The 57,671-nt window shown below is 44.6% G+C and carries 51 protein-coding genes and 2 other annotated features (2 of these 53 running past the window's edge); of the genes, 17 read left to right on the plus strand and 34 right to left on the minus strand.

The annotated features are described in order from the left end of the window. The 5 genes in view from ASG89_RS30020 to ASG89_RS30040 are tightly spaced (at most 47 nt apart) and all read right to left on the minus strand, a layout consistent with a single transcriptional unit that may run on beyond the window. Nucleotides 1-225: the 5' end (the start) of a hypothetical protein gene (locus tag ASG89_RS30020; protein WP_057315017.1), read on the minus strand. 1,728 nt of this gene lie to the left of the window's left edge; the window shows 225 of its 1,953 coding nt (coding positions 1-225); it begins with the start codon at nucleotides 223-225; its stop codon lies beyond the left edge, outside the window. 47 nt (nucleotides 226-272) lie between these two features. Beyond that, a complete protein-coding gene (locus tag ASG89_RS30025) occupies nucleotides 273-1,547 on the minus strand; it encodes a hypothetical protein (protein ID WP_057315018.1) in 1,275 nt (424 codons plus the stop codon). Between the two features lie 12 nt (nucleotides 1,548-1,559). Next, nucleotides 1,560-4,718, minus strand: a complete 3,159-nt coding sequence (locus ASG89_RS30030) for a glycosyltransferase (protein ID WP_057315019.1) — start codon at nucleotides 4,716-4,718, stop codon at nucleotides 1,560-1,562. Further along, nucleotides 4,715-5,929 carry an ABC transporter ATP-binding protein gene (locus ASG89_RS30035; RefSeq protein ID WP_057315020.1) on the minus strand — a complete coding sequence of 405 codons (1,215 nt, stop codon included), beginning with the start codon at nucleotides 5,927-5,929 and terminating at the stop codon, nucleotides 4,715-4,717. Before ASG89_RS30035 ends, ASG89_RS30030 begins: the two co-directional genes overlap by 4 nt. A 10-nt stretch (nucleotides 5,930-5,939) precedes the next feature. Beyond that, nucleotides 5,940-6,734 (minus strand): ABC transporter permease, encoded by a 795-nt coding sequence (locus ASG89_RS30040; RefSeq protein WP_057315021.1) that lies wholly within the window; start codon nucleotides 6,732-6,734, stop codon nucleotides 5,940-5,942. A gap of 169 nt (nucleotides 6,735-6,903) precedes the next feature. Between ASG89_RS30040 and ASG89_RS30045 the strand changes: the two genes are divergently transcribed. Then, nucleotides 6,904-9,432 (plus strand): O-antigen ligase family protein, encoded by a 2,529-nt coding sequence (locus ASG89_RS30045; RefSeq protein ID WP_057315022.1) that lies wholly within the window; start codon nucleotides 6,904-6,906, stop codon nucleotides 9,430-9,432. A gap of 104 nt (nucleotides 9,433-9,536) precedes the next feature. Here the strand turns inward: ASG89_RS30045 and ASG89_RS36840 are convergent, their stop codons facing one another. The 3 genes from ASG89_RS36840 to ASG89_RS30060 form a co-directional block, all read right to left on the minus strand. After that, on the minus strand, nucleotides 9,537-12,707 hold the full coding sequence (locus tag ASG89_RS36840) for a DEAD/DEAH box helicase (protein WP_057315023.1): 3,171 nt from the start codon (nucleotides 12,705-12,707) through the stop codon (nucleotides 9,537-9,539). Beyond that, complete coding sequence (locus ASG89_RS30055; protein ID WP_057315024.1) at nucleotides 12,704-14,278, minus strand: SWIM zinc finger family protein; 1,575 nt, start codon at nucleotides 14,276-14,278, stop codon at nucleotides 12,704-12,706. Before ASG89_RS30055 ends, ASG89_RS36840 begins: the two co-directional genes overlap by 4 nt. A 111-nt stretch (nucleotides 14,279-14,389) precedes the next feature. Beyond that, entirely contained in the window at nucleotides 14,390-14,632 is a 243-nt protein-coding gene (locus ASG89_RS30060) for a hypothetical protein (RefSeq protein ID WP_057315025.1), read from the minus strand. A gap of 285 nt (nucleotides 14,633-14,917) precedes the next feature. On the opposite strand from ASG89_RS30060, the gene ASG89_RS30065 reads away from it, so the two are divergent. After that, nucleotides 14,918-15,178 (plus strand): hypothetical protein, encoded by a 261-nt coding sequence (locus ASG89_RS30065; RefSeq protein WP_057315026.1) that lies wholly within the window; start codon nucleotides 14,918-14,920, stop codon nucleotides 15,176-15,178. A gap of 17 nt (nucleotides 15,179-15,195) precedes the next feature. Then, nucleotides 15,196-15,465, plus strand: a complete 270-nt coding sequence (locus tag ASG89_RS30070; protein ID WP_057315027.1) for a hypothetical protein — start codon at nucleotides 15,196-15,198, stop codon at nucleotides 15,463-15,465. A gap of 151 nt (nucleotides 15,466-15,616) precedes the next feature. Here the strand turns inward: ASG89_RS30070 and groL are convergent, their stop codons facing one another. The 8 genes from groL to ASG89_RS30110 form a co-directional block, all read right to left on the minus strand. Beyond that, nucleotides 15,617-17,245 carry a chaperonin GroEL gene (gene groL, locus ASG89_RS30075; RefSeq protein ID WP_057315028.1) on the minus strand — a complete coding sequence of 543 codons (1,629 nt, stop codon included), beginning with the start codon at nucleotides 17,243-17,245 and terminating at the stop codon, nucleotides 15,617-15,619. Between the two features lie 74 nt (nucleotides 17,246-17,319). Beyond that, nucleotides 17,320-17,601 (minus strand): co-chaperone GroES, encoded by a 282-nt coding sequence (groES, locus tag ASG89_RS30080; protein WP_028553854.1) that lies wholly within the window; start codon nucleotides 17,599-17,601, stop codon nucleotides 17,320-17,322. Nucleotides 17,602-17,844: 243 nt separating this feature from the next. Continuing rightward, nucleotides 17,845-18,585 (minus strand): twin-arginine translocase subunit TatC, encoded by a 741-nt coding sequence (gene tatC / locus ASG89_RS30085; protein WP_057315224.1) that lies wholly within the window; start codon nucleotides 18,583-18,585, stop codon nucleotides 17,845-17,847. Nucleotides 18,586-18,671: 86 nt separating this feature from the next. Further along, nucleotides 18,672-19,205, minus strand: a complete 534-nt coding sequence (gene tatA, locus ASG89_RS38480; RefSeq protein ID WP_057315029.1) for a twin-arginine translocase TatA/TatE family subunit — start codon at nucleotides 19,203-19,205, stop codon at nucleotides 18,672-18,674. Between the two features lie 58 nt (nucleotides 19,206-19,263). Beyond that, nucleotides 19,264-20,349, minus strand: coding sequence for a molybdopterin-binding protein (locus ASG89_RS30095; protein WP_057315225.1), 1,086 nt, complete (start codon nucleotides 20,347-20,349; stop codon nucleotides 19,264-19,266). Between the two features lie 17 nt (nucleotides 20,350-20,366). Continuing rightward, on the minus strand, nucleotides 20,367-20,858 hold the full coding sequence (locus ASG89_RS30100) for a molybdenum cofactor biosynthesis protein B (RefSeq protein WP_056608535.1): 492 nt from the start codon (nucleotides 20,856-20,858) through the stop codon (nucleotides 20,367-20,369). Between the two features lie 106 nt (nucleotides 20,859-20,964). Further along, nucleotides 20,965-21,459, minus strand: a complete 495-nt coding sequence (gene moaC / locus ASG89_RS30105) for a cyclic pyranopterin monophosphate synthase MoaC (protein ID WP_268795685.1) — start codon at nucleotides 21,457-21,459, stop codon at nucleotides 20,965-20,967. 16 nt (nucleotides 21,460-21,475) lie between these two features. Further along, nucleotides 21,476-22,108, minus strand: coding sequence for a 5-formyltetrahydrofolate cyclo-ligase (locus ASG89_RS30110; protein ID WP_057315030.1), 633 nt, complete (start codon nucleotides 22,106-22,108; stop codon nucleotides 21,476-21,478). Between the two features lie 239 nt (nucleotides 22,109-22,347). On the opposite strand from ASG89_RS30110, the gene ASG89_RS30115 reads away from it, so the two are divergent. Continuing rightward, a complete protein-coding gene (locus ASG89_RS30115) occupies nucleotides 22,348-24,303 on the plus strand; it encodes an ATP-binding cassette domain-containing protein (RefSeq protein WP_057315031.1) in 1,956 nt (651 codons plus the stop codon). 531 nt (nucleotides 24,304-24,834) lie between these two features. Here the strand turns inward: ASG89_RS30115 and ASG89_RS30120 are convergent. The 7 genes from ASG89_RS30120 to ASG89_RS30150 form a co-directional block, all read right to left on the minus strand. Further along, on the minus strand, nucleotides 24,835-26,406 hold the full coding sequence (locus tag ASG89_RS30120) for a 2-isopropylmalate synthase (protein WP_057315032.1): 1,572 nt from the start codon (nucleotides 26,404-26,406) through the stop codon (nucleotides 24,835-24,837). Nucleotides 26,407-26,899: 493 nt separating this feature from the next. Next, nucleotides 26,900-27,161, minus strand: a binding site (T-box leader). A gap of 61 nt (nucleotides 27,162-27,222) precedes the next feature. Then, nucleotides 27,223-27,474 (minus strand) — a binding site (T-box leader). Between the two features lie 287 nt (nucleotides 27,475-27,761). Next, complete coding sequence (gene tsaD, locus ASG89_RS30125; protein ID WP_057315227.1) at nucleotides 27,762-28,808, minus strand: tRNA (adenosine(37)-N6)-threonylcarbamoyltransferase complex transferase subunit TsaD; 1,047 nt, start codon at nucleotides 28,806-28,808, stop codon at nucleotides 27,762-27,764. 37 nt (nucleotides 28,809-28,845) lie between these two features. Next, the gene (gene rimI, locus ASG89_RS30130; protein WP_057315033.1) at nucleotides 28,846-29,349 is read right to left on the minus strand and encodes a ribosomal protein S18-alanine N-acetyltransferase; all 504 of its coding nucleotides are present in this window, start codon (nucleotides 29,347-29,349) and stop codon (nucleotides 28,846-28,848) included. A 2-nt stretch (nucleotides 29,350-29,351) separates the two neighbouring features. Continuing rightward, on the minus strand, nucleotides 29,352-30,161 hold the full coding sequence (gene tsaB / locus ASG89_RS30135; RefSeq protein WP_057315034.1) for a tRNA (adenosine(37)-N6)-threonylcarbamoyltransferase complex dimerization subunit type 1 TsaB: 810 nt from the start codon (nucleotides 30,159-30,161) through the stop codon (nucleotides 29,352-29,354). Further along, a complete protein-coding gene (gene tsaE / locus ASG89_RS30140; protein ID WP_057315035.1) occupies nucleotides 30,142-30,648 on the minus strand; it encodes a tRNA (adenosine(37)-N6)-threonylcarbamoyltransferase complex ATPase subunit type 1 TsaE in 507 nt (168 codons plus the stop codon). Before tsaE ends, tsaB begins: the two co-directional genes overlap by 20 nt. Nucleotides 30,649-30,869: 221 nt before the next feature. Then, nucleotides 30,870-31,052, minus strand: coding sequence for an H-type small acid-soluble spore protein (locus ASG89_RS30145; RefSeq protein ID WP_057315036.1), 183 nt, complete (start codon nucleotides 31,050-31,052; stop codon nucleotides 30,870-30,872). Further along, on the minus strand, nucleotides 31,049-31,234 hold the full coding sequence (locus ASG89_RS30150) for a hypothetical protein (protein ID WP_057315037.1): 186 nt from the start codon (nucleotides 31,232-31,234) through the stop codon (nucleotides 31,049-31,051). Before ASG89_RS30150 ends, ASG89_RS30145 begins: the two co-directional genes overlap by 4 nt. Before the next feature lie 157 nt (nucleotides 31,235-31,391). Here ASG89_RS30150 and ASG89_RS30155 point away from each other — a divergent pair, with 157 nt between their 5' ends. Further along, nucleotides 31,392-32,273: a Ku protein gene (locus ASG89_RS30155; RefSeq protein ID WP_057315038.1), complete on the plus strand. Its 882-nt coding sequence runs from the start codon at nucleotides 31,392-31,394 to the stop codon at nucleotides 32,271-32,273. Nucleotides 32,274-32,682: 409 nt separating this feature from the next. On the opposite strand, the gene ASG89_RS30160 is transcribed toward ASG89_RS30155, so the two are convergent. The 3 genes from ASG89_RS30160 to ASG89_RS30170 are packed head-to-tail and all read right to left on the minus strand — an operon-like array spanning nucleotide 32,683 to nucleotide 36,508. Next, nucleotides 32,683-33,792, minus strand: coding sequence for a GerAB/ArcD/ProY family transporter (locus ASG89_RS30160; RefSeq protein WP_057315039.1), 1,110 nt, complete (start codon nucleotides 33,790-33,792; stop codon nucleotides 32,683-32,685). Between the two features lie 18 nt (nucleotides 33,793-33,810). Beyond that, entirely contained in the window at nucleotides 33,811-34,962 is a 1,152-nt protein-coding gene (locus ASG89_RS30165) for a Ger(x)C family spore germination protein (protein WP_057315040.1), read from the minus strand. A 19-nt stretch (nucleotides 34,963-34,981) separates the two neighbouring features. Then, nucleotides 34,982-36,508, minus strand: a complete 1,527-nt coding sequence (locus tag ASG89_RS30170; RefSeq protein ID WP_057315041.1) for a spore germination protein — start codon at nucleotides 36,506-36,508, stop codon at nucleotides 34,982-34,984. A 179-nt stretch (nucleotides 36,509-36,687) separates the two neighbouring features. Between ASG89_RS30170 and ASG89_RS30175 the strand changes: the two genes are divergently transcribed. The 3 genes from ASG89_RS30175 (at nucleotide 36,688) to ligD (ending at nucleotide 40,078) form a co-directional block, all read left to right on the plus strand. Beyond that, entirely contained in the window at nucleotides 36,688-37,632 is a 945-nt protein-coding gene (locus ASG89_RS30175) for an RNA ligase family protein (protein WP_057315042.1), read from the plus strand. A gap of 171 nt (nucleotides 37,633-37,803) precedes the next feature. Next, nucleotides 37,804-39,096 carry an arsenic transporter gene (locus ASG89_RS30180; RefSeq protein WP_057315043.1) on the plus strand — a complete coding sequence of 431 codons (1,293 nt, stop codon included), beginning with the start codon at nucleotides 37,804-37,806 and terminating at the stop codon, nucleotides 39,094-39,096. Between the two features lie 91 nt (nucleotides 39,097-39,187). Then, entirely contained in the window at nucleotides 39,188-40,078 is an 891-nt protein-coding gene (gene ligD / locus ASG89_RS30185; RefSeq protein ID WP_057315044.1) for a non-homologous end-joining DNA ligase, read from the plus strand. Nucleotides 40,079-40,104: 26 nt separating this feature from the next. Here the strand turns inward: ligD and cls are convergent, their stop codons facing one another. Beyond that, on the minus strand, nucleotides 40,105-41,532 hold the full coding sequence (gene cls, locus ASG89_RS30190; protein WP_057315045.1) for a cardiolipin synthase: 1,428 nt from the start codon (nucleotides 41,530-41,532) through the stop codon (nucleotides 40,105-40,107). Nucleotides 41,533-41,908: 376 nt separating this feature from the next. Between cls and ASG89_RS30195 the strand changes: the two genes are divergently transcribed. Genes ASG89_RS30195 through ASG89_RS30210 form a run of 4 tightly spaced genes read left to right on the plus strand, consistent with a single transcriptional unit; the run spans nucleotide 41,909 to nucleotide 46,198 of the window. Beyond that, on the plus strand, nucleotides 41,909-43,408 hold the full coding sequence (locus ASG89_RS30195; protein ID WP_235549992.1) for a spore germination protein: 1,500 nt from the start codon (nucleotides 41,909-41,911) through the stop codon (nucleotides 43,406-43,408). Then, nucleotides 43,395-44,573: a Ger(x)C family spore germination protein gene (locus ASG89_RS30200; RefSeq protein ID WP_235549981.1), complete on the plus strand. Its 1,179-nt coding sequence runs from the start codon at nucleotides 43,395-43,397 to the stop codon at nucleotides 44,571-44,573. The genes ASG89_RS30195 and ASG89_RS30200 overlap by 14 nt, the downstream gene beginning before the upstream one ends. Before the next feature lie 3 nt (nucleotides 44,574-44,576). After that, nucleotides 44,577-44,807, plus strand: coding sequence for a hypothetical protein (locus ASG89_RS30205; RefSeq protein ID WP_057315046.1), 231 nt, complete (start codon nucleotides 44,577-44,579; stop codon nucleotides 44,805-44,807). 8 nt (nucleotides 44,808-44,815) lie between these two features. Further along, entirely contained in the window at nucleotides 44,816-46,198 is a 1,383-nt protein-coding gene (locus ASG89_RS30210) for a GerAB/ArcD/ProY family transporter (RefSeq protein ID WP_235549982.1), read from the plus strand. Between the two features lie 85 nt (nucleotides 46,199-46,283). Here the strand turns inward: ASG89_RS30210 and ASG89_RS30215 are convergent, their stop codons facing one another. Continuing rightward, entirely contained in the window at nucleotides 46,284-47,375 is a 1,092-nt protein-coding gene (locus tag ASG89_RS30215; protein WP_057315048.1) for a ParM/StbA family protein, read from the minus strand. Nucleotides 47,376-47,574: 199 nt separating this feature from the next. On the opposite strand from ASG89_RS30215, the gene ASG89_RS30220 reads away from it, so the two are divergent. The 3 genes from ASG89_RS30220 to ASG89_RS30230 all read left to right on the plus strand — a co-directional run bounded on the left by ASG89_RS30220 (nucleotide 47,575) and on the right by ASG89_RS30230 (nucleotide 49,888). Beyond that, entirely contained in the window at nucleotides 47,575-48,615 is a 1,041-nt protein-coding gene (locus ASG89_RS30220) for a peptidoglycan DD-metalloendopeptidase family protein (protein ID WP_057315049.1), read from the plus strand. 1 nt (nucleotide 48,616) lies between these two features. Next, a complete protein-coding gene (locus ASG89_RS30225) occupies nucleotides 48,617-49,069 on the plus strand; it encodes a bactofilin family protein (protein ID WP_057315050.1) in 453 nt (150 codons plus the stop codon). A gap of 84 nt (nucleotides 49,070-49,153) precedes the next feature. After that, nucleotides 49,154-49,888: an HAD family hydrolase gene (locus tag ASG89_RS30230; protein ID WP_057315051.1), complete on the plus strand. Its 735-nt coding sequence runs from the start codon at nucleotides 49,154-49,156 to the stop codon at nucleotides 49,886-49,888. Nucleotides 49,889-50,006: 118 nt separating this feature from the next. On the opposite strand, the gene ASG89_RS30235 is transcribed toward ASG89_RS30230, so the two are convergent. Both ASG89_RS30235 and ASG89_RS30240 read right to left on the minus strand, forming a co-directional pair. Beyond that, on the minus strand, nucleotides 50,007-50,918 hold the full coding sequence (locus tag ASG89_RS30235; protein ID WP_235549983.1) for an ABC transporter permease: 912 nt from the start codon (nucleotides 50,916-50,918) through the stop codon (nucleotides 50,007-50,009). Between the two features lie 19 nt (nucleotides 50,919-50,937). Next, complete coding sequence (locus ASG89_RS30240) at nucleotides 50,938-51,873, minus strand: ABC transporter ATP-binding protein (protein WP_057315053.1); 936 nt, start codon at nucleotides 51,871-51,873, stop codon at nucleotides 50,938-50,940. A gap of 161 nt (nucleotides 51,874-52,034) precedes the next feature. Between ASG89_RS30240 and ASG89_RS30245 the strand changes: the two genes are divergently transcribed. Beyond that, complete coding sequence (locus ASG89_RS30245; RefSeq protein ID WP_057315054.1) at nucleotides 52,035-53,237, plus strand: sensor histidine kinase; 1,203 nt, start codon at nucleotides 52,035-52,037, stop codon at nucleotides 53,235-53,237. A 78-nt stretch (nucleotides 53,238-53,315) separates the two neighbouring features. Then, nucleotides 53,316-54,005 (plus strand): response regulator transcription factor, encoded by a 690-nt coding sequence (locus tag ASG89_RS30250; RefSeq protein WP_057315055.1) that lies wholly within the window; start codon nucleotides 53,316-53,318, stop codon nucleotides 54,003-54,005. 193 nt (nucleotides 54,006-54,198) lie between these two features. Here the strand turns inward: ASG89_RS30250 and ASG89_RS30255 are convergent, their stop codons facing one another. The 4 genes from ASG89_RS30255 to ASG89_RS30270 all read right to left on the minus strand — a co-directional run. Then, on the minus strand, nucleotides 54,199-54,675 hold the full coding sequence (locus ASG89_RS30255; RefSeq protein WP_057315056.1) for a hypothetical protein: 477 nt from the start codon (nucleotides 54,673-54,675) through the stop codon (nucleotides 54,199-54,201). Between the two features lie 143 nt (nucleotides 54,676-54,818). Next, a complete protein-coding gene (locus tag ASG89_RS30260) occupies nucleotides 54,819-55,640 on the minus strand; it encodes a LuxR C-terminal-related transcriptional regulator (protein WP_057315057.1) in 822 nt (273 codons plus the stop codon). Between the two features lie 402 nt (nucleotides 55,641-56,042). Beyond that, nucleotides 56,043-57,212: a copper amine oxidase N-terminal domain-containing protein gene (locus tag ASG89_RS30265; RefSeq protein WP_057315058.1), complete on the minus strand. Its 1,170-nt coding sequence runs from the start codon at nucleotides 57,210-57,212 to the stop codon at nucleotides 56,043-56,045. A 5-nt stretch (nucleotides 57,213-57,217) separates the two neighbouring features. Further along, nucleotides 57,218-57,671, minus strand: partial view of a S41 family peptidase gene (locus ASG89_RS30270; RefSeq protein WP_057315059.1) — the final stretch only. 1,049 nt of this gene lie beyond the right edge of the window; the window shows 454 of its 1,503 coding nt (coding positions 1,050-1,503); its start codon lies beyond the right edge, outside the window; it ends in the stop codon at nucleotides 57,218-57,220.

Here is a 57,671-nt window from a genome sequence, read left to right on the forward strand (position 1 = left end):
CTCAAATGTTGCGAAATTTATTTGTATTCCTTTCAAGTTATTTCGAGGCAAATTAATAGTTTGCTCAATCACAGTTCCACTTACTATTTCACCAATATGCTCTGTTGGTACTGTACTATTATCTATAATTTTACTTTGATTAAAATTAAAATAGAAAAAAATACTAAACAAAAAAATCAAAGTAAACGCAGCAATTCGATAGTGAATTTTTTTATCTTTCTCCACTTTAGACTCCTTTAATATATTTTCTTCAATTATAACTTCAACTTACACTATTCGGGATTATTTGGATTCAATTTCTTTATAATCTCAGGAATAAATGGAAATAAATCAGACTTATCCATGTATGACTCGTTATATGTTTTGTTTAATCCTATTTCATTATTTCCCGAAAATTCATTACATAACTTTATTAACAATGCAGATATTTTATCAGGAGTAGGGGTCTCTACTGATGAGATGTTTGAATGGAATTTTGACAGATCTTTATTTTCATAAGAATTTGTTATCACTAGCAAACCAAAATGGGCCATTTCAAGAGGAGGATAACTTGGATGAGGTGATATCATTAAAGATACTCCAACAGCAGACTCTGCTAATGCTTGAGCATATCCATCTAGTGTCATTTTTCCAAAAGAACGAATATTAAGCCCATTTCCAATTAGTATATCAGGATGTGATTCACCTATAGATATGATTTCCCAGGAAGAAGAATCATCATAATTCCAAGCCCATATTCTTAAGGCTTCTATTATTAATGTAAAACCATTACGCAATACTGAAGGTCTACCATAGAACAAAATTCTTTTTTTCTTTTCTGTTAAGTTCAATGTCTCTAGTTTTTCTTGAAGAACTTCATTCAATTGGGGTTCAAATGTATAATAATCTTTAAAAATAAAACCTTTATTTAATACATAGTCTTTTAACAAACTCGTATTAAAAACCGCAATCTGTGGTCCCTCATAATTATAAGTGCTCTCAGCCAGAATGGATTGGCTTGACCACGGGTAAAAACAAGGCTCATAATCCTGTATAAAATATACAAGTTTATTTCTCTGTTGGCTATACTCTATTTCCTGCCATTGTACAATTCTTTGTGCATTATATGCAGTCCACCAAGCAGTCGCAATGAAGATATCCGTTTTACGAACTGGAATCGTTTTCTGATAACGATCATTAAATGCCACTAACTGAAAGGGTTCAGTAGAATCTTGATCCGCGGTGACAAGGTTGTATCCTACGAATGCAACTGTATCCTCTTCATTCGGACTTGCATCCGTCATAATGATCCTTTTATCGCAGCCCTCAGGGACTAATTGTTCAAAAAACTTAATGGCAGTCGATATACCACCAAAAACATGCTCTTTGTTTATTGATGGAACCAATAAATTATATCGAATATTTTCATTATCGGATCTTCTTGGTTGAAATGGTGTTATCTCTCCTATATGTGTTGAGATAAAGTTGCTCTTGGCTTGATGATATACTTTTGTTGCAAGTTTATTTTTTTTAGCTAATCTTTTTAACCTATCCAACCAAGTGCTCATTTGGTTCTCTCCCTATTTAGTTGTGGGTATTAAATGTTGCAATGACAAGTTACTATTAAAAAAAGGATCCCCCTCTTTCAAATATGGGCCATAGTGAAGTGCAGACATTTTAAAATCCTGTTCAGGGACATAAGGCGTTCTTGTTTTGGATTCGTAATGATATAGGATTACTTTAGGATCGTAAATATTAAATAATCCAGCTTTTGAAGCTCGGATCGATATCTCTACATCACTTCCGCAAATAATAAAATCCTCATCAAAATCCCCAATTTTATCAATTGTTTTTCTTGCTATAGCTAAACAGGCGCCTGTCGAGGCACTCACATTTCTGACGACCGCCGGAGATATGAACGGAGAACCATAATGAATTGGCTGCTGGCCTTTAAAAATATGATCTGCCCAGCCACCCATACCGATAACTACACCAGCATGCTGAATTGTCTTATCTTCAAAAAGTAGTAATGCACCAACAGTGCCCACACCATTCTGTAGAGTTTTCTCTGCGAGCCTAGAGAGCCAATCATCAGTTAAAATAACCGTATCGTTGTTCAGAAATACAAATACTTCTCCAGATGAAACATTTATACCATGATTGTTTAATTTGGACCAATTAAACTCATATTTTGCTTCAATAACTTTCACAAAGTTATGTTTTTTTTGTATATCCGAAAACCAATCCATTGTCACTTTAAGGTCGGAGTTATTATCCAAAATAATAATTTCATAATCCGAATATTTTGTAACGTTTATAATGCTCTGAATGCATGGTTCCAATAGGTCGATTTTATCTTTTGTAGGTATAATAATACTCACTTTAGGTTTAGGTTCTGGCAAACGAAAGCGCGAATCATATACATATAGGTGCTCTGTTTCTTCTGCCCACGCGTTGCCTTCACCATATACGCGTGCAAGGTGTTCCTTTACAGCTTTTAAGCCAGAATTCTGGGCATACGGTTTGGAATCAGGATTCATTGCCGTGGATGTTTCCAGTTCCCTCCATGAATATAGAATTTCAGGAACATGATGAATGCTACAACCTACAGTCTCAGTCATTCTTAGTATTAAGTCATAATCTTGAGCCCCATCAAACCCCGTTTTGTATCCTCCAACTTGATCAAATAAACTTTTCTTAAACATTATTAAGTGTCCCATATACATTTGGCATCTTAACAAATCAGGTGACCAATCGGGTTTATAAAAAGGATTTTTCCTCTCACCATTTACATCTATTTTATCTTCATCCGAGTAAAGTAAATCATACGCTTTTGTTTGCAATGCTTTAACCATTTCAAATAGTGCATGTGGACGGATTTCATCATCATTATCTAGAAGACAACAGTACTCTCCTTTACTCAAAGTTGCCGCTTGATTCGTTGCACCAGCAATACCTTGATTGTCTTTTAAGAAAGAAATTTGAATTCGTGGATCGCTAACTTTCTTTAGGTAATCTTTTGTTTCTTGGTTGGTTGAACAATCATCAACAATTATTAACTGCCAATTAGGATAGATCTGATCTTGTACTGATTCAATTGCTAAAGCAAGCCATTTAGGATGAACATTATATACTGGCATGAGTACGGAAACTAATGGTTTGTATTTCCATTCGTTTATTTCATATTGCATTGTTTCTCGGTCAAATTGATCCAATATTTGATAATTATAAGGTGGTTGAAGTTCCTGATGTAAGCTGACACTTTTTACTTTTTCAGCTAAACCCTTGATTCCTCTTCTGCGAAACTCAAAAACACCACGACTTATATAAGTCGGATTATTTTTAACTAGCTTTAAAATTTTATATATTTTTTTTAGAGGTCTTTTTATACTTTTTGGTAATATTCTTTTAATTCTATTTTTAATTCTTAACGATTCAGCCATCACTTGTATTTCAGTAATATGTTTATCTTTTTGCTCTATAATCTCGCCGAATTCTTCCAAATTTCTAGCAAAATTTATTTTTTGTTCTTCAAGTGATTGTTCTAAATTTCTTGCAAAATTTATTTTTTGTTCTTCAAGTGATTGTTCCAAATTTCTCGCAAAATTTATTTTATGTTCTTCAAGTGATTGTTCTAGATTTCTTTGAATTTCTAGTGATTTTGCCATCTCGTCTTCTGTTTTTTGTAAATTTGAAACTTTAGATTCAATACTGGATAGTTTCAACCTCAAATCTTGCAATTCATTTCTGAGCAAATCATTTCGAAGTTCATTCTCTTCAAGTTCTCTCTTTGATATTTCATATTGATTCTGAAGTAATTGTTCTGAATTGCGTTCTATAGTTCTCATTGCATTTAAGACGTTTTGAATTTGCCAATTATAACTCTCATCACGGTCTTTATCACTAATATTTTGATGAAGAATTCTCAATTTCTGATAAAGAGAATTAATTTCATCTAAAGCATGTGGATTAACATTTTGTTGTTGTCTGTTATTAATCCATTCAGATATTATTTCCAATTTTACTGAATCTTTTATAGACACAATAAATTGACGATAATGTGGATTCACATAATCGTTTTCATATATTTTTTGATTATAGACGTTATCAATTAATGTGCAATATGGACGCAAAGCAAATTTCCCAGCAACAAGAAAATGAGTTGACATCATCATTTCCCAGATTTTTAAAGATCCGTGTCCAAAATGAATAAAAGGAATTTCTCTTTTTTCAAGAAATTGCAATGTTTCATTTAGCTCTGGAAGCCCCAGTTCTTCATGTTCTTTTAACCATCTATAATCTTCCCCATAGAGAACATGATAGAAAGTATTCGCGTTTTTTTCAGATAGCGAGACTCCTGGGGTATTGAAAGGAGCTGAAATTAAGAAACCATGTTTACCTACTCTGCTCAATTCCAGTAAAAAGGCTTGTTTACGCTCATTATTAATATGCTCAAAAACATCAAGTGCAATAACCCAATCGTATTCATTATCGGAAAAAGGCATTTCTGTTGCATCGCCTTGAATATAGGAAGGGTCATTTTTTAAATGATCAGGAACTTGAATATCCAAATAAGTTATTTGGCCATCTAGAAGGAATAATTCTAAATTTTTATGCTCATTTGCCCCAACTTCTAATATTTTCACCTTATTAATCCCAGAGGTATTTTTCCATGAACTGATAACCTCTGCTGCATGTTTATATCTTTGGTAGTGATCGAAGGGAAATGAATCTGTCATTTTACTACTCTCCATTCATGCTCAATATAAGCCAATCCCTCAGTAAAATATTCACTCTTTATAGTGAATTGCTCAATACTTGTCTTATAATCAATCATAACCAAGCCCTTTTCTGAGAATAATCCCACATCGATAAAATAAGTACCGCTAAGTAATGGTATACGAGGAATACGGTATTGTATAGAGTGCCTCCCTTTTCCAAATGGAATTTCCACTTTGTCTAAATAAGTATTAGGTCCAAATATATATTTGCGATCCCGATCGTATATAGCAACACCAACTAGAAGATTTGGCACTGCTTCATCATAAACATCGTATAATATATCTACTTGCAAAGTATCGAATGTTTTTAACTCCAAACTGCCAAATGAAACGTTTACTATTCTCCCAACCTCATTTGAATCAACAGGTATAGAAAACGACTCTGATATGTCAGTGAACAGGTCTATATCCTTTGAATCTTCAGAACTTTTTGTATCCAAATAAAGAGAATCTTCATATATGTTCACGATGTCGTTAGCAGATCCATCATCACGTAAGAAGCCTTTATCAATCCATATAGCTCGTGTACAAAAACGTTTGATCTGCTCAATCGCGTGTGACACAAATAAAATAGTTGTTCCATTTTCACGAATATGTTTCATTTTCTCTATACACTTCAATTGAAACTTAGTATCACCGACACTCAATGCCTCATCAACGATTAAAATATCAGGCTCTACGTTAATGGCAACTGCAAATGCCAAGCGAGCAAACATACCACTCGAATATGTTTTCACAGGCTGATAAATGAAATCTCCAATCTCCGCAAATGACAAAATGCTTTCTAATTTTTGATCAATTTCAATTCTTTCATATCCCATAATCGTTCCATTTAAATAAATATTCTCAATTCCTGTATACTCAGGATTAAATCCAGCACCTAGCTCAAGTATTGCAGATACCTTACCATTAATTTTTATTTCGCCTGAGGTAGGAGTCACTACACCTGCTATTAGTTTTAGAAAAGTTGATTTGCCAGATCCATTTACACCAACGATTCCTACACTTTCACCTCTTTTTATTGAGATAGATATATTATTCAGAGCCTTAAAATCCTTGTGATGCTTTTGACGAATAGGACTTAATGCCTCTTTTAATCGATCTATTTGTTTTTCATAAATTTTATATGACTTTGTCACATTGACTAATTGAATTATATTCTTTTCCATAAGCACCTCTTCATAATACGTCCGCAAAATGTGACTTTAATTTCTTAAATAGCACCCAACCACTACTAATCAAAACAACGGTAATCAACCAAAAATAAATTGTTAGATTTGGATGATCCAGTATTCGTTCATTTGTGAATAAAGCAGCACGATATCCCTCAACAATATAATATATTGGATTTAATTTAATAAGAAAATGGTAACTCTCTGGTACTGTTTTTAACATCCAAAAAATCGGTGTTACCCAAAATCCAAATTGGGTAACAATAGCAATAAGTTGTCCTGTATCTTTGAAAAACACATTGATAGAGGAAGTCAGTAAATTAACCCCTGCCAATAACACGATAGAACAAACCATATAGTAAAGTATAAGAAGATTATGCAAGCGAAATCCATACCCGTACACAAAATAGATAATGAATAAAATAGCAATGAAAAACAAATGAATCTTTAAAGCAGTTATAATTCTAACGATTGGTAACAACTCTGTTTTAAATACCACTTTTTTGACCAGAAATGTGTTATCAGTAATCGCGGAAACGCCATTAGATAGAACATCAGAAATAAACAGCCACGGAACCATACCAGCAACTAACCATAATATAAAAGGAACATTCCCTACTGGTACAGATTTAAAACCGACCTGAAAAACAAACCATAGTATAGATATGATTATTACGGGATGTATGAATGCCCAGATGACACCAAAAAAAGATCCATAATATTTCATTTGAAGTTCTCTTTTGGACAATTCATTTGACATTTTAATTGATCGTTTCACATTTTCAAGACTTAGATTAAGCATTATTTTACCCCTCTGCCTTTTGTTTCAATTTACTAATGATCACTATAGGGAATTCATTTTTGCAAGATGCTAACTATTACGAACTAGATTTCAAGATCTTCTATTTGGAAACCCTCTTCCAGTATGCTAAAATAAAGTCGAACTTTAGCAAAAAAGGAGACTGTCTTTCATGAGTGCAAGTAAGAATGCCTACGCGGCTTCGCGTGCAAAATCGAATGGAACGATAACGACGGATAAGAGTTCTGTCATCTTTTGGGTATTGGCTGTGTTTACGGGCTTATTCATGTTCTGGGCACCTTTTCAAAGGGCTCTGTTTAATGGCGGTACATCGGAGTTTGAGAGAAGCATTTACTCTGCTTCTGTGTGGTCCTCCATCATCCTATTGCTTGTTGCGATCCTAGCATTTTTTGTTTTTAAGCTTCAAGAAAAGAAAGATCTCCTTACCATTCTGGTCTTCATCATGCCTCTTACTTACGTTATTTCTTTGTCGAATGCAGCTTCTCATTATTTGGCAACTAATATGGTTTACATCCAAATGCTGTATGCAACTTTCTTCATTTTAGGGGTATTTTTGACAAAAAACAAGCTTGGCGCGTCGATTGTTGCCCAATTATTCATGATCTCGGGATATTTCGTCGTGTTATTCGGACTTTTGTACTGGTTAGGCAACAAAACCTTCGCAGGACACCTTGTCGGTTGGTTTGCTCTCATGGATGGAACGAATGCAAATCTATACCGTGATGCCGTGATGACAGATTCCAACGGTCTACGGTTAACCTCGGTCTTCCAATATGCGAACACCTATGCAGCCTTTTTAATCACGATAACGCTTAGTTCTTTATTCTTCATAATAAAATCTCGTAAATGGTACGTAATTCTCATTCATGCTTTTTTACTGATTCCTACGATTGTCTCTTTCTGGCTAACCTTATCTCGTGGGGCCATCGTCGTTATCCCAGTGGTCTTCCTCATCATGATGTTCTTCTTCCGAATGAGCCGGCAGATTTTAGCATTGGTTCAACTGGGACTAGCCTTTATCACTTCACTGATTATTTTAGAAAATGTCACAGATATTGGCATTGGACTACAGAAACAATTCAGCGCTTCAGAATCTTGGCATGGATGGTGGATTTTACTGCTCGCTTCCTTAGTTTTCGCTGGACTGTCCGTCGCTATTCAACGCTTTGGTGAGCCATGGTTGGAGCGCGTAACTGCTCGATTTGACGCTAAGAAATATGCAACTTTCATTCTCCCGATCGCAGCTGTCTTGATTGGTGTCGTTGGAGCCTTTCTTATCTTAAGTGACACTGGCTTTAAGAACATTCTTCCCGAGAACGTCAAAACACGTGTTGAGAATATTAATTTCCAGCAGCACAGTGTTTTGGAGCGTGGAACGTTTTACAAAGATGCTGTGAAGCTGTGGTCGGACTATCCGATCCTTGGTGCTGGTGGCGGAGCTTGGGCTTCCCTTTATGAAAAGTATCAAAATAATCCATACACAAGTCGTCAAGCACATAACTTTGCTCTACAATATTTGGTTGAAGCTGGTGCGCTTGGATTCGTAGCTTTTATCGGCTTTGTAATTGCCGTTAGCTGGTTCTATATTCGGAGCTATATTAGAAGCTCTCAGGAAAAGCGAGATGGGCACTTCCTATTTTTCATTATCATGGTTTCCCTGTTGGTCCACAGTATGATTGACTTTGATTTAAGCTATGTGTACTTAGGTGCGATTCTCTTCCTTGCTCTTGGCGGGATGCTGAGCAACAGCTCCTCTGGCGAATTGCGTTTGAAGTCGAAGTCAGCTGTAATTCACAAGCTATTCCCTGCTAGTATCGCGGTACTGTCACTAGTTATGTTCTTCATCTCAGCACAGTTGCTTTCCGCGAATAGCAGTTACAAAGAAACACTAGAAGTTATCAAAACAAGCAAAGATTACAATCAGATTGTGAAGCCTCTTGATAAAGCCATTTCGTTACATCCTGGACATCCGGATTATTCGTTAACTGGTCAAGTGAGTCGAATTGGACTTCTCCTTCAAGTTTATAATCAAATGCAGAAGGAAAACCCGAGTGATCCTACGAAGAGTGAGCCATTCTTCAATCAGGCGCAGGATCTAATGAATCAGCTTCTGAAAAAAGAACCTCATAACCGTGTCGTGGCCATGCAACAGCTAAATATGCTTCTCATCAAGGGGGATCAACAGGCCGCTCTGGATTGGTCAAACGCTCAAATTCTGAATTACCCTTGGTATATGGATATGTATGAGAAGAGTATCTCACTGAATATTGAGCTAGCTGGACAAGCAAATGGCAAAGGCAATGCACAGGAGTTCAACACTAGATTAGATAGTGCTCTAGCCACATATAAGGATGTCCTAACTCGTATTGATTCTTTGAAGAACTTGCCGAAAGAACAAGCCCAAGGACGTGAATTCGCAGTCACTCCATCGATGGCACTCAACATTGGCCAAATCAGCTATATGCGCGGTGATTATCAGGGTGCAGTTGCACTGATTCAACCACATGTTACTGAGAATATGGATGACCAAGTGAACCGCCTATTAATCCGCTGGTATCTAGCCATTTTGCAAAAACAAGGTACGCTAGATCAAGCATTAATGAATAAATTAATTGCGAAGGATCCAAATGAGAAGCAAAGTGTTGATGCGATTGTTGCAGCTGTTTTTCCAGCTAAATAGAGAGGGTGCCACAGAGATGTGGCGCCTTTTTTGGTACGCAAAAAAAAGCAAAAGAAGCTACAACCATCAAGGATGGGATAGCCTCTTCTGATACAAACCCGATCTCATTTCTCAATCCACTCACGCCGCAACGCAAAAAGCTCGCGCAGCTCGCTTGTCGACATCTCCGTGACCCAGTTCTCGCCGGTGCCGACGATTTGGTCACTAAGTCCCTGCTTACGCTCGATCATCTCGTCGATTCGCTCTTCGAGCGTGCCGAGCGTAACAAACTTGTGCACCTGCACGTTGCGCGTTTGCCCGATGCGGAAAGCACGATCCGTGGCCTGATTCTCCACGGCCGGATTCCACCAGCGGTCATAGTGGAACACATGGTTGGCCGCTGTAAGGTTCAACCCCGTTCCTCCTGCTTTCAGCGAGAGGATGAAGATATGGCAACGCTCCTCCGCGGGGAGCGTCGCATCCTGGAAGCGCGCGATCATCGCATCGCGCTTAACTGCACTAATCCCCCCGTGCAAGAACTGCACGGGCTCTCCCAGCGCCTGCGCAAGCGTAGCCTGCAGCAGGTGGCCCATCTCGACGAACTGGGTGAAGATGAGGCAGCTGCCTCCTTCGCTCCTGAGTTCGTCTATCATTTCAACCAACCGCTCCAGCTTCGCTGAGCGTGCTGTCACTTCAGCCGCGGCGGCGAGTGCGCCGCGCCGCTCTTTTGCCCTCACGCTTGCTCTCGCACTTTCACTTGCACTCGTACTCGCACTTGCTCTCACGCCTGCACTTGCACTCGCACTCACTCCCGCACCTCCCCTCGCCCCCGCTCCGCCAATCTCCTTCAAAAATAAACCCGGATGATCGCAAATCTGCTTCAACTTCATCAACGAGGTAAGAATGAGTCCCTTCTTCTCTATCCCACTCGTATCCTCAATCTTCTCCATCAAGCTTTGAACAACATTCTCATACAACGCCCCTTGCTCTGTAGTGAGGCGCACAAATGCCCTGCCCTCATACTTATCTGGCAAGTCCAACTGAATCGCTGGATCCTTCTTCAGACGTCTCAGCAGGAATGGCCTTATCAAACGCTGTACACGCTCCGTCAATTCCTTAGCGCCATCCCCATTCTTCTCGATCGGACCTACATACTGTCGGTTAAAATGAGTCAGCGTCCCCAGATATCCTGGGTTCACAAAGTCAAAAATCGACCACAACTCGGTCAATCGATTCTCAATCGGCGTGCCGGTCAACGCAATACGCTGACTCGCTTCTAACTTACGAATTGCCTGCGATTGCTTCGTGTACACATTCTTGATATTTTGCGCCTCATCCAAGCACAGCGTATCCCATGTAACGCTCGACAGCTCCTCTTCATCCAACTGTGCGAGATTGTAGGACGTTATCACCAAATCAGCATCACCAAGCGATGCTTCAAAAGCTTCCCCTTTTGCCCGCTGCGCACCATAATGAAGTTGAATCTGGAGGCTTGGTGCGAAACGAGTGAGCTCCTTCTGCCAGTTACCAAGCACAGAGGTTGGACATATGAGCAACGACGGTTTTGATTTTGATTTTGATTTTGATTTTGGTTTTGTTACTGCTCCTGCTTCTGCACCTGCTTCTGATCTTTCCCCTGCTTCAGTTCTTGCCCCTCTCTGCTCCTTCACCTTCAACAAATATGCAATAAACTGAATGGTCTTCCCGAGCCCCATATCATCTGCCAGACACCCGCCTAGTCCCATATTACGCAGGAAAAGGAGCCACGACACCCCTTGCACCTGATACAGTCTAAGCTCAGCACACAAGCCCTCAATGTTCGCCACAAGCGGAATAGACTTGGTCTGACCCAACTGTTTCAACAAACCACGAAGATGACTATTAAGTTCTACCTTGACCTCCAAAGGTTTAGCCCTCTCGTCACCCTCCGCCGCGATACCTTCCTCATCTTCTAACAGATGCATTTCCAACACATCCCGGAAGGACAGGCCCTTCTTCCTTTCAACCTGCTTCATCGCATCGCGAATTTGTTCCAAATACGCTGGATCCAGTTGCACCCATTTACCTCGGATGTAGATCAAGCGCTTCTTTTCCAATGCCAATTGTCCAAATTCTTCCTCGGATAAATCTACGCCGCCTAGTGCCACTCGCCAATCAAATTGCACGATCTGATCCATGCCAAACATCGCTTTGCGCGTTGAGCCTACGGAGCTTTTGATTTTCGCCTTCAATTGAGGACGACTCATTTTCTGTATCTCTTCCCACCACGATGGTAAAAAGACAGAAATTCCCGCCGCCACAAGCTGCAGACTCGATTCGATTAGGAACGTCCAAGCAGCTTCATCAGACAATTGATCGATGATTTTACCTGGTTGATACGCACTCTCAAGCTCGGGCAGCATTCGCAAAACTCGTTTCGTCTGTTCATACAGCTTATCGGCAATATCTGACTGCCAAGCAAGGGGGATCTCACCTACCAACACATTGCCCGTTGAGCTGAACTCTACGAATCGGTTCGCATCCCGGCGATCCTGGGCAATGAAACGCAGACGCCAATCGGCTGCGTTATCCTTCGCTGTCGTCGTCCCGTCGACATAGGTTTCGGCATAGGGTTCTACAAGCTGCACACAAATTCGATAAGGCGTATCGTCGTCATCAGTCCATCCAATCGCTAGGAGCCAGTCCTCTTCCTTCATCCAGGACGCTTCAGACAGCACAGCATCAAACCCTCGGGCATTAACTTGCAGCAACCTATGCGCTTGAACTAAGCCATTCCACACCGGAGATAGTGCGAAATCCACATCAGTCTCTAGCAGCTCTTCAACAATTCGGCTGAACCAACTCTGCCAAAAGCTTTCCTGAAAAGCCCCATTACAAAGCTCCCTAAACCTCTCAACGTGCCCCGTTGGCACTCTAAGCTTCCAACCAGTTTTCCCTTCACGCCAGAGCTCGTAAGAAGGCAAATACCAGCCAGCATCGATCGCTTCACTTAGAAAAATCGCCCCTTTTTGCAGCTCAGTAAACCCCTCTTCCCAAGTTAAACGGCTATGTAGAAGCACACCTGGTGCACGCAAATAATCCAATGCCATAACTGGAGATAATTCGATCGCATCCCCATATGGAATTCGAGTCACTTCCAGCCCCGTCCCATAGAATGAGCGCTCATGCCAGGCAAAAAGCAGCTTGCGCAGTATATATCCAGGAACCATGTTCGCTTGCTCTGTTTCTCCATACACGGCAAAACTCCCCGAAGGCAGCCTTTGAATTCTCAAATGAATCGGTGCCAAAGTCATCATGGTATCAAATTCCCTTTCCGCAACTCCTCCGTGAAGGCACGATACTTAGCGTATTGTTTCACGATTTGACCCAAGTACGCTTCGAAACGAGAGGTTAGCTTCAGCTTTTTATAAGCAGCCGCTAGTTTCTTCAAAAGCTTAATCGCTTGTATATAATCGGGACGATTTTTCCTCTGAATGAATGCTTCAATCGCGTGATGATAGATCGGCAGGAGAAAGCGAACATTTGTTTTCTCGACGAGTTTGAGCTGCGCAGTATCGATGTGTTCCGTAGTTAGACCCAAAAGGAGACAGAGATCCGCCCATTCCTGGTACTCACCTTTCGATAGCAGGAATTTCGCATAGTTATCGTAGCTTGTTGGTAAAAGTGAAATCATGACCTCCCGCTGCTCTTTCTCTACATCTCGCTGTTCCGCTGCCAAACGCCAGTAATGCAAAAATTCATTTGCATACACTCGTTCGTTCCACGCCATCTCCGGTTTTAGCCACCTCAACCAAGTCAACAAACGATCCCACTGGCTCTCAAAGACGAATCCATTCAAATAATCGAACCAATAATCTGGTTCAATTTCAAACTTCCCATTATCTGCTCTTTCCCAGGCATTCTCATCTTCACTTCGGCTAATATCCAAATGAATAGAACCGAGAGTAGCGACTTGATGCGCTTGTTGACTCGCTTCCGAATCTGCAAGCAGCTGCCTGAGCCTCGTTGTTTCTAACGCTAACATGTCCTCATCCTGAAATAGCTGTGACCATAACAGCTTATACAAATCAAGCCAATCATAGAGATACAAGCCTGATCCATTCTCGCAAATGTCAGCCAAATAAGCCGATAAATCCTTCACATGTCCACCATATTGCTTGTATGCCCTACTAACATCCAGTACGTGAAGGGTCGCTTCTAATTGCTCACGGGCATGCCTCAAGACACGTTTGACATAATAGTTCGTATTTTGATAAAAATCATACGTAATCGCTTTCGATCCCGCCATCGTATCACATAGCTTGATCACATATAAGGCAACTTGAACGTCATATAAACCTCGAATGGTAGGTTCCCATGTGTCCGCCAGTTTATTGAGCTCTCTCCAGGCACGGAGACAAACTTCCTCAAGGCTAAATGCATTATAAATCTTGGCATTACCATATTGTTTATGAAAATAAGTCAACCATTTCTCACAGCTATCTGTCGGCTCCGGTAGCTTATTCGCTTGTTTGGTTTTGCTTGGCATATCCAGCGGTAACTGCTCCACCTTCATTTTACCTAATCGAAGCTCCTCTGGATCATATCCCATTTGCTTCGCAACCTGAAACAGCACAGCAGCCATATGCTTACAATTGTAGCCATATGGGCAAGTACAACTACTCCTTGAAAAAGACTTGAGATCCAAAGCAACTTTGTATCGGCTTGTTCCATCAGCCCTTGCTTTTATAATCGAGGTGCCTTCCACTTGAACATCTCTTACAGCACCCTCATTGAAATAAGCCCAACCTCTCGCTAGGATCACTTTATCAAATTCAGAACGTAATCGTTTTATCCAAAACGGCCAATCAATTTCTAACTCTTGCATGTGACTATCCCCCGTTACCAATCAACATCCTTTCCTTATTATATAATTAACTCCCCTAACAAAAAACACCCCCCGCCAGAATCATTGATTCTTGGTGGGAAGTGCTTAGTGTTACTTCCTGAGCATACCTTGATGCGGATGCGGGTGTGTGCCACAATACTCATCGGTTTCGGTACACGTATACACATGCTCATAGACCGGTACACAGTGATGACGATTCACAATTTGGATTGGATGAATAACTTGAACCTTTTGTGGGTGGTAGAAATCTCTAACTACTCTTTCTGGATCTGTCATTATCGGGTCAGCAGGTGGACACTGAAATTGTTTTCCTTGGTTGGGTTGTAAAGCCATGAATACGTCAACTCCTCTGTTAGTTTGAGATAGTATACGTCTAACCCTAGTCCAGAGAGTGTACCAATGCCTATCTTTCCGATAAATGGGCTGATACGCATGGGCCAAGCAGACAAATGTCCAAGCAGACTGGCGATAGTCAGGCTATGTGGCGAGTACCTAGTAGTAAACAAAAGTGAATTTATGTTATCGTTCACAGTCTGGGAATTAGGCTGTATAATTAGGAACAGGAGCTTGTCACACTTAGACATGAAGCTAAAGAGAACTTAAGAAGAGGTGATGGATATGGAAGAACTATTGCATAAAATAATGTTGCAACTTGAAACCATGGACACTAGACTAGAATCTATGGACGCTAGACTAGAAAACGTGGAAACAAAAATTGATCGTATTCAGCTAACTTTAGACTCACATCATATCGAAAATATCGAATCTGATGACCGTCTCCTTGAAGCAATTCACACAACCAATGACCGCTTAGACTTTCAAAGGAACAAGATCTCCAAAATCGAAGAAGACGTAATCTTACTGAAACAAAAACATTAGGAAGGGATGATAAGCACATGAGTGAGCAAATATTAATTCAAATTTTAGAAGAAATAAAAACTGAACAAAAGAAAACGAATGAGCGATTAAATTCAATTGAAGCTTTCGTATCCGACATACCACTAATTAGACAAGCAGTCCTAGAAACCAGAGAAGATGTCAAACAACTAGAAGTAGTTCAAAGACATTTATTGACAGAACATCATACATTCGCGCACCATTTTAACGTAATCGATAAACAACTCGTTGATCACGCAATTGAAATCGACAAGTTAAAAAACAGATAACTCCGTAGCCCCATTGGGCTTTTTATTTTCACAAAATTAGAACATATGTTCCATTCCTGAAAATATATATTTGAATCGCCATTTAAGCAAACAGAAAAAGACCCCCGAAGGAGTCTTTCTCTCTGCATGCGCAGAAGCTCTAACGAGCTTCTTACATCATGCCGCCCATACCGCCCATGCCGCCCATATCAGGCATACCTGGTTTGCTTGCTTCTGGCTTATCAGCGATAACCGCTTCAGTAGTCAAGAACATAGCTGCAACGGAAGCTGCGTTTTGAAGTGCGGAACGTGTTACTTTCGCAGGGTCAACGATACCCGCTTCGAACATGTTTACCCATTGTCCGGAAGCAGCGTTGTAGCCGATGCCTACTTTTTCGTTTTTCAAGCGCTCAACGATAACGGAGCCTTCTTGACCAGCGTTAGCTGCGATTGTGCGAACTGGCTCTTCAAGGGAGCGAAGGATGATGTTAACACCCGTTTGCTCATCACCAGTTGCTACTACTTTCGCTACTGCGTTGTATACGTTAACTAGGGCAGTACCACCACCAGAAACGATACCTTCTTCAACTGCTGCACGAGTCGCGTTCAAAGCATCTTCGATGCGAAGTTTGCGCTCTTTCAATTCAGTTTCAGTCGCTGCGCCAACTTTGATAACAGCTACGCCGCCAGAAAGTTTAGCCAAACGCTCTTGAAGTTTTTCTTTATCGAAATCGGAAGTTGTTTCTTCCAATTGGGAACGGATTTGTGTAACGCGAGCTGCGATATCTTTCGGGTTACCAGCACCATCAACGATGATTGTGTTTTCTTTGGTAACACGGATTTGACGAGCGCTACCCAATTGATCAGGAGTTGCGGATTTCAGATCCAATCCTAGCTCTTCTGTAATCACTTGGCCACCTGTTAGAGCAGCGATATCACCCAACATTGCTTTACGACGGTCACCGAAACCAGGAGCTTTAACAGCTACGCAAGTGAATGTGCCACGAAGTCTGTTAACTACAAGCGTAGCTTGCGCTTCGCCTTCAACATCTTCAGCAATGATTAGAAGTTGTTTACCGGATTGAACCACTTTTTCAAGAACAGGCAAGATTTCTTGGATGTTCGAGATTTTTTTGTCTGTGATCAATATGTACGGGTTGTCTAGAACTGCTTCCATTTTATCCGTATCTGTGATCATGTATGGGGATGTGTACCCACGGTCGAATTGCATACCTTCTACAACCTCAAGCTCTGTCAAGAAGCCTTTGGATTCTTCAACTGTGATAACACCGTCTTTACCTACTTTTTCCATAGCTTCAGCGATCAATTCGCCTACTTCTTCGTCAGCAGCAGAGATTGCCGCTACTTGTGCGATGGATTGTTTGCCTTCGATTGGCTTCGCGATAGCTTGAAGCTCTTCTACAGCCGCTTTAACAGCTTTCTCGATACCTTTGCGGATAACCATTGGGTTAGCGCCTGCAGTAACGTTTTTCAGACCTTCACGGATCATAGCTTGTGCTAGAACCGTTGCAGTTGTTGTACCGTCACCGGCAACATCGTTTGTTTTGGTAGCAACTTCTTTAACAAGTTGTGCTCCCATGTTTTCGAAAGCATCTTCAAGCTCGATTTCTTTCGCGATCGTAACACCATCATTAGTGATCAACGGGCTACCAAATTTTTTCTCAAGTACTACGTTACGGCCTTTTGGACCTAGTGTTACTTTAACGGCATTTGCCAAAGCATCTACCCCGCGAAGCATCGCGCGGCGTGCGTCTTCACTGAACTTAATTTCTTTTGCCACGATAGGAAACCTCCTCTAATTAAAAACCTAGATTAATGGGTAATACGTAAAGCCGATCTATATGCTGCTCTAACTTAGGCTAATACAGCGAGGATGTCGCTTTCGCGCAAGATCAACAGTTCGCGGCCTTCGTATTTCACTTCAGTTCCAGCGTATTTGGAGAAAATGATGCGGTCGCCTTCGCTTACTTCAAGCGGAACACGTACGCCATCTTTCAACGCGCCAGCGCCAACGGCTACAACTTTACCTTCTTGTGGTTTTTCTTTAGCTGTATCTGGCAGCACGATGCCACTTGCTGTAGTCTCCTCTTTCGCAACGGCTTCAATGATAACTCGATCACCTAACGGTCTGATCATGGAAAAATAGCCTCCTTTAGAAAATTGGTCTTGGGTATATTTCTTTGTTATTAGCACTCGAATGTGTTTAGTGCTAACAACATCTCTTATGATACTCATTCTGGGAGTAATTTGCAAGTCCTTTTACACATTTTTCATTCTTATGGACACCCCCCTCATTCTACCCAAATGATAACCAAATATTCCCTCTGCGAATGAAAAAAAATAGCCCACCATGAAGGCGGACTCTGTTCAACCATTTCCTTATTTCGGACCAAACTCCAGTTCCCAAGCGGCATCATTCGCAAGCTGCTTGCGATAAATGAAGCCCGACATAAAGACACTGAATTCATATAAGATAATGAGCGGAACCGAAACTAATATCGCTGAAATCGCATCTGGCGGCGTAATAACGGTCGCTAGAATGACCATCAGCATGTAAGCATATCTTCTTAACTTGTGCAGGCGCTTCGGATTCAAGAGCTTAATCTTCGTGAGGAACATCACCACAATCGGCATCTCAAACACACAGGCCAACGGAAGTAGGATGTTAAACATAAAGGTAAAATACTGCGCAGCGCCATACATTTCTGTGATTTCTAGGCTTTTGCTAATCGACGAAGTAAAATAAAACGCCATCGGGAAGACAACCCAATACCCGAAAGAAAGTCCCACTAAAAAGAGCAAAAACGCGTAGGGCACATAGATAAGAGAAGCCTTTTGCTCCGTCTCCCGCAGCCCCGGCTTAACGAAAGCCCATATATGGTACAGGATGACTGGTAATGTAATAAGAAGACCGACTGCTAAACCAAAATTCATATACAACCGCAAGGCATCCCAAGGAGAGAACACGTTCCAACCAATGCCATCTGCTGGTGGGATACTTTTCAGATACCGAATGACAGGTTTAGCAGCAACGAGCCCACCCACCATGCCAATGACCAGAACGACTAATATCCACATGATTCGCTTGCGTAACTCACCAAGATGCTCTACAAGAGACATTTCTTCACTTCTCAACCGATTTCACCTACCTAATCTAGTGCATACAGCCTCAAGGCTGAACCACTTCTTAATCTGCCTATCAAAAATTAATCCGGTAACCGCCGGGAATGGCCTGTATTGCCTGACTGCTGCGCTGGCGCCGGGGTAGGGGCCGAGGCTTGTGCAGGAGCGGAGGACAACACATCGCTGTCTGCTTGAGGAGCTGCCGCTTGGGCGGCCGTCCCAGTAACATGGACAACCTCTGAAGACTTGTTAGATACGAAAGTCACTGCAGGTTTCGCGGTAGGTGAGCTAATTGATAGAGCCTCCACTTTACTCTCAACTTCAGCGTCTATCGAGCCTTTTTCTAACCGCGACGTTGTAGGAGTAGTCTCAGAAACGTCAACGGTTGCAACCACGCTAGCTACCTCAACAGGTGTAACCGGGTCAGCTGTAATTGGCGTTTTGGATGTTACCTGAGCTTTGGGCTCGTCACTCATGAGTTCATTCGTCGCTTGCTTGAAATCTCTTAACGTCTTACCCAGCATTCTGCCGATCTCCGGGAGCTTTTGTGGTCCGAAGATGACAAGAGCAACGACGGCAATCAATAAGAGCTCGGTAAATCCTATATTTTGAAACATGGACTTCATCTCCATTATGTAATGCGTTATGAATCAAAGAAAGTAAAGTAAATCTCTTCTAGCATTGATAAAATCCGCCGTAGCCCATCTCCGTGATGTCACTACGCACGATCTCTTCGCCTGCGCAGATGCGCGGCAGCAGCACATCAAAGGACGTGTACGGGTCGTGCATCACACAACCCGGCAGGCCCATAATCGGCAGCTCGCCTAGGTAGGCGATCATCAGCATCGAGCCCGGCAGCATCGGCGTGCCGTAGCTGACCACGCGGGCGCCGGCCGCCTTGATCGCACCCGGCGTGCGATCATCCGGGTCCACGGACATGCCGCCCGTGACCAACACCAGATCCACGCCTAGCGCCTGCAGCGCGTGGATCTCACCCACGATCGCTTCGCTGTCGTCCAGCGCGAAGCGTTGGTCCACAACCTGGGAGCCGAGCTGCGCGACCTTCTCTTTCACAATCGGGCCGAATTTATCCTTGATTCGGCCCTTGAACACCTCGCTGCCCGTTGTAATAACGCCGACGCGCAGCGCTCGAAACGGCTTCACCTCGAGTAAGGTGAAGCCCTCTTTACGTCGAGCCGCGGCTAATCGCTCGACGGCCTCAACCTTCGCTTCGTCGACGATCAGCGGGATCACCCGCGTACCGACCAGCGAAGCGCCGGCCTGAACGACCGTGTTGCTGCGAATCGTCGACAACACGACTTCATCGATGGCGTTCACGCTGTCGACGAACGCCTTATCGATCTTCACCAAGCCGTGAATCTCCGATTTCACGTTGACTTTGCCCTCATGCGGATCAGTAAGCTTGAGATACGCACTTGTACTCGCACTTGCACTTGTACTTGCACTTGCACTTGCACTCGCACTTGCACTCGCACTTGTACTTGCACCTGTACTCGCATCCATGCCCACAATAGCCCGCGCCATGCGCAAAGCAGCCTCATCCTCATGGAGATAGCCCGGCTGCAGCTCCATCACATAAATATGCTCCTTACCGATGCTCAGCAGGGCAGGAATATCCGCTTCCGTCACCTGATGACCTTTGCGGAACAGACGGCCTTTGAACTCGCCTGGCAGAATCTGCGTGAGATCATGCGGAAGTATCATGCCGATCGCATCTTCCACTTTCACCTCGCGCAGCATAGAAGAGATATGCTCTTTCACCCGTGATCGCCTTCTTTGCCTGTCAGAATCCCAAGCGCATGAGGAAGTTGATCAATAATCGCCATCAAATTCTCTTGAACACCCTTCGGGCTGCCAGGCAAATTAATAATCAGCGTGCGTCCACGAATCCCAGAAACGGCTCTAGAAAGCATGGCTTTCTTCGTTTTTTGCATCGAGATCATGCGCATTGCTTCAGCAAAACCTGGTGCAACTCGATCAATCACGTTGAGCGTTGCTTCCGGTGTGACATCTCGCGGAGCCAGACCTGTTCCGCCTGTTGTTAATATTAAATCAGCTTGATAATAATCAGTCATTTCGATTAACGAAGCCATAATTTCGTCCATCTCGTCTGGGACGACCCGATACTCAATGATCTCGCCTTGAATTTCCTCTTCAATGAGCTCGCGGATTACCTGAGCGCTAGTGTCTTCTCGTTCTCCTCGGTAACCGCGGTCACTGGCTGTCAAAATCGCAACTTTCCAGTGCATCCTTCGTCACCTCTCCCTTGTTCACTGAATGAGATTAACCCACTAACCTGCGTGACACGCAAAACCTTACCCGATATCGATATGTTGGCGCTGGTTCATAGTCACATCACTCTTTCTTGTCTTGCCTGTGAAAATCCCCGTTTTTACCGCCCGTTTTCATAACAAGCAGGGTCGAGTTAATCACCATATCTTTCTCTACAGCCTTGCACATGTCGTACACGGTCAATGCCGCGGCAGAAACAGCCGTCAGGGCTTCCATTTCTACTCCTGTAGGACCTGTTGTACGCACAGTTGCTTCTATGTATAGTTCATTGATGCCATTATTCGAAAACTGAATATCAACCCCAGTTAAAGCAATGGGATGGCACATTGGTATCCAGTCGGACGTCTTCTTAGCGGCCATAATGCCAGCCACTTGAGCCACCGCGAGGACGTCGCCTTTTTTCATTTTACCCTGAAGGATTAAATCAAGCGTGTCCGACTTCATTAATAAGGTAGAGCGAGCTGTCGCTGTGCGCTTCGTCTCCTCTTTATCCGATATGTCGACCATTCGCGCTCGTCCCTGCTCATTAAAATGCGTCAATGGTGAAGAATCGGGCACTGCAATCACCTCTATATTAGGTTTCTGTTTTGAACACCATCTTACTTTCGGTTACGATACCATCCACTCGGAAATCATGCCAAGAAGAGGGAACAGCAGGAATCAATTGATTATCGAAAGCAGCTGCAACGGCAAAAGGTCTTTTCAAACCGCGCGCAGCGAATAACTGCATAAAGCGATCATAGAAGCCGCCGCCATACCCTAAGCGACCGAAGTCCAGATCAAATGCTAACCCCGGCACCACAATCATCGAAATCGTGCCCAAATCATGTTCAATAGGAACATCACTACGTGGCTCTCTAATCCCATAAGCACCACTTTCGAGGTCCTCATAACGGCTTATGATGTGCAAGTTCATCGTTTTCGTATCTGCCACTACTTTCGGTATCAATACACGAATTCCCTGCTGCCAGCACCATTCCATTAATGGGGCAACGTCAGGTTCCGAACGGAAAGGCATATAGCTCATCAGCGTAGGCTGAGAATTGGACGGTATTGGTCCCTGTTCAAACAGCTTATCCGAACACAGCTTCACCATTCTTTGATTGATTAGTTGTTGCTTCTCCTCACGGATCTCGGCAACAATCGAAGCACGTCGTATTTCCATTTCCTTGCGTAATTCTATTTTCCGCTCTCGGATGTTCATCATAAGCTACAGCCCTTCCTAGCGAGGAGTGGTTTCCCCCATTTTAACATAAATAAAGTAAAAAACTATACTCGTACCAGAGACCCTGCTGAATGACCTATATTTCAGGTCTAAATTAAGCAGGCGTTGCCCCCATTCTTCGTGTATACTAATGATTTGATGGGATTGAAACAGCGACCGAAGGTCAACTTAATTAGGTTCTTACATTAATATGTATCTATAACGCAGGAGGTAGCAGCAACATGCTATTACAAGTTTCTAACATATCCAAAAGCTATGGGGTACGCTCTGTACTCTCTAATATAACGCTTCAAATTGAAAATCGGGAACGCATCGGACTCGTCGGTGTCAATGGTGCCGGGAAGTCTACCCTTCTTCAAATCATTGCGGGTGAGATGTCATATGACAGCGGTGATCTTTTTAAAGCGAAGGAAACTAAGATCGGATATTTGAAGCAAAACAGTGGTCTCAACACGGATAAATCCATCTGGAACGAGCTTCTTAGCGTGTTCAGTTCACTATTGGACACAGAACGCGAACTGCGTGAGCTGGAAGCCCTAATGGCTGATCCTGACCTCATCTCCGATGAGAAAAAGTATGAAACCACCATGAATCGGTATGCGCTTCGCTCCGAATGGTTTCGTGAACATGGCGGCTATGAAATTGAGGCCAAGATTCGTGGTATTTTGCACGGGATGGGCTTTGGACAGTTCGCACCAGAGACCTTGGTCAACACCCTCAGCGGAGGGCAAAAGACGAGATTGGCTCTAGCTAAAATGCTGCTGGAAGAACCCGATCTGCTCATGCTAGATGAGCCTACCAACCATCTGGACATCGCCACATTGACATGGCTCGAAGGCTATCTGCGCGGCTACCCTGGTGCGATTCTCGTCGTTTCACATGACCGCTATTTCCTTGATGCTTTGGTGACGTCCATTTACGAGATTGAACGCCATGCCTCCAAGAGGTATACAGGCAATTATTCCCGTTTTATTGAGATTAAAGAAGCGAACTATGAAATAGAATTGAAACAGTTTGAAAAACAGCAGGAAGAAATCTCGAAATTAGAGGATTTTGTGCAGCGCAACATTGTGCGTGCCTCTACGACGAAGAGAGCGCAATCCCGCCGCAAGCAACTGGAGAAAATGGACCGTTTGGACAAGCCCATGGGTGATTTGAAACGTGCCTCGTTCACTTTTGAAATTGAACAAACTTCTGGGAAAGAAGTGTTGCAAGTTGACCGACTATCGCTTTCGTATGATGGCCGAAATCGTCTACTCGACGGAGTCTCCTTCCAGCTTCGCCGTTCCGAAACCGCAGCGCTTATCGGGCCTAATGGGGTCGGGAAATCCACCCTGCTCAAAACTTTAATCGGTGTCCACAAGCAAGACGCTGGTACGTTCAAATGGGGTGCCGGTGTCACGATCGGCTATTACGATCAAGAGCAGAAAGGCTTGAATCCGTCCAACAGCGTGTTGGAGGAAGTGTGGAACACATATCCCCATTTGGAAGAAGCGCGTATCCGCACGGTGCTTGGCAGCTTTCTGTTCAGCGGCGAAGACGTATTCAAGAAAATTGCTGCATTAAGCGGCGGTGAAAAAGCCCGTGTCTCCCTCGCTAAGCTCATGCTTCAGAAGGCCAACGTATTGATTCTCGATGAGCCTACCAACCATTTGGACTTGTATAGTAAAGAAGTGTTGGAGTCCGCTTTGATGGATTACGAGGGCACCCTGCTATTCATCTCCCATGACCGGTATTTCCTCAATAAAATGGCAGAGAGCATGCTTGATCTGCAAAAGGATGGCTTAACCACCTATCTTGGCAACTATGATGACTATGTGGAGAAGAAAGCTGAGCTTGCTGAAATGGAAGCGAAGCGTCTGGCCAAAGAGGCGGAGAAGAAATCTGCCGGAAATCCCACTTTTGCTGCCGCGGTGAAAGCTGAGCCTTCTGGTGGTGGCAGTTACGAGGCGGACAAGGTGGCTAAGCGTGAAGAACGCAGTCGTCAGCGGAAGCTAGAACAGCTAGAGCTCGATATTGCTCGACTTGAAGAAGAAGTGACAGCACTTGAGGTTGAGCTAGCGGATCCCGCTGTGTATAACGACTATATGCTTGTTCAGGAGAAAACGGCCGAGGTTGATAAGCGTAAAAGTTCGCTGGCGGCATGTTATGAGGAATGGGAAGTTTTATTGGCTTAAAATAGAAGGAGTCCATGTCAGTTGACATGGACTTTTTTGTTGTGGAATCGCGGATCGAGGAGGTCGGGTTGCTGCCCTGTGGACAAGTTCACAAAATGTTCAAAGTTACCCACAGAAGCAGCAGATTCCCTCTACCTTGCCTTGATAACTTCTTCCGAAACCGTTCAACCTCTCCTGAAAGAGCTCGAAAGAGCTCTCTTATGCACAAAAAAATAATGACGAATTGTTCCGATAATTTAAACTAATCTTTGGGAGACCCCGTTTTGTTATACACAACGTTATCCACAGAAAATGGGAGGCATTTTCCGCCCCCCATCCCCCTTTTTTCTATCTTTCCACAAGGTTATCCACATTATCCACATTTTCTTGTGAAAAAGTTATCCCTGTTACACACCCTTTAAAAAGGTTGATATCTCGGGTTTTCTTTAAGTTATACACATTGTACACAGGGGTTGTGCATAACCTTGCTCACAAGCTGTGTATATATCTAAGTTTTCTTACAATTTAGCTGCAACGGACGCAAACTGTCGATTACGAAGCTGTTATGACCGTCTCCGCTCCATCGGACTTCACACTATTTTGCATCCGAATCGCTTGATTACAGGCCGATATGAACGCTTTGGCTACTGCAACAAGGACATCTTGGTCGATCCCTGTGTTCTTGTATGTCTGGCCGTCAACGGAGATCGTGACCTCGGCTTCCCCGGTTGCTTTCTCACCTGTGGACAATGAGTGCAGTTCAAGATCTGAGAACTCCACGTCCATCGGAATGGCTTGCTGTAGACAATGCACGATAGCCTCGATCGGTCCTTCTCCAGTGCCGGAGTATACACTTTCTGTGCCCGTCTGATTATTTCTGACTGAAACGGAAGCAACGCGATTGCGATCACTGCTCGAAATAACCTGCATATGCGACAGTGTGAACGGCTCCATTTGCCCATCAACCGTGCTGCCTACAAGCTCCATCAGTTGGTCGTCAGTGACCATTTTCTGCTCATCGGCTACTTCTTTGAAACGCGTATAAAGTGTATCTAGTTCCTCGCCTGTAAGTTCGATGCCGAACTGGCCTACTCTGTGCTTCAGTGCGTGGCGACCTGAGTGCTTGCCAAGGATAATCATGGAGCGTGGGATGCCCAGCTTTTCTGGATCCATAATTTCGTACGTATTGCGGTTTTTCAGAAGTCCATCCTGATGGATGCCCGCTTCATGTTGGAAAGCATTGCGACCAACAATCGGTTTGTTGTAGGCAATGGGGAAGCCCATGATGCGGCTAACCATTTTGGATGTATTAAAAATCTCACTCGTCACAATGCCCGTTTCCACGCCCATCGTATGCTTGCGGGTCTCAATCGCCATAACCAGCTCTTCAAGGGAACAGTTACCGGCACGCTCACCAACACCGTTCACCGTCACTTCCACATGCGTGACGCCTGCGGCAATAGCCGCCAGACTGTTGGCAACGGCAAGACCCAGATCATTATGGCAGTGGGCGCTATACTCGACTGTATCGCCGCCTCTTACACTTTGACGCACTCTGCGGAACATCGCGCCATACTCTTCAGGAAGTGCATAGCCTACTGTGTCGGGGATGTTCAGAATCGTGGCACCTTCCGCGATGACTGCTTCCAGTACTTCAAAAAGGAATTCATCTCCTGTCCGCGTCGCATCCATCGGCGAAAATTCGATCCGATCGACGAATTGCTTCGCATAGCCGACCATGGCGCGAGCCATCTCCACCACCTGCTGGCGCGATTTGCGCAGCTGGAAATCCAGGTGGATGTCCGACGAGGACAGGAACATGTGAATACGTCTGGATGCTGCGTCTTGCGTAGCTTTGACCGCTGCATCGATGTCGGCTTTCATAGCGCGGGCGAAGCCGCAAATCTCGATGCCTTGCAGCTCGCGTGAAATCTGCTGCACCGCTTGGAAATCGCCAGGACTTGAGATCGGGAAGCCTGGCTCAATGGTGTCGATGCCCATAATAGCAAGTTGTCTCGCGATGCGAATTTTCTCCTCCGGGTACAGGGATGCGCCCGGCGCTTGCTCACCGTCACGAAGTGTTGTATCAAAAATGCGAATGCGTCGATTGGTATTGTTTTCCATGGTTATTCCTCCTAAGGTATGCCCGTGAGGGCTGTGAATTTGTATGGCGTGTCGCCTGGTCATGATCAATCCACCTGCTGTAAGCGTGATTTTCATCACTACTGTGGTGAATTAGCTGGGTTTTGCAGGTTTCCCCTTCTGTAGTGATGTTTTTCATCACTATGATGGTGAATTGGGCCTGATTCGGCGCTTTTTCCCTTTTGTAGTGATGTTTTTCATCACTATGATGGTGATTTGAGCTGGATTCGGCGCGTTTTCCCTTCTGTAGTGATGTTTTTCATCACTACGATGGTGATTTGGGCCGGATTCGGCGCGTTTTCCCTTCTGTAGTGATGAAAAACATCACTATGATGGTGAATTTCGCTTATTGAGCCGCATAAGAAATGTTTTTCATCACTAGGCGCGCAATAGGTGGGGAGAGACTTGTGAATCTGTATGGAAAGTGGCTGCAGCGCACTTTGCCACAGACGACAAAAAGACCCATCATCTCCACATAAGAGACGACAGGTCTTCACCCAGCGCGGTACCACTCTTGTTGACTCCGTTAAGGAGCCCACCTCAGATATAGCCAGCAAGTTGCTCGCTACATCACCTGATCACGGAGGTTATCCGTTCATCCCTAACAGCTGTACAACAGCCGATCAGGATGACCGCTTCCAAGCGAGTTCGGGGCGTTCTCGGTCTGCGTCGCATCAACCCGCAGCTTTCTGTACCAGAGACATGAAGCCCTTACTACTCTTGTTCATCGCGTTATTTATATGTGTTGGTCTAGTCAAAGTTTGTTTCAGAACAACCAAAAAAGCCTGCCATCTCTATAAAAGAGACGACAGGCTTGAACCTTCCGCGGTACCACTCTAATTGATCCGAGCTATTACACTCGAAACCACTCATGTACCTGATCACGGGGGTCAACCGTCAAGACCTACTTGGGTGCTGGATCCTTGGCATCCTAATCAGTCCTACCGCTCCCGGGCGAGTTCAGGTGACGTTTCGTCTGTGCTTTCACCAAATGCACAGCTCTCTGAGCGAAACTGATCATGCCTTACTATTCCCGTTCGTTGCGTTTGAAAGTATTGATTGTGATTATAGTATGTACATTTTGCAAAGTCAATACACATATCTGAAAATTTATTTATTCAGCCGCAGAAGTGGATATAGTTCGATTTTACCTGCTTATGTGCGACTACTGGCGGAGATTAGCGTCAATAGTTCGATTTCCCCCACTTAAAACGCCCTCAATCAGCTGTTACCCTGAGAATCGGCTAATTAGTTCGGTGAAATCGAATTAATCGACCATCTGGGGCCGCTAGAGTCAATTTAGTTTGGCATTTTCTAACTAATAGCCTAACAACCATTTACCACTCTTCCAACTTCAGTTGTGGCTCAGCTTTCAATTCCATGGAGTCAAACTCCTGCTTGTCCCACTTGAGAAAAGCGGCGGCGCCAATCATCGCCGCATTGTCCGTGCAGAGCCGGTGCGGCGGCACCAGCAGCGGCACACCCAGCTGCTCGCAGCGCTCGGCGAGCCTGCTGCGCAGCCCCTTGTTCGCGGCGACTCCGCCCGCGAGCAAAAGCTGTTTCGCGCCGTATTCCTTCACGGCGCGACTTGCCTTCTCCACAAGCACGTCGATGACGGATGCTTGGAAGCCCTTGGCAATCTGCGCGACCTGAACGGTTTCGCCGCGCATCTTGCTTTGGTTGACGACGTTCAGCACCGCGGATTTCAATCCGCTAAAGCTGAAGTCGTAGGAATCTGCCTCGAGCCAGGAGCGAGGCATTTTGATTTCGGAATCGGCTTCCTGTGCAAGCCGATCCACGTGCGGGCCGCCCGGGTAAGGCAATCCCATTGCCCGGGCAATTTTATCATAGGCCTCGCCGGCCGCATCATCGCGCGTACGCCCAATAATACGGAACTGGCCGGGGCCTTCGAGCAGAATGAGCTCGGTGTGTCCGCCGGACACGACGAGCGAGATCGAAGGATACACCAGCTCATGCACAAGCTGGTTCGCATAAATATGTCCCGCGATATGGTGGACACCAATCAGGGGGAGGTCTAAGGCGCAAGCGAGCGCTTTGCCCGCGACGACGCCAACGAGCAGGGCCCCGATTAATCCGGGGCCTTCGGTTACCGCAATGGCGGAGAGCTCATGGAGCGAAACTCCCGCTTCTATGACGGCTTCCTCCAGCATCCATGTGATCGATTCCACGTGCTTTCGGGAAGCTACCTCAGGCACAACGCCGCCATAGCGTTGGTGCGTTTCGATCTGGCTGGAAATCACATTCGAACGAATGATTTTCCCATTTTCAACAATGGCCACGGAAGTCTCGTCGCAGCTCGTTTCAATGGCAAGAATATACACGGGCTTTGTTGTTGAGGTGTTGAATTGTTTATCCTGTTGCATCTGTTCATTACTCACACTTATCACCTATTTGAAAGCCTCAGTCGCTGAGACTATCCTTTCTACGATTGGGCAGATCTGCCCACATAACGACAGCGTCCTCGCGATTATCTGTATAATAGCCTCTACGCACACCAACGGAGCGGAAGCCTAATTTCTCGTATAAATTTTGTGCCACATAGTTCGAAGTTCTCACTTCAAGGGTGATGCGGATAGCACCTAGGAATGCAGATGTTTTCATCAACTCGCGCAGGAGTCTTTCTCCAAGCTTGCGTCCACGGTAGGTATCCTTTACAGCAATGTTGGTAACATGTGCTTCCTCCATGATGAGCCACATGCCGCCATAACCCGCGACTTCCCCTTGAATGTCCATGATCATATAATGGGCAAACTGGTTGTTCGTCAACTCATTCTCAAACGCTCCTCGTGTCCAAGGTGTCGTGAAAGCTTCCTGCTCGATCTCGACAATAAAAGGAATGTCCTCCATGGTCATTGAGCGGAATACCAATGAATTTTCTATGGCATGCGGCTGTCTCTGTTCCATGATTATTGTTCCCCTTTCTTCGTCTGCAGACCGGCCAACAGATTAGCTTCCGCCTCTGGAAGCCTTGTGTAATTCGGCACAAATGAATGAACGTCAGCCTTCTCGCCTCGCGCTAATCTTGGATTAGCCAACAAGCCGATGTATTCCGCTTCGATGCGATAGGGAACCACGCTCACATGTCCCGCAAAATCCTTCGTAAACAGCTCCAACTCCGCCGCAAATCCCGTGGTTTCACCGACGAATAGAATGTGATCTGGCGCTAAGCTGCTAGCTTGCAAGAGAATCTGCTCCGTCCACGCCCCGACAACTCGAATGCCATCAGGCAACACTTCATGCCAAGTCGCATCAGGCTCTCTTGCTTCTGTAACAGCTGTCGCCCCTTCATAAGCATACACAGCCGTAAAAGCCTGCTTACGTCTCCCATCCATAAGAGGAACAACCCATGTTAAACCGGCAGTTATATAGTCGTTCTGCACAGAACCACCGATTGCCATTGCCTCTAAACTAGAGACGCCAATTACGTCTAGTCCTAGAGACCATGCAAATGTTTTGGCTACTGAAACAGCAATCCGGACACCAGTATACGAGCCTGGGCCCTGCCCGGCAGCAACAGAGCGCAGGTCTCTCGGCTTCATGCCTAAGCGAGTTAATAAATCTTGAATGTGAGGAAGCAATCCCAATGAATGATTCCGTTCTGCATGGGAGCTAATCTCCCCAAGGAGATGTCCATTTTCCAAAATGGCGACTGTCATTGCCGATGTCGAGGTATCGATCGCCAAGCATCGTCCTGTATTATTCATTCGTTCCGTCATGTAAATGTCCGTTCTCCTTCATCTGTACACACCAGCTCTCGTACGGCGAACCATGCGGAGTCAAGTGAAATACGCGAGTATGATCAACCTCTTGGGTGATCGTAATACTTAATCTGTCCGGCGGCAGCAGATCCTCAATTAAACTCGACCATTCGATAAGTGTAACGCCTGCCCCATAGAAGTAGTCCTCTAATCCCAACTCATCTGCTTCTTCTTGCGAAATACGATACATATCCATATGGTAGAAAGGAAGCCCAGCTCCCTCGTATTCTTTGATAATGGTAAATGTAGGCGAGTTTACGTGCTCTGAAATCCCCATCGCTCTAGCGAAGCCTTGCGAGAATCTCGTTTTGCCAGCACCCAAATCTCCATCTAGTGTTATAACCGCCCCTGGCTGTAGATATGTTGATAATAGGATTCCCAGTTTATCCGTATCTGCTTCATGCTCAGACTGGAACGTAAATGTGGATTGAGCCAATGATCTCATCCCTTTCTTTCCGCGTACGCGTGCTGCTTCTATTATAGTCCTCGCTAGCAGGTGACAGCAACCTGTCTATCCAAATAAACGGCTCCGCCGCCCTACTTGGACGTGAACATGTGAAACATATCATTTCTTTATTTATGAAATCCTCATCCGAAAATTTGCGAAATTAGGAAAAGCCCTCCCCGATTCAGCAATCGGAGAAGGCTATTTTGCCCAAGCGGACTTTAGTGTACCTCTTCAAGCTCCTTAGCTGGGACCACACGAGCATCTGCGGGATTTCCTTCCGCATGTATTTTGACGAGACCTTTTCCAGCATCTACACTGTCAATCCAGACAGCAACCCCGTTAAGATCAACGTCAATTTTCTCATGGGCAGCTAAAATTTCCTGAGCGCGGTGAACATTCATGGTTCATCCAGTACGGATTCCGGATATTCCATCGTATCCGTGGTTGAGTGTTCAATTAATCCACCCTGCATGGTGACGTTACCGCCTCCAAGCCCCTCATTAATCATACGATCAATGTCCATATAACAATCATCCCTATCTTCATTGTTCGTATCTTGCGACAGATTTGATTCAGATGCCATCCGTAATCCCTCCTTTGGTTCGCTATTTGGGCTAGCATGTTGCATTAATAACCTTTCCAATCTCTCCGTTAACCATTCTCTTAAATGGCTGCCGTATAAAGGCAGTGTTACAGGAGAATACTAGTACAATTACGTATGTTGGGGAGGAGTGCTATCTATGCATACCGTGTGGAAAGGTGCGATTAGCTTCGGACTCGTTCATGTTCCTGTCAAAATGTTTTCGGCCACAGAGGATAAAGATATATCTATGCGCTATATTCACAAAACTTGTATTACCCCGCTGTCCTATGTGCGAAAATGCCAGACTTGCGAGAAGGAAGTAGAGTGGGAGGAAATTTCGAAAGGGTACGAGTTTGAGCCCGGTCGTTTTATTCTTTTTGAAAAGGACGAACTGGAGGAAATCTCCGGGGAAGCGAACAAGGAAATTAAGATTTTGGACTTTGTAAATTTAACCGATATTGATCCCGTGTATTTCCAAAAAACTTACTACCTTGGCCCCGGCGATACCGGCGCTGGCGCCTACATGCTTCTGCTTGATTCCATGCGTCAGACTGGTAAAATCGGAATCGCCAAAGTGTCGATCCGCTCCAAAAGCTCACTAGCCGCTATCCGTGTCATTGACAATTGTCTCGCCATGGAAACCATCTTCTATCCGGATGAGATTCGCCCGATTTCGCAAGTACCTAACCTTCCCGAGAAGGTTACCGTGAATGAGCGGGAGATGGAGATGGCAAAAATGCTGATCAATCAGCTCTCCACCCCTTTCGAACCTGAGAAATATAAGGACGAGTACCGCGCTCGCTTACTGGATGCGATTGAGCATAAAGTAGCAGGTGAAGAAATTCAGTCTGCACCTGAAGTGCAAAAAACAAGCGTCATCGACCTCATGGCTGCGCTTCAAGCCAGCTTGAACGCGACGAAACCGTCCGATGGCAAAATAACACTTGGCGCGGATGCTTCCGTGACCGAAGCGACAACGACCGAGAAGAAGCCCGCGGCGAAACCCCGCGCAAGAAAAACAAAAGAACCAGTTACGTAATAACAATAAAAGTGCCCTGACTTGGATTCCAAGATAGGGCACTTTTTTTCAACTAGTGTGCGCGGCATGGGCCGAGTGAGCTTGACTTGGGTTGGCTTAGCTTAGCTTAGCTTAGCTTAGCTTAGCTTAGCTTAGCTTAGCTTAGCTTGGCATGGGTGACTTGGGTTGACTTGACTTGGTTTGAGTTGGGTTGCACTTCTAACTGTAAAAACTACAGCTAAATCCAATCAAATCCACCGATTTCCCAATTAGATGGATTTCCTATCCAGTTATTTCACATCCTCCGTCCCCACTCGCTACTCCACTCCCATCCATTCACTCCTCTATCCCTACTCTCTATTCTACTCCCTTCCATTCACTCCTCTATCCCCACCCGCTTCTTCAACCAATTCCCCGGTCCTCTAATCCCTCAGCCCCGTGGTGTCAATTTCAGCTTCCTATGCCTCAACAGCGCCAGCATGAGCAGAAGCACAGGCAACACAACCATAAAAATTGGAAAAATGTACGGAACAGCAATTTTCAGAGGGAATATGATCGTAATCTCCTCATAATTCACAGGTATGAAGGTTAAGAGCATCACAACGAGAGCGGTTATCCAGGTGACGATTTTCCAATTACTAATACCCAATAGTTGTGTCGTGCCATAACTCGCTACAAATAAATACAACCCTAATTTGGTAAATATACTCATGATCCAGATGGTGACGACTATCGCATCCAGATTCTCAATAATGCCACCAATGGAAATAGAACGGACGATCATGAGCATGGGATAGGGATAACCCGCAGCGACATATGGACCGAACATCAGGATGCTGACGATCATCGATAGCACCGTTAGTAGACCTGAGAGCATGACGCCGCTAATGGCATATCGGATTGTGTTCTTCCGCTTACTAACAAATGCGATCAACATCATGATCATTATGCAATCTCCCAAGAATGCGGCTGTCGGGAGCGCCCCTTTCATAAGGATCATCATGTCATTATCCGAATAAATCGGAAGCAGTCGATCCCAATTCATTTGATTAATGCCCAGAAACATGGGACCTAGCACACAAAGCAAAATAATTGGTCCTGTAATCTCACAAATGCGCGCCAACACACCAACGCCATGCAATGTAGGGTACAAGACGACAAGAAGCATCGGTATCTGAATGACATAGAGCGGGGTTTTGGGCATAATGGTTCCCGTTATGAATAAGCTGAATTGTCTCAAAATCACGGTAAGTATGACAAGCCATACTAGGATGAAGAGGGCTGAAATCAAGCCACCCAGCCATTTGCCCAACAGAAGGCGATTAAATTCGACTACGGTCAACCCAGGGAACAACATACTGAGTTTTCCACATATATAGGCAATGAACATCCCTGCTAATGTCGCGATTATGATCGAAATCCACGCATCCTGTTTGGCGATTTGAGCTGCAGGAGCAATCGTGAGAAGAATCGTCATAATAATTTGCATGCTAACCATCATCCAGAATATTTGCCGGTTTGATAATTCCATATCACTCATTGATGACCCCACCTATCTCTACTGACCGGTCATGAAAGGAAAATTCGATATGCCTGGTCTCTGAATGGTGCTTTTCACTTCCAGTTGAACGTCCATCGTTGGAAAGATGGTGCTCCAATTCGCCTTGGCTTGCTTCCATTCCCGTGGATATTTTTTATGAAAAGCCCGTGCAAAGCCGAGCACATCAGCCTTTTGATCATTTTGTAATTGTTGCAACGTGTCCCTCAAAATTTCCTTAATCTTTTTATCAAACGGCTCTTCTAACCTTCTCATATTGTCAGAGCCGTCAGCGAGGAGAAGCTCGGTCGAGTTTTGAACGACATCCGCTTCTAAGTCCAATTGTACGGTCATTTTCCAAATACCGTTATCAATCGAAGGATGCAGATGGAGATCCGTGGTAATGATTTTGATCACGACTTTCCCACCCGCTTCATGTTCCGTGAGCGTAATATTACGACCCAGATCTTCATGAATAAACAATCGAATCCCCATTTGTTCATCACGAGTGAGAAAACAAGCAAGTTTCCCCTCTTTAATCACCGACATTCCTTCTACGGTCAGAATCGTTTTTTTAGTTTGATTCGTGATCAATTTGCTCTTATTCGCAACTGGCAGCAGGAAGGCACCGGATTCTCCACTTAACACTTCCTCTATGTCATGCATGGTAGCAGAATGTATCAATGGCTTCTGCGATAGTTTAATTAAAGTTTCATAGGTATTCGGATCATTCTGGGCTTCTAACAGTTCCTTAGCTGTTCCTCTGCATATAAAGAAATTAGCCTGTTCCCGCGGTTGGATATCCCTGAATAAGAAATCGAAATCATCAAACATCCCGCTCCTAGCCAGTTCTTCCCCGAAGAAATAAGCTTTGGCATGCCCCCAAGAGAAATAGCGTGGAAACTTCTTTTGCAATTCCGATAACGCATCTGGCATGGAGTTTCCTTTGGTCGATACCGTGTACACATTACCTTGTCCAGCACCCCCTTCTGCGGCAGAAGCAGCAGGATTCGGTATGAAGACTTGAACCGTCACTTCTATTTCTTCCTTCGAGATCTTGTCGATTCCCGCAGCAATGATAAAAGCCATATCGTTCACCTCGACACGGTCCCAACAACCTGCTAAGAGAAGGACGCACAGTGAAAGAATAGGAACGGATACGAATCTCCTCATAACAAGCACCTCCTACCGCTTATTTCTCATTCCGTTCATCCGAATGTTCGCGCTGCCTTTTCAAATTATGGTTGTCAGCGTAAAAGGCAGGACGTGTATTCATTTTGCTAATGGGCGCTCGAAACAAAACATCTTTGATTCCTTTGGGATAAATCGGGGCAAATGGCGCCAAATAAGGGACACCGAAAGAACGGAGAATACACAGATGACTAATGATTAACAGCAACCCCAGAATAAGACCAAACAAACCTAAGATGCCAGATAGAATCATTATTGGAAAGCGAAGCATTCGTAAGGAGATCCCTGCTGAATATTGCGGCATCATGAACGAAGAAATACCCGTAATCGCCACAACCATAACCATTGGAGCCGATACTAAACCTGCTTGAATAGCCGCTTGTCCAATGACGAGGGCGCCAACAATACTGACGGCAGAACCCACTTGCCTAGGCAGGCGAACACCCGCTTCCCGCAAAGCCTCGAAAGTAACTTCCATGATCAACGCTTCGACCAAGGCCGGGAAAGGAATTTCCTCCCGAGATTTAGCAACACGAAGCAACAGCGTAGTAGGAACCATTTCATGATGAAACGTTAACACAGCCACATAGATCGCCGGAGCCAACATGGCAATGAGGAAAAAAGTATATCGCAGCCAACGAATGAGACTCCCAATTAGGAAACGCTCATAATAATCTTCAGGCGATTGCATGAGGGACCAAAAAGTAGTTGGAGCAATGAGAGCAATAGGCGTATTATCCGTAATAATAACAACGCGGCCTTCTAACAAGCTCGCTACAGCCACATCAGGGCGTTCCGTTGTTTGTACTTGAGGAAATGGCGAATAAATATTATTCTCAATCATTTCCTCGATGTATCCGCTCTCAAGCACTCCATCCAGCTTAATTTGGGAGAGTCGCTCCGAGACCTTACTTATGATGTCTGGTTTGGCAATCCCCTGTACATAGGCCATTGTGACATCTGTTTTCGAATAATTGCCAAGGGTGAAAGAAACGAATTTCAATGCGGGGGTCTTTAACCTTTTTCGAATCAAGGAAGTATTCACTATTAACGACTCTACGAAGCCCTCGCGTGGACCACGGACAACAGACTCTGCTAATGGCTCTTCTACTGCCCTGCCTTCAAATTGAGATAACTCAATGGATAATGCTCCTGCGATCGTGTCTAAGAGTAACACCACTTTACTTCCAAGCACTTCATTGATAACTTCACCAAGGATACACAGTTCTTTATAATCTGAGACCGAAATGCAGTTCATCACTTTGTCCATGGATTCAACCGTTTCTGCGCTAGCTTTCTTAAGCGGTTCAAGCACATGTCCATCGAGCAACTCTACATTCACCATGCCCCGTAAATAGAGGACGTATGCCTGCAGGCCGCACTCCAGATCTATCGACGAGAACACAACATCAGCACAAGCCGTAAATATGGTTTGCAAATGAAGGATATTCGAGGAAAGCTCAGTTGACACGGGGATATGAAAGACTTCTTTATCTATACTCGGATCCTCCGGAAAAGGTTGATACATTCATAACTCCCCCTTTCATACGCACATTCATTTAGGTATTGTTATGCTCTCAAACTCACATGGCTATTCAGTTGTTACCAACGCAGGGGTATTTTAACAGACTGACCATGGCATCTTGCTTGAAAGAACCTAAATTGGTGAAGACTGGTAGGATAATGACTATAAAGGGGTTATGACCGTTGGATTTTAAACCAATCCTCCCATTTGAGCCCATTAGCACCAATGAATGGCCAGTTGGCACTCATTTTACGAGCCAAATCAAGTGGGATGGAGTAAGAATGCTGCTGTACTTCGATGGAAGTACGACCAAATTAATCAATCGCAGAACCAATGATCGAACTCTGCAATACCCGGAGTTAACGAATCCACAGGCGTTCTGTTCAGCAAAATCGGTTATTTTGGATGGAGAAATTATCGCACTATCCGATGGCAAACCTTCATTCTATGAAATCATGAAACGCGACAGCGCTAGGAAGTCCAGCACAGTGACACGAGCCATGGGGCAAGTCCCCATCACATTCATGGTCTTTGATATCCTCTATTTAAACGGAGAGTGGTTACTACATTTGAGTCTGAAAGAAAGACAAAATAGGTTGGCATCCATAATGAAACCGAACCACTTAGTCCAACTCGTCACCAATCATGATGATATGGAAGCACTCTTTACGATTGTGAAGCAGCATGAATTAGAGGGCATTGTGATTAAGGACCTAACTAGCAGCTATGTCATCAACGGTAAGGATAAGCGATGGCTGAAGAAAAAAATTTTCAAGGATCTCTATGCCGTCGTATGTGGTGTTACCTATAGAGGCAAGATCGTTAATTCCCTTATTTTAGGCTTATATGATGATCAGGGGCAGTTATGGTATATTGGCCACGCGGGTACTGGCAAACTTACTGTGAAAGACTGGCAACATGTGACAGAGATCGTTCAAAGCATGACGACGCTAGAGCGTCCTTTTATCAATGAACCCGAACGGTCAAAAGAAGCGGTTTGGATAACTCCCCAACTCGTTGTGAAAGTAAGCTATATGGAATGGACACACAACAAAACATTAAGACACCCGAGCATACAATCTTTCATCAACATAGATAGCCAAGTATGTAACTTCAATCAGAATTAGTTCGCTCGCCCACTTATGATAATGCAGACAAGGGATTAATTCCCTAATCTGCATTTTTTTATTTTATAACTCGCTTCATCCATCCCCTCCAAAAATTAATATCTATACAGACATCCATAAATTTGAGATATTAACAATCGACATTGATTTGCTGTCTGCTAGGAGGACACCATGATTTATTTAGCTATTATCATCTTTTTACTAACGATTACTTTCGTTATTTGGCAGCCGAAAGGCTTAAGCATTGGTTGGTCAGCATCAGCAGGAGCATTGCTTGCCCTCGCTTTCCAAGTCGTTTCGCTGCAAGATGTCGCCACAGTTACAGGTATCGTGTGGAACGCAACGCTCGCTTTTGTCGGCATTATTGTGATCTCCATTATCTTAGACGGGATCGGCTTCTTCGAATGGTCCGCGCTCCACATGGCGCGCTTGGCCAAAGGCAATGGAAAGCTCATGTTCGTCTACGTGATCCTGCTCGGGGCAGCGGTTTCGGCATTTTTTGCAAACGATGGTGCTGCCTTAATCCTTACACCGATCGTATTGGCCATGGTCCGAGCTATGAAATTGCCGGATGCTGCCATTCTCCCGTTTATTATGGCGAGCGGCTTTATCGCGGACACCACGTCACTACCATTTGTCATTAGTAATTTGGTAAACATTCTTTCAGCGGACTTTTTCGGGATCGATTTTGTCACCTATGCAAGCCGGATGTTCGTGACGAGTCTGTTCTCGTTAGGCGCAAGCTTATTGGTTCTCTACCTTTATTATCGCAAACAAATCCCTGAGAGCTTTGATATCGGGGAGCTGAAACATCCCTCTGAAGCGATTAAGGATCCAGGGCTGTTCCGCTTGTCCTGGTTGATTCTCAGCATTTTACTAGTTGCCTATATTTGCAGTGGATTTATCCAAGTTCCTGTTTCCCTGCTCGTTGGGGCTACCGCAATTGGCTTCCTCATTGTAGCTGGAACGAGCGCCGTGATGGATACCAAAAAGATTGTTAAGGAAGCTCCGTGGGCAGTGGTCATCTTCTCCATCGGGATGTATGTGGTAGTCTATGGGCTTAAAAATGTCGGACTTACGGATGCGCTTGGAGAACTTATCGATATCATTTCTGGTGAAGGGCTTTTTGTTGCCACGATAGGTATGGGATTCCTTGCGGCGGTTCTTTCCTCGATCATGAACAATTTGCCGACTGTGCTAATTGATGCTTTAGCCATTCAAGGTACACAAACCGAGGGCATCCTCCGAGAAGCTCTGATTTACGCCAATGTTATCGGGACCGATCTGGGGCCAAAAATGACGCCTATCGGATCGCTAGCCACTCTGATCTGGTTACATGTGCTTGCCAAAAAAGGGGTGAAAATCACGTGGGGCGTTTATATGAAAGCTGGCGTGATCCTGACGATCCCCACCTTACTTATCACGTTAATCGGTTTGTACCTGTGGTTGCAGGTTATATCCTAATTTGCGGTCCGCTTTTGCGTGCCTCCGTTTGAGAACCTCTCGCCTAGGAAATAATTGTGAATAAAAGCTCAAAAGGAGCGATTCCAAGCCTATGGCATTCAAAGCAGAGAAAGCTAAACTTCTCGTAGAGGGCAACGAGTTAACAATTACGAACCCGAATAAGCCGCTTTGGCCTGATTTAGGCATCACGAAGGCAGATTATTTGACGACTTTAAGTGAACTCTCGCCCTACCTCCTGCGGTACTGCCGCAATCGCCATTTAACGACGATTCGATTTCCGCACGGGTATGATGACAAGTCCTTTTATCAGAAAAATGCCCCCGATCCTGTGCCAAGCTTCGTTAATTTAGCGCCGTTAGATGGCATTAACTACGTGAATTTAGATTCTCTATCTACACTCATATGGCTTGGGAATCTGACTTGTTTAGAATTTCATCCTTCCTTCCATTACATCGGGAAGACGGATCCAGCAGAATGGCTGATTGATATCGATCCAACCTTGGAGGAAGAACCCCGTATCATGGAGGCTGCTCTTATCATTGGTGAAGTGCTGGACTCGCTGCGTATTCAGTCGGTTCCCAAAACCTCTGGTGCAACAGGCGTACAAATTTACATTCCAATTCAACCTGGTTATACGTTCGAGGAGCTCCGAAGTATTGGACATTTCATCGCGACCTATGCGGTTAGGATGAACCCGAAGCTGTTTACCATTGAGCGCTTCAAGAAAAATCGTGGTGATAAGATTTATATCGACTACCTCCAGCACTGGTATGGAAAAACACTATCTGCCCCCTATACGCCGCGCGCCAAAAAAGACGCAACGGTTTCAACACCTTTGCTTTGGAAAGAGGTAGAGCTTCGCCCAAGCATTCGCGAGTTCAATCAACTAACCATCATGAATCGATTACGAACCTACGGAGACCTGATTGACCGTGTTCCACCTCAAAATTTGAATGCTATTCTAGCCAAATTAAAAGAGTAGTTCTAATTAGAACTACTCTTTTTTTATCAAAATAAAGGAGATAACAATCGCGCAATCCTCTCTTTTCTTTTTTCACCCGGCGACCTCATCTCAAATTCAGTTAGTGTAACTTCCGTGCACGCCTCCAAATCCATTAAGAAATCGCTCTCCAAGCGGGAAATCACCTTTCCGTCAAACATCACGGCATTCAATTCGAAGTTACTGAAAAAGCTGCGCATATCCACGTTGGCCGTACCCACAGTCGCCATGATGTCGTCCACGATAATCACTTTGGCATGAATAAACCCTTTCCGATACAAATAAAATCGAACGCCTATCTGTAATAATTCCTTCAGGTAGGACTTTGACGCGTATTGGACAATGGTGGAATCCGCCTTGAATGGAAGAATGATACGCACATCAACACCACTGACCGCAGCAGCTTTGAGAGCCATCGTGATGCTGGGATCAGGAATGAAATAAGGCGTTGTAATCCAAATTCGCTTCTTCGCTGCAATCAATCCCGCAAAATACATTTCCTGAATGGCATCCCATCTGGTGTCAGGACCACTAGAAATAACTTGAACGAACGAAGGCTCCTGTTCGGAATGAACGGGATAATAACGCTGTTCCCCCAAGCTTTCCCCACTAACGAAAAACCAGTCCGTCAGAAAGGTGCGCTGCAAATCATATACCGCGTCTCCATGCAGCATGACGTGCGTATCTCGCCAGAAACCAAGCTGAGGATTCCCACCAAGGTATTCATCCCCAATGTTAATGCCCCCAACGAAACCAACCAAGCCATCCACAACCACAATTTTGCGATGGTTCCGATAATTCAACCGTTTATCAAAGAAAGCAATCAATGGCTTTAGGAAAGGCTCAACAGCAATACCTGCACACTTCAATGAAGTAATGTAAGCCTTAGAAAGTGTGTGACTGCCCACACCATCGTAAATAACCCTTACAGTTACCCCTGCTTTCGCTTTCGCAATCAATGCATCAAGAAATCTCCTGCCAATCACATCATCGCGAATTGTATAAAATTCGAAGTGAATATGATCGCGGGCCCTCCCTATCTCTTCAAGCATCGCTTCGTACGTCACCTCAGCATTCGTCAGTACGTCAACTCGGTTCAGTACGGTAATCGGTGCATGAGGCACCTGACGCAGCCAATCTCGCAGACGCTGCTCTCCCTGTAAGAAGCTATCTTCGCCCTTTTTGGAATCAAATCCGACTTTGTTTGGAGCGCCCTGGAGCCTGAATTTATCCGTGTTATCGCTGCTATGACCATGAACTTTCTTCCGACGTGCGTATTCCCTTGCAATGAAATAATACATAAAAAATCCAATAATTGGTAAGATAAACAGAATACTAAGCCATGCTATAGATTTGGCAGGCCTTTTATATTCACAAATTAATATCGTAGCTGCCTGAAAAATAAATAACAACAGTATAAGAATGATCCATAACAATTGCACCAGCTCCTATCCCTACATCAGCATGCTGAGATAGCTTTTGCCAATGACTTTGACGCTATACCTTTTCTTACCAACAAAACTTGTACAAATAAAATTTTCCAACTTTCGTAATAAAATCCTGCTCTTTCGCAGAACATAATCTACGCATTCTTATTTCTTCATCTTGATCATGGCAGGAGGTGCCTCTCGCGTGGCCAAAACACCAAAATATTTGATGAAAAGCATCCTGCAAAGCCGGAAACCCGCACAATCCAGCGAAGGCAATCCTCCTTCTGCGTTGGATCAAGCGCTCAATACCCACTTTATCGAAGATCTAAAGAAAACTAAGCTCTCACTGCTCCTAGACGAGAATCATAAATTCATTAAAGACATGTTCCAGGAATGCTCCGATGTCGTGGTCAGAGAATTCGAAATTGACCCCCATATCCCAGCGCTGCTTCTCTTCGTAGATGGTCTAACCAACACGCAGCTTCTGAACGATACGATGAAATCACTCATGCTGATCGGAGGCGGAGAAACCTCCATCGAGCGCATCGCTAATGTCATTTTGCCGGTATCACAAACGCAGATTTCCGATAACTACGGAGATTTGCTGACTTCTGTGCTTGGCGGTGATGCTGCGCTGCTCGTTGAGGGGAATGCCAAAGCCATTCTGCTCGGCATCCGTGGCACGGAGAAACGTTCCGTTGGCGAACCGGAGACAGAAACCGTCGTACGCGGGCCGAAGGAAGGCTTCGTAGAGAGTATCCGGACGAACACTTCCATGATTCGCCGCAAGTTAAAGACACCTAAACTTAAGATGAAGTCCATGAGTGTCGGCAAAGAAAGCAATACGAATCTTGTCATTTGCTATATGGATGACTTGGCTATGCCTTCCTTGATTGAAGAAGTTGTCAAACGACTAGAGCAAATCAAAATTGATGCTATTTTGGAATCAGGAATGATCGAAGAACTTATACAAGACAATGCCTATTCGCCGTTTCCACAAATGCAATATACGGAGCGCCCTGACGTCGTTGCTTCCGCCCTCCTTCAAGGACGCGTTGCAATTCTAACAGACGGAACCCCCTTCTGCCTCATCGTTCCTTTCGTATTCATTCAAATTATGCAAACGAGTGAAGACTACTATGAACGATTCCAGATTAGCACACTATTACGTCTGCTTCGTTATGTCTTCATGTTCCTGTCGTTAACGACGCCAGCGCTGTATGTGGCTATAACAACGTACCATCAAGCACTACTACCAACAGCATTGATGCTCAGCATAGCTGCCTCTCGGGAAGCTATTCCGTTCCCATCCGTCGTTGAGGCCTTCATTATGGAAATCACATTTGAAGCCCTGCGAGAAGCTGGCATCCGACTTCCCAAAGCGGTTGGCTCCGCTGTTTCTATCTTAGGTGCGCTCGTTGTAGGACAAGCTGCCGTCCAAGCTGGAATTGTATCGGCACCTATGGTTATTGTCGTCTCGATTACAGGCATTGCTTCCTTCACCATTCCACGATTTAATGGTGCGATTGCTATTCGAATGCTGCGCTTCCCTATTCTCGTTGCCGCATCCATCTTCGGATTCTATGGTATCTTTTTCTCTTTAATGATTCTGATCGGACACATGGCAAATCTCCGCTCCTTCGGAGTTCCCTATTTATCCCCCGTCGGCCCCCTATCCGCTCCGGATATGAAGGATGTTCTTATCCGTGTCCCATGGTGGCAAATACAGAAACGTCCCGAGTTTATGGCTGTTCAAGATAACACCAGTCAGAGTAGTGAACTGCCGATGCAGATCAAGAAATCAGGAGGCTTAGATGGCAGTAACATAGATCATGTACACAAAGCCAGTAAGGAGGAGCAATCAAAGAATGATACATCCTAAGCAGCGCATTGGGATGGTGGTAACCTTAACCTTACTACTCTCCACCACTCTACTAACAGGTTGTTGGGATCGTACGGAGACCAATGACGTCGCATTTGTACTTACTTCATCGGCTGATTTAGAGGATGACGGCAGATATCGTGTTACTTATATGTTCCCTCTCCCCGGTTCCATGGGTGGAGCTAGCGGCGGCGGTGGCGGCACCGCTGGAGGTAAAAGCTATTACATCGATTCCGAGGTCGGGACCACCTTCCGCGATGCAGTCAGTAAGCTTCAAATGCGTATGTCTAGACGCATCTTTCTCTCACACCGCAGAACGATCGTCATTGGTGAAAAACTAGCGGAAGCTGGCATCACTTCCTTGTTCGATGTTCTTCCGCGTTCACCAGAGAATCGGATGACGAGCTACTTGATTGTAACCAAAGGCAAGGGCTATGACCTCCTGAATGCTGAGCCGAAGTTCGAGCGTTTTCCTGCTGAAGTCATTCGTGAGTTAACCAAGTCTCGCAATGCCATGCCTACAACAATGAAGGATGTTGGGATGTCCTTAAGTTTTAATAGTGATCCTATCATGAGCTATCTGGAACCTCGAGATAGTCAAGTCTCTAAAGATCCTTCCCATGAAATCCAATTCGTTGGCTATGGGCAGTTCAAAGGGGATAAGATGGTTGGCATTTATAAAAAGAAAGAAGCATCGGGGCTTTTGTGGCTCCGAAATCAAGTGAAAGAGCAGCAACTCACATTCTCCATCGAGAAAGGCAAAAATATTTCCATTGGCGTTATCGGCGGCAAGACAGCCATAACGCCTAAGCTCCTGAAGGATAAAGTTATGTTCAATATTATCGTAGATGCTCGAGGAGCTGTGCGAGAGGACCTGTCTGATGAGGATTTGTACAATTCCGATATCCTTCACAAGATTGAAACGAAATTCGCAGAACAAATCAAACTATCCATACTTGCAACGATTAAACAGATGCAAAAGGAAGGCACGGATTCGGCTCAGCTTGGTCTCATGGTTTGGAGAACATATCCTCAGAAGTGGAACGAGCAATTCGGCAAGGATTGGGAGCGCTATTTTAAAGACGCCGAATTCAATATTGTAGTGAAAGCCTCTATTCCTGATACCGGTGTGATTAACCACAACGTAACCAAAGGAGGGCTCTAGTCGATGGATGGGATCTTCGTCATCAGCTTTCTCAGCATGTTGATCGGTTCCTTCCTCATGGATCGCAAAGTGCTGCGCCGGGCGAAAAAAGGGAACAAAATAACCTATGGTCTTACCATTGGAATAATCCTTCTTTTTCTCACAATGAAATATTTCCACATGAGTATACCGATGCCCGCTTATTTTTTCGTACAAAAGGTTTCTCCATGGCTCATCCGAGTTCTTGGCATATAAGTAGAAAGGTGGTGTTTATCATCGATAATAAGCAAGTCATTAACCAACGTCAGTTGTCGTGGCTAGCTTCTTCCATAGTCACCAGCGGAGGCATCCTCACGTTGCAAAATGAATTAATTCGCATTAATCAAATGGATGCTTGGTTCAGCTATTTAATTTCCATTCTTTATGTATTCCTGACTGCTGGTTTCTTTGGTTATATGGTAAAGCTATACCCTAATAAGAACATTTTTGAAATATCCAAAGAAATATTAGGTCAATGGCTCGGCACCTGTATCAATCTACTCATTTTGTTTCATTTCTGGCAGATTGTCGTTCGTGATATTTCCTCCGTATCTAGATTTAGTTCTACACTTTTACTACATACAACACCTTTGGAAATTCTAATATTACTTAACTGTTTGTTACTTATTTATTTTGGAAAAACAAGTGTAGAGGTCATAGCACGTGTAAATGACCTGTTCTACCCCCTTTTTGTCATAACAACGATGATCATGCCACTGCTCTTATCAAACGAATTCTTTCTGCGGCTCACGACGCCTTTGCTAACGATGCCTATACAGAACTGGACGGCAAGTTCCATTCTGACTCTCGGGAGTGCTGGGGATATTTTCATTCTAGGCGCATTTCTTCATATGCTGTCCAATGCCAATCACGTTCGTTCAGCTATTCGACATGGCTCCTTGCTCGGTTTTTTCCTACTTACACTTATACTCTTCGCTATTATTGCCGTGCTTGGCCCTAAGATGCCTGCAAGCTTCTCATATCCTAGCTATAACCTGGTTCAAACGATTCATGTCACTGATTTCCTAGATCGACTTGATCTTGTCATGCTCATGATCTGGTATCCCACGGTCACGTCTAAAATAGTAGCCATTTACTTGGCACTCCTGCTCGGCATTAGTTCCCTTTTTAATGAACGAAATTATCCGATGATTAACAAACCTATCGCATTGCTAATAGCACTAAGCACATGCCTTTCTTTCAAAAGCACCACCGAGCTGCTCTCCTTCTCCAACTTCAGCTCACCGGTTATTGTTTTGGCTTATCAGCCCTTCATCATGGTCCTCCTCGTTGTCATTGGGTATCGGAAGAAACAGAAATTCCCGGATGCTTTTCCCGATTCCTCTGGAGGAACTCACGTCATGAAGGATCCCAAACAAAATTCAGGTAAATTTAGCCAACGCATGACCTACACGCAATGGCTATGGGGAGGAAATCTGGTTTTGGTCATTTGCGTTGCGTTTGTTCTACTTGGTCTTATGTTGGGTGAGAAATCTACGATGATTGGTATGATTTGTGCGGTAGGCTTCGGCAGTTGTTTAATTCTGGCGAACTTGACCACCTATATGGAACTTACCAAACTGAAGCAAGCCGAAAGCAGTAACTAATATGAACTGCTGACGTGAAATTCGATTTGGAGGAATGCTTATAACGAAATTAAAAAAGCACCCGCCTCAGCAGGTGCCTTGTAAGTTAAACAGGAATTGATTGATTTAAACGACTTTTCGCGACCTTCAAGTAGCCGTTAACGTTTAAGAATTCACTATCGTTCGTGAAACGCAATTTCATTGCTCCTGCGGCGTCTTGGATATACGGCTTCAGTGCCGTTGCACCGCCACCAATTACGTAAAAGCATTGAATATCTGGGCATTTGCGCCAGCGTTTCTTGATCATTTCCACCATGCGTACGGCAGCACGACGGAAATGCAGATCTACGATAGGCCGAATATCGACTTGGCCTTCTCCAGGAAGCTGAATCGTAAATTGACGATTCTTCACACGTTGCGCAAGCTTCGCTCGGCTTGGGAACAAGTGACCGTAAGCATCTTCAACGTCACGAATAATTCCATCCAAATACGTAGCAATACCGATCTGCTCACCATGGCTGAAATGGTTGTCAATCGCCATCCGTTTGATGACAGGGAAGTCCGTCGTCAAGGCACCAATTTCGCAAACGCCTATGCAGCCATTGTATATTTCTTCGTCTTTGACCTGCAAGCTGTCATGTGTTGCCATATGAAACATGGCCGCAGCACCTTCAATGGAGACAGCTACTTTGCGGATCGAAACTTTAATTTTACGATTATGGAACTGTGGAGTGGAAAGGAATGTCACTTCGTGCTCACCTAGAAGTCGATGTTCGAATGTCTGACTGTATTTCGGGAAAGAACGAACAGGCAAGCCCGTACCCAATGTGTATTCAACTTCGTCAACGTTGCCGTAGCCAGGGTTAGCTGCTTGATTCGTGAGACCCTGATAAGCAAGTGCAGTCAGCGCTACAATGAGAGATTGATCCGATAGCGCTTTGTTATCAGTATCTTCCAGCTCTAGGTTATCTTCGTGCTCTAAGGCAAGCTGCCCCACGAAATAACGTTGATTCCGCTGCGAAAGGCTTGGACTGTAGATAATGACATCCAATGCTTTCCAAGGGGAATCTTCTTCTTGCAAAATGTGTCTTTCATAGCCCGGCGCTATGATATTCGGAATGACTAATGGTTCTCTAGACCCATCTAGCACCAACTTAATACTATCGTTCCCTATGTCAATACCTGCAAGCTTAATCATGTGTGCCTCCACTCCAAATCTACAGCTTTCTGTAATTGTATTAGTACATTCGATTATATACGACAGGATTCCTTCCTACTTTAGACTCATTTTCCTAGGACTGGCAGGCAGGAATGCAGGTTTTTAGCAAAATATGACGAATGATGTACAGAACTTCACTTTACCAAATTCAACCATGACAGGAGTTAATCAAGCCCTTATGAAGCTTAAGTGGAAACCCAAAAAACTGACACTGGTTATCATACCAGACGCAAATCAATCAGTCGTCAGGTTTCGCATTCACCATTTAGTAGCCTATACTGCTGCAGCAGGTTTTACCTTGCTCATGCTGATTTCCATATCGATTTACTTCCTACACGCACATACGGTCAAACGGGCAAGTGACTTGCAATCGAAGCTAAGCGGTGTAAACCAGCAATGGAGCGCAACCCTAACTTCTAAGAATGAAGCCATCGAACTCTTGCAGAATGAAGTCATTCAACTGTCCCAGCAAGCTGAACAGATGAAGACGCAGGTCGAAGAAGTAAAAAAGCTAGAGAGTGATCTCAAAACCATTGCTGGCATCGATCACGAACCAAGCAGCGTCGCCGTTGCAAGCAACTCATCCGCAAGCAAGGCTAAGAAAGATGCCAATCAGCCGACTGTCGGTGAATCTCCCCCTTCAACCGGTGTAGGCGGAAGCCCCAATCCTGTCTCACAGGATATCATTCTTAAACTAGGTCAAGATACGCTTGCCTCCTTCACTGCGCTCAATGGCGAGGTGCAAGAATTACAAACGAATTTAACCGCAACCAAACAGAAAGTGGCCGACAAACAGGAGCAGCTTCGCATTACTCCTACGTTGTGGCCAACGAGCACAAAGGTTGTTACTTCCCCTTTTGGCTATCGATCAGATCCATTTACCAAGATACCCAGTTATCATTCCGGCATTGATTTCGGTGCTCACGAGAATGATCCCGTCTATGCCACTGCTGCTGGTAAAGTCGTCAGTACAGGTAAGGACATTTACCACGGTAACAACATTGTGATTGAGCATTCCAAGGGCTTACGCACCTGGTATATGCATTTAAATAAAATTGTAGTTAACAAAGGTGATTCTGTAGAAAAAGGCGGAACGATCGGCTTAGTAGGATCTACAGGCCGAAGCACAGGAGCACATCTCCACTATGAAGTACTCAAAAATGGTGAAAGCGTCGATCCCAAGCCTTATCTCAAATCGATTCGAAAGGATGACAACTAACATGTTCAAAAAGACGAAGAACCTCATGAATCCTAATACAACCGATACCCTGATTGGGGAGGGAACGAGCTTTGAAGGCCGCATAAAATCAGAGGCAAGTATTCGTATTGAAGGCGGAATTACGGGAGATATCGACTGCGCTGGTGACGTCATTATTGGCGAGCACGGTGTTGTGAAATCCAATATTTCCGCGCGAGATGTGGTGCTGGCTGGAAGCGTACACGGCAATATCACGACTAAGGGCAAGCTCACAATTACTTCTACAGGGGCTTTGCATGGCAATATCAGCGCTGCTTCTTTCATCATTGAGGAAGGCGGCGTCTTCCAAGGCAGCAGTAAAATGGAAACGAAATCGGCCGTGCCTGTACCCGTGCCAAACAACGAGCCTGAATCTGGGAGCCGACCTATTGCCCCGCCTGAAAATATGTACAAAGGCAACACGGTGGCCATGTAACGCCTAACCGCTAGGATTGATCCTTTCCGCATGTTATACTAGTTGGAAATTCATTTCTAACTGATGTAGGAGACACAGGAACTTATGAGAGAACAATCCATCCTATTTGATCTAGATGACACGTTAGTGCATTGCAATAAATACTTTGACTTTGTGATTGATCAGTTCGTTGATCTAATGCTGACTTGGTATTCAGGACATGGCCTAACGAAACAGGACATTCGGCAAAAGCAGTTGCAAATCGACCTTGCTGGTATCCAAATTCACGGCTTTATGCCAGAGCGGTTTCCGCAATCGTTTGTTGAGACTTACCAATGGTTCGCGCAGCACTACAACCGTCCTGTAAGCAGTAAAGAGGTGGACTGGCTCATGCAGCTCGGTCACACGGTCTACAGTTACACCGTTGAGCCATACCCACTGATGAACGAAACCCTTCTCAAGCTTGGGCAAGCTGGTCACAACTTGTTTCTGTATACAGGCGGAGATGTTTCAATTCAAATGAAGAAAATCAAGGATGTCGGTCTTGATCAATTTTTTCAGGATCGTATCTTTGTAACCGTCCATAAAACACGTGAGTTTATGAATACATTGATGCAGGAAAAGCAATTTGACCGAGATCACACATGGATGATCGGCAACTCGATCACAACGGATGTTCTACCAGCGCTCCATGCAGGTATCCATGCAATTCATATCCCCGTCGCTGATGATTGGGTCTTTAACAATGGGACGATCGACGTCACGCCAAAGGGCGCATTTTACCAACTGCCTTCCCTGCTGGAAGTACCGGAGGCCATCGAATCGTATATCAAGAAATGAGAATACCTCTATCGAAGCCATTCAAAGATGAGCGACCGCGTTAAGAGGTAGGTTTTATCGCCAATAAGAAAGAACGATCCCCCGGTTTAAGTTGCACCGGAAGGATCGTTCTTTTTTGTTAAGCCGCGACATCACGTCTGCGGAATATTTCCCAGGAAAGTACATTGAATAATAAGAAGTAGCACACAAGCATTGTGATGGAGAATCCCAACGTCATTCCCTCCGCTAGCGGCTGCCCCTCTAGATACTGAGTGAGATCCGTATTCGCGAATAGAAAATAATTCCCCCAAGTATACCGCAAAAACAATAATGTAATCACTTGGCCAGCGAACATAATGAAAATGCTGAGGCCGATCGCAAGTGAAGCACTACGAAACACGGTCGAAATCATAAACGCTAGTGTAACAATCATCACGAGTTCGATTAATTTAAGTCCGTACGTCGCTAACACATAGAACAGCATGTTGTTCTCTTGCACCTGCCCTGCGGCATTCACCGTTAAATGCGGAAGACTCAGCCGATCGAAGCCATATGAAAAGCCGTTCACAAGCAGGGCTGTGATGAACAAAATGACCAGTAAGGTAGCTGCAAAAATGAGTGTTGTCAGATACTTCGACAATAAGATCTTCGACCGACTAGCAGGACGAATGAGCAGCAGCTTGATCGTTCCCCAAGTAAACTCCCCAGCTACCATATCTCCGGCAATAATGACTGTAAAGAGCGTAACCACAATAATCAACCCAGAAGCCGTGAGCATACCTTCCCATAATGTGTTATCAATCGGTGGGTAATTGTGATCCAGCATGTATTGCGAAAGCGCACTTTGTTCCCGCATCTGCTTCTTAAAATTTTCTGGAATATCCGGATTTGCAAGCTCTGTCTTATTGTGTTCAATCGTTTCTGAAGCCCTTATTTTCCAGCTGTCATCATTGTTGTTCATATTGGAATGCGATAACACACCCGTAAGCACGACAATGACAATTAACAAGACCACTAGTATCCATGTTCGAAGCCGACTATAAATCTTCATATGCTCATTCTTGATGAGATTAAGCAATAGGATCACTTCCTGTCATTTCTAAAAATTGATCTTCCAACGACTTCATTGTTTTGCGGATGCCATACACGGAAATCCCTGCCTCTACGAACTGTTTATTCAACGAGGCTATCTCTTGTTTATCGAGATCCATTACAAGTTCGGCATCTATAACTTCCACGCGATAGCCTTGAGTTGAGGCTACCTTCACTGCTTGTTCAATCGCATCCACCTCGTAGACGACCCGTTGCTTGCCATCCTCCTGAGCATATTCCTTAATAAGTCTAACATCAACTAATTTCCCATTCTGAATAATGGCCACACGATCACACATCAGTTCCATCTCCGCTAGCAAATGTGAAGAAACGATCACTGAAATTCCTTCATCGCGGGTAAGCTTACGCAAATGATCTCGAAGCTCCCGTATGCCAGCAGGGTCCAACCCATTGGTCGGCTCGTCCAAAATCAGAACCGAAGGCTTATGTAGCAGCGCTTGTGCGATGCCTAATCGTTGTCTCATCCCAAGAGAATAAGTCTTAACCTTGTCATGAATGCGATTCTGCATTCCAACAAGATCAATGACCTGCCCAATCCGATCCTCGTCAATTCCTGGAATCATCCTTGCGTAATGGAGCAAATTCTTATAACCAGTTAGAAATTTGTACATCTCTGGATTTTCTACAATCGCACCAATATGACGAATGGCTTGCTCAAAATGGGTCCGAATCGAATACCCGCCAACACGGATATCCCCCTCGGAAATCGACATTAGTCCAACCATCATACGGATGGTTGTCGTTTTGCCCGCGCCATTCGGCCCGAGAAATCCGAACACCTCGCCGCGCGGTACATCGAAACTCAGCTTATCAATAATGGTCTTAGAACCAATTCGTTTGGAAATATGATCCACCTGTACGATGGGCGTAACAACTTCTTGTGATGCTGACATTCGACATCCCCCCTCTTTTTTTAACCAATATAATCCAATCCTAGCTTACTTTTGCTGTCATGCCTAGAGATTTTTCAGTCATATGACTGCGCTCACTATGGCTTTCCTCTAATTTTATGTACAATGGTAAAATACGAACTGTTAGTTAAAGGAGCTCATCTATGATCCAAAGAAGACCGTGGCACGGTGTAGAGTGGTCACTGTTTATCGTCTTGACCGGCGCTGCACTGCTTGGTTTACTGTATAGCTGCCTTCACATCTATGAACAACCATTCTCCCACATCCTGTTAACCATATTGGCCATTTTACTCTCTTATGGGGCGCCTTTTCTATTCTGGCGACCCCACTACATTAATCCGACATGCTATCCGATTGCTGTTCTCCTAACCGGCATCCCCCTGCAAATTTATTTGGCTTGGATGGAGCAGGATGCCTTACTTACCATTAATTGCCCAATTATGGTCATTGGATTCCTCACCGATCGAAAAAATGCTTGGTGGACCGCTCCCATCTTCATGTTGGGCATGCCGATGACTTACTTTTTCCTTCTACATAGCGGTATGGGAGTCGGACAATTGTTTAGTTTTATCCTAAATGCCGTTCTCTTCTTCGCAATCGGATTAAGCTTACAACGTGCCGTTACTTCTAACGAGAAGACGGAGAAGCTGCTAGGCGAGAATCAACGTCAATACCATTTGATCCATGAGCAAAATAACGTCCTTGAGCAGTACGCAAATCAAATTGAGCAGCTTACTTTAGTTGAAGAGCGCAATCGGATGGCTCGGGAGCTGCATGATACCGTCGGACATACATTTACTTCCGTCATTATGGGCATGGACGCCGTATCGTATTTGATCGAGGTTTCGCCAGAGAAAGCCAAGCAAAAGCTCGACGTCCTGCGCAATGTGACCAGAGGTGGTCTAGAAGAAGTGCGCCGCAGCATTCATCAGATGGTCCCCCAAGAGGGTGATATGCTGTTATCCCAGCAATTGTTACGACTTGCCAATGAATTTGCCCTGCACACGGGGACACAGATTCACTTCACGACGATTAGTGACGAGTTCGAAATTCCCAAACAAACGATGCTCTCATTAATTCGCTGTCTGCAGGAATCACTGACGAATGCCAAGCGACATGGGAAAGCAGCATCTATCGAAATTGTCCTAACTTATGCCGATGACCAAATTTCCCTTCGCATTGAAGATGATGGGATAGGTACCGATCAATTGAAAATGGGCTTCGGTATTACCGCGATGCAAGAACGGATAACGGCGCTGCAAGGCACCTTGCAAGTACGCTCCTTGCCAGAGAAAGGGACCGTTGTCCATTGTATTATTCCTGTCAAACGTTTTCCTACCTTTTAAACCTTTTAAACCTTTTAAACCTTTTAGACCTATTGTAAACCATATAAACCCTTTAAATAGCTATGAGGAGGATTCGCTATGACTGTAAACCAAGCTCCGCTCAAACTGCTCCTGGTCGATGATCAGGATTTGATACGTGAAAGTTTACACATTGTACTGGGTATGGACCCCGATATTGAGGTCGTCGGTTTAGCCGAAAACGGGCATGTTGCCGTAAAACTAAGTGAAGAAGTGCAACCCGATGTCGTACTAATGGACATTCATATGCCGATTATGGATGGCGTTGAGGCTACACGTCAGATTAAAGCTCGCTGGCCGCATATACGCGTCATCATTTTGACCACTTTCCAGGAAATTGGCTATGTTGTTGATGCACTTAGTGCAGGAGCTGAAGGCTACTTACTCAAAGCCATTCACCCCAAAGATCTAGCGACTGGGATTAAATGGGTTCATCAAGGCGGCACCTTAATACCGCATGATATTGCCAAAATGCTCGTTCAGCAGGCGCGTGATGGTGGAGGTGGCGGTGGCGGTTCCTCTGAGGAAAAGGAAGAGAGCAGTGTTCGTGCAGAGACTTATGGCCTCAGTGAACGTGAGTTGCAGGTGCTACACAGCATCGCCGACGGCCTCAATAATCGTGAAATCGCCGAGAAGCTTTTCTTGTCCGAGGGTACTGTGAAAAACTATATCTCCAACATCTACTCTAAATTGGACGTCCGAGACCGGGTTCAAGCTTCGAAAAAAGCGCATGATGAAGGGATTCTGTAAGCGAGAGGTCATTTCATGAGTAAAAATTGTAGAATCCGATCATGCGTTGATAGGATGGAAGTTCCATAACAGTCCTCTGCTCCAGCCGAATACATGGATTTTATGTAGTTAATGTGAATTTGAAGAACACCATTCTGACGTGCAACAAAGACCGCTCTTCATCTAAGAAGAAGCGGTCTTTATTGTCACGATGCTATTCGAAGAGCTTCTCAAGAAACCCCTTTTTTCTTTTGCGAATCTTACTATAGCTCTTTACTCTAGAGAATGGTAGGGACGTTTCTTCCGCTGGCGAAGGATGGCTAAGATCCCCGCTGAAGTTGACTTCCTCTGATATAACTGGCGTATGTTGAAGCTCCATCTTCTGTTCTTGATTCGCCGCATTCTGATGGACAACAATGGTATTAACCAGCTGCTCATGGAGTTTGTTCTCAAGCTGGTGCCTACATAGTCGCAGAAATTGCTCTTGCTGACTATTCTGGAGTTCAAACTGCTCATGAAGTTGCATTTGGAGCTCTTCTACCTGCTTGGAAAGACGCATAACAGCCTTTTGCAAAGAATTCAGATCCTGCCCCCTGAGCGGTTCAACCAGCTCACACTCGTCCGCGAATTCCTCATTCCCTGCTAGTAGTGCCTGTAGCTCCGCTGGTGTTAAGAAGTCATCCTGCTTCATGTGCTTTCCTCCATCCCGTACATCTTGCGTCCATGCTTGGACTTCCTTTCTCCTATTGTACATGAGATTTCGGAAATGTTCACGTTTATTAGTCTAATGAGCCGAACCAACTGATGGGCTAGGGCTAGCCACTAGTAACTCCCTCAATTCATAAGTCCCATAAACTTTCTAAAAAATTGACCTTTGTCCCCAATCTTTGTCTTCGCATAAACTTTTTTCAGCATATTACGTACTGTGCCCTCTGTAATCCCCATGTTGTTGGCAATTCGTAATGCACTCTGGTTAGACAACCACCCATACGCAACTTCTCTTTCTCTTGGCGTTAATTTATACATTTGAAACTGCTTGTCTACGATTTCTCTTTTTATCTCAGGATTAAATTGCTTGTATTTATTCAGCCCTTCTTTCACAATTCTCTCGACCAATACACATGCAAGACTAACTTCCACCCCCTTCTTCATTGACAAATCCAGATAACCGATAACCTGGTCGTTAACTCTAATCGGGTGACAAATACAAGTCCAATCCGAGAATATTTCCAAACTATGATCGGTCCCTTCAACAACCGCTGATGAACCTGTTTGCATCGCTAAAGATACGCCATTAATTCCTGCAGTTTGGAGGGCAAATGAACATCCTGGTACAACCTGAAACCGCTCAAGGGCATGAAGAATAGGCTCAGCCCCTTCAATATGAATAGCTGTGCCTTCTGAATTGGTCAGTATGAAAAAATGCGTGAATGAAATGGCATGCGAGATCGCTCTCATTTCCTCTCGAATCAGCATCTCATAGTCTTTGCATACAACAATACGCTTAGCATCTAAATTATATGGCAATGTTGAAGTGGATGTATCCACTCCGAAATCAGCTACTAGTTCTTGTAATTTATTAATCTCACTTCTAGGTAGATCATTACTATGAATCCAGGTTTTCAAGTTCGTATACACCTCTGTAAAAACACTCACAGAACATACTCCTTCCACGATTTAGACTCCCTACTCGTATACGCGATAAAACCACTCTTATATGTCGACTCAAAAAGTTCCTCTGCATTCTTTTCTATTTCGTGCAACGAATACCGATGATACCTCAGGTAGAACACACGTTGAAACCAGTCCCGGTTCATTTAAAATCAGATAGGTGTTTCATCGTACTCTCCTCTTAACCATCACCTGAAAATAACAGCTAATCTACATCAAATTGTAAACAAAGTTATTTGCAATAAGTTTACAACACCGAATTATACCGAATATCCCTCGGAAATATTGTAGAACAATGTCGATTATAGCCTGTGGAATCCTAAATTTGCATAAAAAAAGATCAATTCCTCCTTAAGAGGAAATTGATCTCTATTCTCTACTCTTTCATTATTGGATAAACGCCATCGACAAATGAATATTGTCCGCTATTTTCCACGTACCATCCGCTTGCTTCTTCAGAACAGTAATGCCGTCCGCATTGAAGTTTCTAAATTCTGGGCCGCTTACTTTCTCATTCTTGCTTTTAATTCGGACATATACCTCTTTCTCGCTGGCTTTAGTAATCTTCACACTGGTGAAGGTCGCTTTGAAGTCAAATACGGCGGCGAGCTGCTTCCATTGCACCGATTTCTGAGAGAGGTCGGGGTACGAGCTGTCATATTGAGCTAGGAGACTTTCAAAATCTTCCTTCTCAGACAGAACACGATCTTTCTCAATCACTGCCAGAATTCTAGCTTGCTCATCGGCGGATAAAGTAATCGCTTCTTCTTTGTATTGATCTGCTTTCAAATAATCAATTGTGTTAATGATCGTTTGACTGGTTTTCCATTCGCCATCGACACGTCTTAGCTGCGCCACCGCGTCAATCTGGTTATTTTCAAATGCAGGTCCCGTGACTTTCGTCGTCTTTTGTGTAAAAGCAACACTGGCCTGATCTTTGTCCACCTGAACTGTATCGCTGACTTTGAGATCATAGGCCAAGTCGTATAAAGCAAAGGCTTGCTCATAGATGGCTTTCGTATTCTCGTAACCAGGTGTTGCCGGATCAACCGTAGCTACCATCGCAACCGCATCTTCACGAACACTAGCATCCAACTGCCTCTGCAACACATGCTTAATTTGTTGCACAGTATCTGCAATGTATACGGTTCGGCTTAATCCATCCCAACTTACTTCACGCCCAGATGCTTCCCCAACAAATCGAAGCGGAATGAAGGTCACATTGTCCTTAATGACAGGTGCTACCTCTAGCTCATATGCCTTGCCGTTCATCGAAACGGTGTTGCTGCCAATAACGAGCTTTACGTTGAGCTTATCACTGCTGCCAGTCACTTCTTGCTTGGACTCATCCCACGCTACCTTCAGACCTAACGCTTCAAAAGCCGTACGGAACTGTACCAACGTATTGCCAGCTGTAATAAATGGCTGTACCTCAAAGGATAAAGCCTTATTGTCGACGAGCACCTTAATACCTTGATCTCCCTCTGCTGCGCTAACCCCGGCCACCCCTGTAAGTAATGAAATACCTAACATACCTGATACGATCCACTTTTTCATAATTATCACTCTTCTTTCTTAACATGTAATTGCAAATTATGGTCCTCTGTCGTCCACGACAAAGCGGGAAGCTGCTCTTGAAACGCTTCAAGCCTAATCCAGCTCATCCCATCACTTAGGAAAGCATCCCCTGTCATTGTGGAGGAAACGGAAACGGGATAGCTAGTAGTTGAGATTTTGGATTTAATCGATACAACGCGGTTAACTCCGTCCCAGTTAATATCCCCCTCGGCTAAAGCCGCCAATAGACGTGCTGGCACGTAGTAACTTTCTTTTATTTTTTTGAATGGAATGTTCACTGGCCAATCGACTCCGTTGACTTGGGTCAATGTATCGGTAAGCTTCAAATCCAATTGGGGAGTCCCTAACGCAAGCATCGCCCGTATCAGAGGCTCGATCTCACCGTTCACTTCTATGTCTGGCTTAATCCCTACATCATTGACCTCGTGCTTCTCTGGT

This window comes from Paenibacillus sp. Soil766, assembly GCF_001428105.1.
Taxonomy (GTDB): Bacteria; Bacillota; Bacilli; order Paenibacillales; family NBRC-103111; genus Paenibacillus_E.

Excerpts from the sequence above, each read along its gene's own strand:
- ASG89_RS30025 (WP_057315018.1), bottom strand. The coding sequence starts at position 1,547 with ATGAGCACTTGGTTGGATAGGTTAAAAAGATTAGCTAAAAAAAATAAA.
- ASG89_RS30030 (WP_057315019.1), bottom strand. The coding sequence starts at position 4,718 with ATGACAGATTCATTTCCCTTCGATCACTACCAAAGATATAAACATGCA.
- ASG89_RS30035 (WP_057315020.1), bottom strand. The coding sequence starts at position 5,929 with ATGGAAAAGAATATAATTCAATTAGTCAATGTGACAAAGTCATATAAA.
- ASG89_RS30040 (WP_057315021.1), bottom strand. The coding sequence starts at position 6,734 with ATGCTTAATCTAAGTCTTGAAAATGTGAAACGATCAATTAAAATGTCA.
- ASG89_RS30045 (WP_057315022.1), top strand. The coding sequence starts at position 6,904 with ATGAGTGCAAGTAAGAATGCCTACGCGGCTTCGCGTGCAAAATCGAAT.
- ASG89_RS36840 (WP_057315023.1), bottom strand. The coding sequence starts at position 12,707 with ATGATGACTTTGGCACCGATTCATTTGAGAATTCAAAGGCTGCCTTCG.
- ASG89_RS30055 (WP_057315024.1), bottom strand. The coding sequence starts at position 14,278 with ATGCAAGAGTTAGAAATTGATTGGCCGTTTTGGATAAAACGATTACGT.
- ASG89_RS30060 (WP_057315025.1), bottom strand. The coding sequence starts at position 14,632 with ATGGCTTTACAACCCAACCAAGGAAAACAATTTCAGTGTCCACCTGCT.
- ASG89_RS30065 (WP_057315026.1), top strand. The coding sequence starts at position 14,918 with ATGGAAGAACTATTGCATAAAATAATGTTGCAACTTGAAACCATGGAC.
- ASG89_RS30070 (WP_057315027.1), top strand. The coding sequence starts at position 15,196 with ATGAGTGAGCAAATATTAATTCAAATTTTAGAAGAAATAAAAACTGAA.
- groES (WP_028553854.1), bottom strand. The coding sequence starts at position 17,601 with ATGATCAGACCGTTAGGTGATCGAGTTATCATTGAAGCCGTTGCGAAA.
- tatC (WP_057315224.1), bottom strand. The coding sequence starts at position 18,585 with ATGTCTCTTGTAGAGCATCTTGGTGAGTTACGCAAGCGAATCATGTGG.
- tatA (WP_057315029.1), bottom strand. The coding sequence starts at position 19,205 with ATGTTTCAAAATATAGGATTTACCGAGCTCTTATTGATTGCCGTCGTT.
- ASG89_RS30095 (WP_057315225.1), bottom strand. The coding sequence starts at position 20,349 with ATGCTGCGCGAGGTGAAAGTGGAAGATGCGATCGGCATGATACTTCCG.
- ASG89_RS30100 (WP_056608535.1), bottom strand. The coding sequence starts at position 20,858 with ATGCACTGGAAAGTTGCGATTTTGACAGCCAGTGACCGCGGTTACCGA.
- ASG89_RS30110 (WP_057315030.1), bottom strand. The coding sequence starts at position 22,108 with ATGATGAACATCCGAGAGCGGAAAATAGAATTACGCAAGGAAATGGAA.
- ASG89_RS30115 (WP_057315031.1), top strand. The coding sequence starts at position 22,348 with ATGCTATTACAAGTTTCTAACATATCCAAAAGCTATGGGGTACGCTCT.
- ASG89_RS30120 (WP_057315032.1), bottom strand. The coding sequence starts at position 26,406 with ATGGAAAACAATACCAATCGACGCATTCGCATTTTTGATACAACACTT.
- tsaD (WP_057315227.1), bottom strand. The coding sequence starts at position 28,808 with ATGCAACAGGATAAACAATTCAACACCTCAACAACAAAGCCCGTGTAT.
- rimI (WP_057315033.1), bottom strand. The coding sequence starts at position 29,349 with ATGGAACAGAGACAGCCGCATGCCATAGAAAATTCATTGGTATTCCGC.
- tsaB (WP_057315034.1), bottom strand. The coding sequence starts at position 30,161 with ATGACGGAACGAATGAATAATACAGGACGATGCTTGGCGATCGATACC.
- tsaE (WP_057315035.1), bottom strand. The coding sequence starts at position 30,648 with ATGAGATCATTGGCTCAATCCACATTTACGTTCCAGTCTGAGCATGAA.
- ASG89_RS30145 (WP_057315036.1), bottom strand. The coding sequence starts at position 31,052 with ATGAATGTTCACCGCGCTCAGGAAATTTTAGCTGCCCATGAGAAAATT.
- ASG89_RS30150 (WP_057315037.1), bottom strand. The coding sequence starts at position 31,234 with ATGGCATCTGAATCAAATCTGTCGCAAGATACGAACAATGAAGATAGG.
- ASG89_RS30155 (WP_057315038.1), top strand. The coding sequence starts at position 31,392 with ATGCATACCGTGTGGAAAGGTGCGATTAGCTTCGGACTCGTTCATGTT.
- ASG89_RS30160 (WP_057315039.1), bottom strand. The coding sequence starts at position 33,792 with ATGAGTGATATGGAATTATCAAACCGGCAAATATTCTGGATGATGGTT.
- ASG89_RS30165 (WP_057315040.1), bottom strand. The coding sequence starts at position 34,962 with ATGAGGAGATTCGTATCCGTTCCTATTCTTTCACTGTGCGTCCTTCTC.
- ASG89_RS30170 (WP_057315041.1), bottom strand. The coding sequence starts at position 36,508 with ATGTATCAACCTTTTCCGGAGGATCCGAGTATAGATAAAGAAGTCTTT.
- ASG89_RS30180 (WP_057315043.1), top strand. The coding sequence starts at position 37,804 with ATGATTTATTTAGCTATTATCATCTTTTTACTAACGATTACTTTCGTT.
- ligD (WP_057315044.1), top strand. The coding sequence starts at position 39,188 with ATGGCATTCAAAGCAGAGAAAGCTAAACTTCTCGTAGAGGGCAACGAG.
- ASG89_RS30195 (WP_235549992.1), top strand. The coding sequence starts at position 41,909 with ATGTTCCAGGAATGCTCCGATGTCGTGGTCAGAGAATTCGAAATTGAC.
- ASG89_RS30200 (WP_235549981.1), top strand. The coding sequence starts at position 43,395 with ATGATACATCCTAAGCAGCGCATTGGGATGGTGGTAACCTTAACCTTA.
- ASG89_RS30205 (WP_057315046.1), top strand. The coding sequence starts at position 44,577 with ATGGATGGGATCTTCGTCATCAGCTTTCTCAGCATGTTGATCGGTTCC.
- ASG89_RS30215 (WP_057315048.1), bottom strand. The coding sequence starts at position 47,375 with ATGATTAAGCTTGCAGGTATTGACATAGGGAACGATAGTATTAAGTTG.
- ASG89_RS30220 (WP_057315049.1), top strand. The coding sequence starts at position 47,575 with ATGAAGCTTAAGTGGAAACCCAAAAAACTGACACTGGTTATCATACCA.
- ASG89_RS30225 (WP_057315050.1), top strand. The coding sequence starts at position 48,617 with ATGTTCAAAAAGACGAAGAACCTCATGAATCCTAATACAACCGATACC.
- ASG89_RS30230 (WP_057315051.1), top strand. The coding sequence starts at position 49,154 with ATGAGAGAACAATCCATCCTATTTGATCTAGATGACACGTTAGTGCAT.
- ASG89_RS30235 (WP_235549983.1), bottom strand. The coding sequence starts at position 50,918 with ATGAAGATTTATAGTCGGCTTCGAACATGGATACTAGTGGTCTTGTTA.
- ASG89_RS30240 (WP_057315053.1), bottom strand. The coding sequence starts at position 51,873 with ATGTCAGCATCACAAGAAGTTGTTACGCCCATCGTACAGGTGGATCAT.
- ASG89_RS30245 (WP_057315054.1), top strand. The coding sequence starts at position 52,035 with ATGATCCAAAGAAGACCGTGGCACGGTGTAGAGTGGTCACTGTTTATC.
- ASG89_RS30250 (WP_057315055.1), top strand. The coding sequence starts at position 53,316 with ATGACTGTAAACCAAGCTCCGCTCAAACTGCTCCTGGTCGATGATCAG.
- ASG89_RS30255 (WP_057315056.1), bottom strand. The coding sequence starts at position 54,675 with ATGAAGCAGGATGACTTCTTAACACCAGCGGAGCTACAGGCACTACTA.
- ASG89_RS30265 (WP_057315058.1), bottom strand. The coding sequence starts at position 57,212 with ATGAAAAAGTGGATCGTATCAGGTATGTTAGGTATTTCATTACTTACA.